Below are 57,671 nucleotides of genomic sequence, written 5' to 3' on the forward strand. Positions count from 1 at the left end.
ACTATTTTAATGAACTGTTTTTCCCTAAAATTCGGACTGCAAAGATACTCACTTTATTTCGTATTAAACAAGAAAAATTTAAACTATTTTTTAACCTTTTCTTGATATATCTTAACCCCTATTTTAATGAACTATTACTAACTTCTAAGCTTACCGCTTATCCGTTTGCGGGTGCAAATATAGATACCTTTTTCCACTTAACAACTACTTTTTTTGCCTTTTTTTTATACCCAATTTTTAACTCACTACTCCACAATATTTTAACCCCAAAAGTTTTTTGTAAGTATATCCTGTTTTACATGTCTTCTATCTCTTTTACCCCTAAAACCTCCTAATTAATCGAAAAATTTCTTATACTTAGACTATATATAGGTAGACAACTCGCACTAGGGATTAACTCAATCGTTATTACCTTATTTGTTTCGTTGAATACACAGTACTTAAAGTGGCATCCTTTTGTCTTGGCTGTATTTAGCAGCCTAAACAATAAATATAGCAGAAAGCCCGACACTTTATGTTGTTGGAGCGCAGCGGAAACAGACAACAAAGTGAAAAACCAACACCAACAAATCATCTTATGTGAAATACATTATATATATATTGTAGGAAAAATGCTTTTACAATATATAATATCTAAAATAGAGAGATTTGATTTGTTTGGTGTTTATCAAACTTAGTAAAGTCTAATGAAGGTATTTTCTTCTTTTTTAAATATAGCTTTCTTGCCAACTCAAATTGTGTCTTTATTTGTTCTGCTATTTTACCTTCTCCCCTCATCCTATTCCCATAACGTGAATCATTCAACGATCCTTTATATGTGTCTTCTATTTGATGTAGTATTTTGTTTGCTCTATCAGGATATGTTTTTCTTACCCAATTGGTAAAAATTTCTCCAACCGCTCCATTTATATGCACTATTGTATACCCTACTGATGTTGCTCCTTGCTCACTTACCTTTTTTACTAATGGTAATATTTCGTGACTGTTAATTGAAGGAATAATTGGCGCCATCATTACATTTACTGGAATATTATTTTCTGTTAGAACTTTAACTGTTTCTAATCTTTTTTTGATAGTTGCTGTTCTTGGCTCCACTATTCTTCTTGTTTCTTCTGATAGTGATGTGATTGATATACTCACTCTCACTAAATTCATAGCTGCCATTTCTTTTAAAATATCTAAATCACGAAGAATTAATGCATTTTTTGTTATCATACTTACTGGATGCTTTAGCTTTAATAGTACTTGTAGCATTTTTCGGGTTATTTCAAGTTTCTTTTCTATCGGTTGATAACAGTCTGTATTTCCAGAAAACATAATGTTTTGTGGTTGCCAGTTACGACTTCGTAGTTTTTTTTCTAATAGTTCTGGTGCATTTGCTTTGTACAATATTTTACGTTCAAAATCTAATCCTGCTGAATACCCCCAATATTCATGTGTGTTTCGTGCATAACAATAGATACAACCGTGTTCACAACCTTGATATGGATTCATTGAGTAGGAAAATCCAATATCTGGACTTGTTACTTTATTAAGAATTGTTTTAGGATAAATTTCTAAATAGGTTGTTTTATTATTGTCTGCTGATTCATTTTCAGCTTCGCAATAGTTTAAGAAATCATCCAACACTTCGTGTTGATGTTGTATAAATTTATTGTGTGCGTTGTGTTGCGCACCACGTCCTTTAATGTAGTCCATAATCATTCCTAAATAAAATATTATAAAATTGTCTTTAGAATGACTTTATCGAGAACAGGTTAATATAAACTTCTCGATACAATTTCGGCAGGGTTCCGAAATCATCCGAAGTGACTTTGTAAAATTACTTTAAAATAAGATGAATAATTGGTAAAAGCAAAATTGTTATAAACAAAAAACACCATTCTTTTGAATGGTGTTAATGTTTTTTAAATTCTCCTTGTTTTGTCCATTAACCAAAAATCTGCGAACACTAAAGCTGTTAATGCTTCCACTATAGGTACTGCTCTTGGTACCACACAAGGATCGTGTCGTCCTTTTCCGTGTATCTCGGAAGCTTCTCCTTTTGAGTTTATTGTTGATTGGTTTTGCATTATCGTAGCTACAGGTTTAAACGCTACGCGGAAGTAAATATCCATTCCATTAGAGACTCCTCCTTGAATACCTCCTGACAAATTAGATTGCGTTGTTCCGTCTGGATTGAAAATATCATTATGTTCAGAACCTTGCATTTTTGCTCCGCAAAAACCACTTCCAAATTCAAATCCTTTTACTGCGTTGATAGATAGCATCGCCTTTCCTAGTTCGGCATGTAACTTATGAAAAATAGGTTCTCCTAACCCTATAGGAACATTTTGCGCTACACAAGTTATCGTTCCACCAATAGTATCTCCAGCTTTACGTATTTCTTGAATTTTATCAATCATTTTTTCTGCTGAAGTTTCATCAGGGCAGCGGACGATATTACTTTCAGTTTTAGAAAAATCTAAATCTTGGTATGGTTTCATCATAAAAACATCTCCTACTGATGATGTAAATGCGTTGATATTGATGTGATTGATTAGCTGTTTTGCTAAAGCTCCTGCTACAACCCAATTGGCTGTTTCTCTTGCAGATGTTCGTCCACCACCTCTATAATCTCTAGTTCCGTATTTTTTATCATATGTATAATCGGCATGTGAAGGACGATACACATCAGTGTTATGATTATAATCTTTACTTTTTTGATTTGTATTCTTGATTGTAAAACCTATTGATGCTCCTGTAGTCACTCCTTCAAAAATACCTGATAAAAACTCAACTGTATCTGGTTCTTTTCGCTGGGTTACTATTTTAGACTGTCCTGGTTTACGACGATCTAATTCTTGCTGAACGGCATCAAAATCAACTTTCATTCCTGCTGGGAATCCATCTATTACACCTCCAATTGCTACTCCATGAGACTCACCAAATGTAGTTAGCTTTAAAATATTTCCGAATGAGTTAAACATACCTTACTATTTATTAAACGAAGGTAGAATTTATTTACTAAAAAACTATAATTTTCATTCTTATAATTATTGGTTGACTCGTTATAATAGTCCTTTTTTAGGCTCATTCTCTTTTACTCTTTATTTTTTTAATTTTCATTTTACCACTAAACTAATTGATAGCAAAAGCATTACGTTTCACAACACTTTTTAGACTTAAGTTTTATTAAAAAAAGTAGCAAAAAACTTTTTTAGAAATGAAAAAAGGTCATATATTTGCACCCGCAATCAGGGAATACCTGATGAGACGCTCAGGAGAAATGGCAGAGTGGTCGAATGCGGCGGTCTTGAAAACCGTTGTCTGTAACAGGACCGGGGGTTCGAATCCCTCTTTCTCCGCAAGTCCGAAGCTTTCGCTTCGGATTTTTTTTTAGGGGATTAAAGAAAAAAAGCTTACGAATCGTAAGCTTTTTTTATTTTACATGTGTCCCGTCCTAAAATAACGTTACACCAAAATTTGAGTGTAATTAAAAAATTGTGTAGAGCATACTCAAAAGACTGTACACTTTTCTTTAAATTATAAGTGAGTTTAAAAATTTAAATAGATTAACTTACTTCTTCTCAAATAAGTCACGAGTATGGTATACGAACCTAATAAATCTAAAGTTTAAGACTATTTAAATTACACTTAAAACACATTTAGAGAGAAAATACCTCATTTACCTATGAGATACTTGTAGAAAGCGTGAGCAAGGACATTACCGAACCATTAAAAGTTAAGTATTGAAAGACACCTTTTGTTTTCCTTCTTAAAAAAACTAATAATATATTGATAAAAACTAGGAGAAACCATTATATAAATTTATAACAGACAAAAAAACTGTCCACCTATATATACATAAAGGTTAGACAGCTTATTAAATGATGTACATAATAGCACTAAATTTTCACACTAGAATAACAGAATAAAAATTAAAAATTAAACTTACTATCTAGGAAGATGTATAGCCTATAAGCCAAGCTTCCTATGATACTTCCATTAATAAAACCTACCAAAATATCTGCAGGAAAATGCACACCTAAGTACAATCTGCTGTAGGCAAAAATTAAAGGAAAAAGAACTAAAAATTTTATGTATTTTACATATTTCTTTAAAAGAAGAATTATAAATACGGTAACTACAGTAGAAGTAGTTGCATGACCTGAAACAAAACTATAGCTTTGAGGTCTAATTAAAGTTCTTAAAACATCTTTTATTTCTGGATCGTTATTAGGACGTAATCTCTCAAAAACTCCTCTTATAAAATTTGTAAATTGGTCTGAAAAAGTTACTAAAACAGCGATAAAAACCATCGTAAATAATCCTTTTTTCCAACCAAACTGTTTGAATACTAAAAATAGCAAGAATGCAAACAATGGTGTCCAATAAAACTGATTCGTTATTATTAACCAAAAACCATCCCATTGCTCACTTCCTAAGCTATTAAGATAAATTAAAAGCTCTTTATCTTTTTGTATAATATTTTCTATCACGATTACTTTCCTACTTTTAATACTTCTATTTCAAAAATTAAATCCGACTTTGGAGGTATTGGTCCTACTCTACGATCTCCATATCCTAAATAAGAAGGTATAAACAATCGTACCTTATCTCCTTCTTTCATTGTTTTCACACCTTCTTTCCACCCTGCTATTAATGGAAAATTTTCATCATCAACAGTAAAAACAAAAGCTTCTCCTTTATCTAAACTAGAGTCTATTTCTCTTCCATCTGCTAAATACAACGTATAATGCGCTGTAGTTGGTAACGCTGGATTTACTTTTTTCCCATTTCCTTTTTGTAAAGATAAAATCTTCAAACCAGAATCGGTAGTAATCGCATCATTAATTCCTTGCTCTTCTTGATATTTTTGTTTTAACTCTTCTAATTTTTTCTTTCTCTCAACCTCTTTCTTCTCAACATTTGCTAACTCTTGTTCGAAAACTACTGGCGCATCAAACTTTGTAGCATCTTCTCCTATTCTTAAAATTTCTATCTGTTTTATATAGTCATTCTTCTGAATGGTATCTACTACTGACTGACCTTGTAAAACACGACCAAAAACCGAATGTCCACCATCTAACCAAGGTGTTGCTTTATGTGTAATAAAAAATTGACTCGAATTCGTAACTGGTCTTGAGTAATTTGCCATAGACAACACCCCTGGTCCGTCGTGCTTATATAACAGTTTTCCTTCTTCATCCATTGGGAATTCATCGGCAAATGTATAACCAGCATCACCAGCACCTGTTCCTGTTCTATCCCCTCCTTGTATCATAAAATCTTTAATTACTCTATGAAACTTCGTTCCATCATAAAATGGTGTTCCTTTTAATGAATCTATCATTTTAGGATGTGTTCCTTCACTCAAAGCTATAAAGTTCGCCACAGTCATTGGAACTTTATCATAAAAAAATTTCACTAAAATATCACCTCTATTGGTTTGAATATCTGCATACAATCCATTTTCTAAACTAGGGTATTTAGCCGATTTACATGATGTAAGCACTACAAATACTACAAGTAAACTTTTAAATAATTTCATTTATTTCGTTTTATATTCTCTTATAAACAATTAATTAGGTTAACAACAAGTGCTAACCTAATTAATTATCAGTTATTTAAACTTTGCTTACTTTATCTCTAACAACTCTACTTCAAAAACTAAAGCTGAAAAAGGTTTAATATGCTGTCCTCTCTGTTGTGCACCATAAGCTAATTCTTGAGGGATAAAGAACTTGTATTTTGCTCCTGGCTTCATTAACTGTAAACCTTCAGTCCATCCTTTGATTACTTGACCTACTCCAAATTCAGTTGGTTCACCTCTTTCCACTGAGCTATCAAAAACAGTTCCATCTATTAAAGTTCCATGGTAATGAACTTTAACTCTAGAGTTTGCCGTTGGAACCTCACCTTCACCTTCTTTTAAAACGACATACTGTAAACCACTTTCTGTAGTTTTCACTCCATCTTTAGCTTTATTTGTTGCTAAAAATTCTTCTCCTGCCTTTTTGTTTTCTCCAAATTCAGCTTCTGCTTTTTTAGCTTGCTCTTCTTGCATTTGTTTCATTTTTTCTTGTTGCTTCTTCTGAAAAAATGCTCTTAAGATATTGTTTACGTCTTTTGACTCTACTAATAGATTTGTAGAATCCATACCGTTTTTAAAACCTTGTACAAATAAATCTTGATCCATTTCGTCAAAATTCGTTTTGATTTTATTAGCCATATCTAACCCTATAGCATAACTAACAGAATCTACCTCTGTTGCTAATGAGCTTTTTTGTTTGAACTGACCGTTACTACATGAAACAATTGATAAACCTACAACTGTAGCTGCTAAAATGTTGGTTAACTTCATTCTTCTTTTTTTGATTTTATATCGATTAATGTTACTGTACTTTGTATTGGCTGATTTACAGCTATTTTATTTCCATCTCCTGTTACTCCAAAAGCTCTGTAAGATGGAATGACAAATGTAATAGTTTCTCCTTTTTTCATCAACTTTATTCCATCTTGTAATGCAGGAATAAAATCTTCTTTATCTACTTTATAGCTTCTCTCCTTTGTTTCATAAAGAATATCTCCATTAAGATCTGCTATATTATAAGACAATATAACTAAATCTTCAAACTGCGGAGAATTTGAGTTTAAAGTATCTTTCGTTATATAGGTATACCAAAAACCGTTAGGTGAAGTTTTATACTCTTTAACAGTATCTTTAGCCACCCACTCTTCTAAACGTTTTTTCTCTAAAGCGTTTAGCTTCTTATTCTCTTTAAGAACCTCTTTATAAAAGTTTGTTGTACCGTGTTGTTTTGGTCTTCTCGCCTGTGGTTCTTTACACGACACCACAACCGAAGCTATAAGAACAAAAAGTATTATTTTATGCTTCATAAGAATCTTGTAACTCTTGTTGGTATGTAGGTAATAACGACTTAAATCTTGCTATCGTATTTTCCATGTTATCATCGCTTCTACCTCCAGCCGCATTATCATGTCCACCTCCGTTAAAATAATTACGTGCAAACTGGTTTACAGAGAATTTCCCTTTTGAACGAAAAGATATTTTTACAATTCCCTGTTCTTCATCTTCTATAAAAATGGCAGCAAATACAATTCCTTTTAAAGATAATGCATAGTTTACTACCCCTTCAGTATCCCCTTTCTCGTACTGAAAACGTTTTTTTTCTTCTTCAGATAAAGTAATAAAAGCAGTTTTATACTCTGGTAACACCTTCATATTACTCAGCGCTTGCCCTAACAACAATAACCTATTGTAAGAATTTGCATCATGCACATTACTATGAATCTTATCATTTTCAGCTCCCTTATCTATTAAATCAGCAATAATTCTATGTGTAGTACTGGTTGTAGATCTAAAACGAAAAGAACCTGTGTCAGTCATAATTCCCGTATATAAACAAGTTGCTATATTTTTATCTATCAGCTCTACATCTCCCATCATTTCAATAAAGTTATATACCATTTGACAAGTTGAAGACATAGATGTGTCAGAATACATATACCTGAAATCATCTGGTTGTTGATGATGATCTATCAAAGCAAAATCGTTTTCATATTGCTCCAACGTGTTTTGCATATCATTTCCTACTCTATGCAACGCATTAAAATCCAATAAAAAAACAATATCAGATTTCGCTAAAGCTTTGACAGACTGATTGTTTTGGCGATCAAAACGTTTTACGGTTTTTGACCCGGGAACCCAGTGTAAAAAACCAGGGTACTCGTTTGGCATTAGCACTTGTGTAGTGTGCCCTTTTTTATCTAAATAATGTTTTAATCCTAACGTTGAACCAATTGCGTCTCCATCTGGGTTTCTGTGCCCAATTATTACAATATTTCTAGGTTCTGACAAGAATTCTTGTAGCTCTGTAAAGTGTTTCAAAATCATAAAAGGCGAATATACAAATTAATGCTATATTAACCTTTTTATGTATTTATTTTTGTTTCTTCGCTTCAAATTTTAACTTCTATGAAATCTTATAAATTTACATTTTTACTATTCTTTTCTCTAAGTATAACTACTACTTTTAGTCAAGAAGTATTTACTATTGCTTTTGGATCTTGTAACAATCAGAGACTTAATAATCCTTTTTGGGAAGACATTTTATCGATTCAACCTAATGTGTGGGTATGGGGTGGTGATAATATTTATGCAGATACTAATAACATGCGTAAAATGAAACGTATGTATAAAAGTCAAAAAAAGGTTGAAGGATATAAAGAACTAACTACCAAAGTTCCAATTCTTGCTACTTGGGATGATCATGATTACGGAAAAAATGATGCAGGGGTAGAATTTGAAATGAAAGATGAAAGCCAACAATTATTTTTAGACTTTTTGGACATTCCGAAAAACTCTCCTAGAAGGAAACAAAAAGGTGTTTATCATTCTAAAGTTTTTAAAACAGGTAATGGCAACATTAAAGTTATTGTTTTAGATACACGTTATTTTAGAACTTCACTTACCAAAGGTACTAACGGACATCGTTTTCAACCTAACAAATATAACGAAGGTACTGTTTTAGGCGACACGCAATGGAAATGGCTTACAGATGAACTTACTAACTCTTCTGCTACTTTTACTGTAATAGTAAGTAGCATTCAAATCTTATCAAAAGAACATGGTTTTGAAAAATGGGGAAACTTTCCTCATGAAGTGGATAAATTATTCGGTTTGATTAAAAAAGCTAAAAACACCAACGTAGTTCTTCTTTCTGGAGACAGGCATATTTCCGAATTTTCTAAAACAACTATTGAAGGACTTGCTTATCCTCTTATAGATTTCACATCAAGTGGATTAACACATGCCTATTCTTCATTTTCTTCAGAAGAAAACAACTTCAGAATAGGAAATGTTGTAAATTCTTTAAGCTATGGAACGTTGCTTTTAGATTTAAAAACTAAAAAAGTAACCTTTCAAATGCGCGGTAAAAACAAATCTATCTTACAAGAAGTCAACCAAATATACCCTTAACTTGCTAATAACATTAAAAAGTGTATTTTTGCGCCGATTTATGCAAAGTTTGCATAATCAACAACAATTAAGAAATTTATCATATACTGATATTTATTACATTTAATAATGGCAACAAATAGAACTTTTACAATGATTAAACCAGATGCTGTAGAAAACGGACATACTGGTGCAATTTTAGAAAAAATTAATGCTGCAGGTTTCAGAATCGTAGCTATGAAAAAAACACAAATGACGAAGCGTGATGCTGAGACTTTTTACGGAGTACACAGCGAGCGTCCTTTCTTTGGTGAATTAGTTGAGTTTATGACTCGCGGACCAATCATCGCTGCTATCTTAGAAAAAGATAATGCTGTTGAAGATTTTAGAACATTAATCGGTGCTACAAACCCAGCTGAAGCTGCTGAAGGAACTATCCGTCAATTATACGCTACTTCTATTGGAGAAAATGCAGTACACGGTTCTGATTCTGATGAAAACGCAGCTATCGAAGGTGCTTTCCACTTTTCTGGTAGAGAAATGTTTTAACTCTTAGTAAGAAATAAACTTTATATATTAAAGAGGTCGTCTAAAAATTACTTTTTAGACGATTTTCTTTTTTATGTTTTTATTAGTTGCATTTTAACCTAAAAATGAGTTATTTAGTGTAAATAATAAAGTTATTAAGACCTATATAATTTATTACTAGTTCTCGCATACTTCTGAAAATTTTCGCAGATTTTCTATCTGTGATTTATTTGCAAACAACGCAACAAACCATATACAAACACGTTATGGGCAAGCATGACCTGTCCTGAATAAAGGCTACATAATTTTAAACATTATGTACAAAAACGATAAAGTAATCAGACGGTATTCAGAACCTTTTAAATTAAAAATTTTAGCCGAACTTACTATCGGAAAACACACAAAGAGCGAGCTTTGTAAACTCTACTCTATCGCACCTACAACTGTAAACGAGTGGATTAAAAAGTACAATCGTAAAGATTTAATAGACACCCGTGTAATCGTGCAAACAGATGATGAACTTACCCGAATAAAAGCCCTGCAAAAAGAGCTTAAACAGCTAAAGGAACTTCTCATAAAGAAAGACCTCGATAAACTTATTGATGATAATTACCTTACTGTGGCTGCTAAGAAACTAGGCTACAAAGATGCTTTAGAACTCAAAAAAAACTAAACATCTAGCACTAATGGAGACTTTAGACAATAATCCAAAAGAAAGACCTTATGGTATAGCAACAATCTGTAAGGGATATTTCCTAACTCGTGATGCGTTTTATAAATACAAAAAGCGATACGTCAAGCGAATAAAGATTGAAAACCAGGTGCTGGAAATCATTCATAAAAGAAGAAGGACTTTACCAAGAGAAGGCGCTAGAAAGTTGATGCGGTCCCTAAAAACGGACTTTAAAAAACACAACATCAAAATTGATAGAGATCAATTGTTACGTATCCTTAGAGATAATAATCTTTTGATACGGTAAAAGAAATATTCGTCCAGAACAACCAACTCACATCATAGATTTTACAAATACAATAATAGCATTAAAGATGTAGAAATAGTTAAATGCAACCAAGTGTGGGCTACAGATATAACTTACATCAGAACTATTAAAGGATTTTGCTATCTAGCACTCTTAACAGATATATTCACGTAAAATCGTAGGATATGACCTAAGTGACAGCTTAGAGCTAACCGGTTGTGTTAGGGTGCTTAAAAAGGCAATCTATCATAACAAAGGACTCAAGAATCTAACCCTCCACTCAGACAGTGGAATACAATATTGCAGCAATGTATACACCAACGAGCTAAAGCGAAAAAAGATAGCAATAAGCATGACAGAAGAAAATCATTGTTATGAAAATACCCTAGCAGAGCGGGTAAATGGAATTTTAAAAGATGTATTTTACCTCGACCAGACCTTTGCCAGCGTAGAAGATGCAAAAAGAGTAACTAAAAATGCAATCAAATTATATAACTCTAAAAGATTACATTTATCTTTAGACTATAAAACACCTAATAACGTGCACCAAAATACAGCTTAATTTTAATCAATAACCTGTAGACGTATTTTACGACTAGACAGCTATAAAATTTCGTTAATCATTTAACAAAATATTGACAATCGAAATCACAAGACATCTTATTATTTAAGATACTTTTGCTGAAAATATACCCTTTATTTTCAACATTATATTTTGAAGCGTAATAATGGCTACGCACATACAATTATACTTAATAAGTCTCTAAAAATTAAATTTAGAAAACTTGATATTCACCTAAAAAACAAGAATGAAAAAATTACACAGCGCAACATTATTAATTTTAACCATCCTCTTTATGAACACAATTCAAGGACAAGAAACTAAAATACTTGTCTTAATCCATTCTGATAATGGCGGAACCTACGAATTAGCAAAGGAAGTCGCAAAAGGAATTGAATCGAAAGGAAGCGTTAAAGCCTTTATAAAAAAGGTTAAATCATCCGATATTCCTTCGTTAAAAAATATACCCATAGCAACTGTAGAAGAATTAACTTCGTATAATGGAATTGCTTTTGGGTCGCCCATATATTTTGGAAACATTAGCACACCAATGAGCGAATTCTTATCCAAAACAGTAGATTTATGGAGTAAACACGGTTTAGAAGGAATGCCAGCAACGGTATTTATGTCTGCAGGTAGTGGAGCTGGAAAAGAACTTGCAATACAATCTTTTTGGAATAGTTTAGCAGTACACGGAATGGTTTTGGTTTCTAACGGAGTTAGAGGTACTAAAAACATTGATAACACCATCCCTCAAGGTAATACTGTTTTAGGAACAACTAGTTTAGCTTCATTTAAAAATGTAGAAAGACCAACAAAAAGTGAACGTTTTCTAGCGAATCTTCAAGGACAAAATTTTGCTAAAGTAGCGCATGCATTAAAAGGTACATTTCCAACAACTATAGAAATAACGGAGAATAATAAGAAAATAGATGTTAATACAGTATTAAAAGATAAGAAAATTGAATTACCTAAAGTACCTAAACCTGCTGGGAGCTATGAACCTTACGTAAGGTCTGGAAATTTGATATTTATTAATCAAGTTGCCTTTAAAGATGGAAAAGTTGTAAACCCCGGTAAATTAGGCTTAGATATAAATGAAAAGCAGGTAAATGAAGCTACTAGAGCTACAATGCTTAATGTTTTAGCTGTTTTAAAAGATGCTGTTGGTGGCGATTTAAATAAAGTAAAAAAATGTGTTCAACTAACAGGTATCTTTAACACTACAGATGATTACACTAAACATGCAAACTTAATGAATGTTGCTTCAAATTTAATGTTTGAAATTTTTGGAGAAAAAGGGAAGCATGCAAGAGCTACTTATGGAGCATCATCGATTCCTGTAAATTCTTCTGTAGAAATTCAAGCTATTTTTGAAGTAGAATAAATACTAAATCATAAACTACTTAAAAGCCAGTTACCAACAAAGAACTGAGGTAAAAAACAAGTAAATTTTATACTTTTTCAACCCAAAATACTTTTATAATAAGCATCATACGGTAAACCACTTTTTACTATTGCAAAAGCTTGTTTTAGTAGCTTATTACACACCGCTATTAAAGCAAGTTTTTTACTCTTACCCTAGCTACAATTCATTTATACAACTCTCTACACACTTTATTGTATTTACATATTTATGAGGAAAACTCAGCGTGACGCGCTGATGGTTTCGTTGTGTTGAGGAAAGACCAGCGAAGCTCGCTGATGGTTTCGTTGTGTTGAGGAAAGACCAGCGAAGCTCGCTGATGGTTTCGTTGCCTTGAGGAAAGCTCAGCGACGCTCGCTGACGGTTTCGTTGCGTTGAGGAAATGCCAGCGAAGCTCGCTGACAGTTTCGTTCTCTTGAGGAAAGCTCAGCGACGCTCGCTGACGGTTTCGTTGTCTTGAGGAAAGCTCAGCGTGACGCGCTGACGGTTTCGTTGTCTTGAGGAAAGCTCAGCGTGACGCGCTGATGGTTTCGTTGCCTTGAGGAAAGCTCAGCGAAACGCGCTGGTGGTTTCGTTGTGTTGAGGAAAGACCAGCGTGACGCGCTAATGGTTTCGTTGTCTTGAGGAAAGCTCAGCGTGACGCGCTGACGGTTTCGTTGTGTTGAGGAAAGCTCAGCGTGACGCGCTGACGGTTTCGTTGCCTTGAGGAAAGCTCAGCGTGACGCGCTGACGGTTTCGTTACGTTGAGGAAAGACCAGCGAAACGCGCTGATGATTCAAAAAGTGTGTCAACAGCGATATATAGCACCGTTGCTACTCCGTAAAACACCTTATATTCCCTAAATAATTGAGCTTATGGTATTCCGTAAGATTTTGTACACATCTTGTAGTAAGTTCGTTGGAGTTGTATAATTAATTAACAAACAACAATAACTCGTTAATAACTTTATTTCAGGTAAAGCACTAGTTTTAATATATTTGATAGCATATAAAAATTGCTAAAAATTCCGCTTATCCTACCCTTAAGAGAATATAACAGTAATTTTATTACGTATATAAACTAGTTACCTGCAAGCTATAAAGAAAGAGTCAGACATAATAAAGAATACTTAGAAACATGAAACTAATTAAGGCAAGAGTACAAAATTATAGATCTATAAAAGATAGTGGAGTCTTTGAAATAGAAGAATTAAAGACTATACTAGTTGGTCCAAATGAAGCTGGTAAGACAGTATTATTGAAAGCTCTTCAACAGCTCAACAAGCCTGATGATGTTGATGGATTTAAGGCTATTCGTGACTACCCTCGTTCACTTTTTAATGACATAACTACTGGACAAGTCAAAGAAGAAGACATTGAAGTGGTTAGAGGATATTTCAAGTTAGATGATGATGATAAAGAATTGATACCACAAGATTTTAAAAACTGTACATACGTGTTGTATAGGAGATTAAACAATAAGGGTTGTCATTATCTTGAAAATGCACCTGCAAAGAAAACTTTTAAAGATGTAAACAAAGATTTAATTAGGCTATCCTCACATCTTGACAATCAGTTTGAGTTAAAGGAAGGAGAAGACTCAACAAAGGAAAAACCAAGTACGACTATAAAATCAAAAACAGATAAGTTTTGGGATTCTAGAACATTTGACAAAGAAAATTCTGTTGAACTATTATCTTGTTTAGAGAAATTATATCCATATGTTGATGAAGATAACGAAAAAGAAGAAGAAAGATACTCTAGAATAATTGACGATATTAAATTCAATAATAATCATGATGAAGTATTAAGTGTTCTTGATAAACGTACTCCAGTATTCGTTTTGTTTAACAATTATTTTAAAGTTAAGCCATCAATTCACTTAGATCATTTAGCCACTAGACAGGAACAAAATTTATTAGAAGATGATAAATTTTATGATTATGGTAACCTCTGCCTACTTAAACTACTAGGATTCACAGCTAGAGAGTTAGCTAATATCGGCAAAACACAAAACCCTGATAGAAATAACACAGAAGCAATAGAAAAATACAGAGACACTTTAGATAATAGGTCATATCAGCTAAATGCAGCAAGTGTTAGGCTAACAGAAGAGATTGTTAGTATATGGAATCCCAATCCAGATAGACCTGAAGCTGAAAAAATCAGAATAACAGCAGATGGACAATATCTAAAAGTTGTGGTTGAAGATGAAGTTGGAGTTGAAATTGAATTAGATCAAAGATCCGAAGGTTTTCAATGGATTGTCTCATTCTTTGTAGTTTTCTTTGCTGAAGCAATGGACAAGCATAAAAATGCTATATTATTGCTAGACGAGCCAGGGATGAGTTTGCATGGTCTAAAGCAGAGAGATTTTAGAACAACTATATCAAGATTAACTGAAAAAAATCAAACGATATATACTACCCATTCTCCTTTCTTAGTTGGTCCTGATGAATTAGATATAGTAAAGGTTGTAGAACTTAAAAACAGGAAAGAAGGTACAAAAGTTCATACGACACTTTCTTCAAGTGACCCAGCAGGATTATTACCATTGCAGGAAGCTTTTGGTTATGATTTAGCTCAAAGCCTATTTTCACAACAAAGGAATTTAATTTTAGAAGGTATTACAGATTATTGGTATTTGGATGCTACTGCGCACCTATTAAAAGAAAGTAATCTTGCTAAACTGAATGATAAAATTGCATTAGTTTTTGCAAATTCAGCAGGAAAGGTAGTTTACTATGCTACTATCCTATTTGCACATAATCTAAAAGTAGCTGCATTGTTAGATTCAGATTCTTCAGGAGATCAAGCTGCCCAACAAGAAAACCTAATCCATACTTTAGGGAATAAAAACATTTTGAGGACGAAGGAATTTACAAATGGAACTATAAAACCAGAAATTGAAGATCTGTTAAGAGAAACATTGATTATTGTTGCTAAAGGTGAGTATAATAAGGATGTAAAGTCAATTGCTGATTCACAACCAAACAGGGCTATTATTGATATTTTCTCACAAGAAATTCCAAATTTCTCAAAGTACAAGCTGGCAAAATCCTACATAAAATGGACAAGAAATAACTCCGCCAAAGATTTAGAGGACTCTGAAATTGAAAGTTGGAAAGGATTAATTGAGAAAATTAATAAAGCTTTAAAATAATATGAAAGATTTCTTTACTCCATCAATAATAACAGCTTTAACTGCGCTTACTTTATCATTAATTACCTTATACCAGTTTTTTAGGAATTTACGGTTTCAACAGAAACAAGCTGAGAATAACCAGAATCGCGATCTAACAAATAAATTATATGACTTAAGATTAGAGTATTATCCTAAAGCTTATGATATTACAGATTGTATTATCAAGGAAAAAGGGAATAATTATGATGTTCAAAAGATTAAAAATGCTGCTACAGATTTAATTGCATGGAAAAAGGGGGTTGTTAATATTATTATTTCAGTAGAATGTCGAGATTCTTTTTTTACACTAAGAGATGCCTTGATGAAAAAACCAGCTGAAAAAGGACAGTTTTCTCAAGAACAAGTAGTGAAAATTCATAATGCAAATAAAAGTTTTAGAAAAGAATTAAGACGTGATTTTGGATTTATGTATAGAGAGGAAAAAAAACGAAGAAAAACCAAGAAAGCCAGCAGGTAACATTTTGTATAAGTAACGGCAGGAAAAGAGCTAAATATCAAGGTTTTTAGCCCACTCAAACTATGTAGTGGTTTGACAGAGAACTACCATGTATTCTGCCACTACTCATACAATTTACCGTTGCTATAATTAAAAAATAAAGAGAAAAAGATGCGATTAGCAGAAATAGCAAAACAATTAGGAACAAATAAAGAAATAATGGATTCATACTGGGAATACCATGAAAGAAAACAGAATTGGTTTTTTTCTCCAAATCCAAATTTAGATGGAGCTACAAGAAGACCTATGTTTCCAAGTCTTATAGATTGGAAAAAATTAAAATCATCTGAGAGAAAACGAAAATGGAATAACCTTAGTATGAAGCAACGAATGACAATTTCAACTCTTGCTGGATTTGGATATGAAGGGAGAGGAATTAACTTAGACAATATATCTCACTTTTCTAGATTAAGAGAAGCTTGTATGAGTAAATGGAAAGTAAACTTATACAGTGTGTTCTGGAGTGATTTAGGAAACGGAAAACGTTGGCTTTGTAATGTTTTTGTTGGTGATGCTATTTATTTATACGGTTTAAATAACTTTACTTCATCAAATAATCATTATTATGATCCAGAACAAATCTATATGGGTAAATCTTCTTTAAGAAAAAGAAAAAATTATAAAGATGTTCAAGTTGGAGATATTGTTGTTTTTGGAAAAGGACATGTAGAAATTATTACAAGTATTCAAAAATATTGGGTTGCTGATGATGGGTTTTGCTCTATCGGTGCAGGCAGAGGTAGGGGTAGATCTTATATGGGGAGTATAGAATGTGATGGGGCATTAACACTTTCAGGAAAAAGAGAACTAAATAATAGCAATCACACTTACTTTTATATATAGAATGCGAAAATTTTATTTTTTATCTTGTTTGTCTAATTTTCTAATACTGCTTTTAGTTGGACAGTTTGTTTTTCCTTTAATCGAAGGAATAGTTAGTAATCACATAAAAAAATTTACCGAAATCAGTAGTTACGTAAATTATAGTTATTATTTCTATTTTTTTGTGTTTTGGTGGCTTGCACCACTTTCAATACTTTTAATAAAAAATTACTTAAAACATTTATTACTTTTTATTACAGTAAATATATTATTAGCGGTCATAATTTTAATAAGCTCTTTTAAATATGGTTTTGAAATAATTTTATATGACCTACTGTTATTTATATTGCCAAGTATGGTAATTTCTATTTCGGTTTATTATTCTCAAATGATAATTGGAAAAAAACTACTACCAACAAAGTATAAGTGTAATGCGGAGTAAAGTGTTAAACACGAAAAAATAGACTATTATAACCTCAAGGTTAAACAAAAGTGAAGTGCTTCTAACCTCGCACTACGCTTATACAATCACGTTCGCTATAATACACACATTATATCCTACACCAACATCAACTTTTTAACAAGCTCCTCTCCTATTTCCTCATTAATCATTGTTATAATTTTATCTTTACCATAACCTAATTGCTCTCTTAAAGCCGATGAAGTTAAACGGACAATCAAGGTTCCGTTTTGTAATTTTACTTCACTTGTGTACGACACAACACCTGGCCCCATCATTTTTGCCCAAGCTTCGTCAATATGAATTTTTTGAAATCCTTTTTTTAGTTTATTGTTTTCTTGGATAAAACTTCCCATCAAGTCTTTTAATGAAAAACTATCGTTTTCTCTTTTAGCCATTTGATTTGCTTTTTGCCTTGTTTTCTTACAATTAAGATTATAATTTAAAAATCTGATATTCTTGGTTACTCTTTTTTATCACTTCCTCTGTTCTATCGGCATGTGTATCTGTAATAAAAATTTGTCCAAATTCATCACTATTCACTAAATCAACGATTTGAGCAACACGGTTTTCATCCAACTTATCAAAAATATCATCCAATAATAAAATTGGCGTTACATTTGATTGTTTTTTTATGAACTCAAACTGTGCTAATTTTAATGCTATTAAATACGATTTTTGTTGTCCTTGTGAACCAAACTTTTTAATAGGATGTTCCTCTATTTCAAAATTTAAATCATCTTTATGAATTCCTACCGATGTATACTGTAGCATTTTATCTTTCTCTAAACTTTGCTGCAACAAAACTTCTAAAGACACCTCGTGTAACTGACTTTTATAGCGTAGATTTACTTCTTCATTTGCTCCAGAAATAATTTTATGCTTATCGTTAAAAATAGGCACAAACTCTTCTAAAAAAGTTTTTCTTTTGTTATAAATAACCGTTCCATACTCAATTAATTGCTCATCGTATACTTTTAAATTTAACGCATCAAATGTTCTGTTAGCAGCAAAATACTTCAACAACGCATTTCGCTGACTCACCGTTTTAGTGTACGAAATTAATGTTTGTAGGTATTTTTTATCTTGCTGAGAAATTACTCCATCAATAAATTTACGACGAGTTTCGCTACCTTCAACAATTAAATCCCTATCCGCAGGAGAAATAATCACCAACGGTAGCTGCCCTATATGTTCAGAAAATTTTTCGTAGGCTTTTCCATTTCGTTTTAACACTTTTTTCTGCCCCCTTTTTAAGGAACAGATAATTTTTTCTTGTCGGTCGTTTAACAAATAATCTCCTTCAACCATAAAAAAATCTTGACCGTGTCGAATATTCTGCCCTGCAATCGAATTGAAGTAACTTTTAGCAAATGACAAATAGTAAATTGCATCAAGTACGTTAGTTTTTCCAATACCGTTATTTCCTACAAAACAATTTATTTTCTTTTGAAAATCAAAAGTTTGCGATTCGATATTCTTAAAATTAACCAAAGATAGTTTTTGCAAATACATGAATGAGCCCTGTTACTAAAAGAAAGCGCAAATTATCGAAAATTTACGAAAAAACGACTTTTAAAATCCAATTAAAAAAACTATTTTTGTCGCCACTAATTTTTTAAGCAATTATGGCTACATACAAGAAAAGAGGTTACAAACCTAAGAAAGAAAAGGTTACAAATGAAGTAGAAGAAACTTTTGATGAAACACAAAGTACTACTGCTGAAGTATTTAATACTTTAGATGATACGGCGAACAAATCAGAAGAATGGATTGAAAAAAATAGCAAGCCATTATTTTACGGATTGGTAGCTGTTGCAGCTTTAATTTTAGTGTACTTAGCCTACAATAAGTTTATTGCAGAGCCAACACAACAAGAAGCTTCAAACGAATTAGCTTACCCTCGTACTTTCTTTGACAAAGCAAATACTTCTGCAGGTGCAATTGCTGACTCATTATACACTTTAGGTTTAGAAGGAGGTGATGGTAAATATGGCTTTATTGATGTTGCTGAGCAATTTAGTGGAACAAAAGCAGGAAATTTAGCAAACTACTACGCTGGTATTTCTTACTTAAAAATGAAAAAATACGAAGAGGCTATTGAGTATTTAAGTAACTTTAGTTCTGATGATGAGCTATTAGGCCCTACTGTCTTAGGAGCTATTGGTGATGCTTTTGCTGACATTAACCAGCCAGAAGATGCTTTAGACTACTATCAACAGGCAGCTAATAAAAAAGACAATCAATTTACTACGCCTTTATTTTTATTCAAAGCAGCTCAAATTGCAATGGATTTAAAAGAGTACAGTAAAGCTGAAAAATTTTATACAACCATTAAAGAAAAATACGCTGATTCTGATCAAGGAAGAGATATTGAAAAGTATATCAACAGTGCAAAATACGCTCAATAATGGCTACAACAAATTTATCTTATTACGATAAAGCAACAATCCCAAATGCGAAACCTTTTCGATTTGGGATTGTTGTTTCAGAATGGAATCCTGAAATCACTAAAAACCTTCATAAAGGTGCTATTGAAACTTTAATAGACTGTGGAGCAACAGAAGAAAACATTGTTTCTTGGGATGTTCCTGGTAGTTTTGAATTGGTGTACGGATGTAAAAAAATGATTGAAACACAAAAACTAGATGCTATCATCGCCATTGGAAATGTGATTCAAGGTGAAACCAAGCATTTTGATTTTGTGTGTGAAGGAGTTACTCAAGGAATTGTAGATTTAAACATTAAGTACGACATTCCTGTAATTTTCTGTGTATTGACAGACAATACTAAACAACAATCTATTGATCGTTCGGGCGGGGAATTAGGAAACAAAGGAATTGAATGTGCTGTAGCAGCAGTTAAAATGGCAGCAATTAAAAATCATGAACGTACTTCAAACTCATTAGGTTTTTAATCGATTCTTTTTTTAGATAAACATTATTAAAAAGCGTTTAAGTTGTACAACTTAAACGCTTTTTAACTTTAATTTATTCACTTTTTTTGACCACCTCTCTATAATTCAGTAACTTTGAAATTCGTCTTATTTGGTGTGATTTTTGTTCCACGTAAGCTATTAAAGAAGCAACAATTTTATGGGATTTATCAAAAAAGAAAATAAAAAATTTGATTACAAACCTCGTTATTACAAAGGAGATGGAAATCCTTATGAAATAAAGCAAAAGTTTGATCAATACAGAACTACTATTGGAAAGAAAAAAGGTTTAAAAGGAAAATTTAACGCTGCTATTGACGAATTCAAAGGGTCTGGCTACAAGCTAAATAAAACTATCGTTGTTATAGCGTTGGTTTTAACGCTTATTTTTTTGTTTATTATCGATTTTGACCTTTCTATCTTTTTCTCAAAAAATAATTAAATGTCAGATATTATACAGCTACTACCTGATCATGTTGCGAATCAAATTGCTGCTGGAGAAGTGGTTCAACGCCCCGCTTCTGTGGTAAAAGAATTAGTTGAAAATTCAATTGATGCAGGTGCTACCTCTATCACCTTATTGTTAAAAGATGCAGGAAAAACTTTAATTCAAGTAATTGATGACGGTAAGGGAATGAGTGCTACGGATGCTCGTTTAAGTTTTGAACGTCATGCTACTTCAAAAATTAAAGAAGCACAAGATTTATTCAATTTAAACACCAAAGGGTTTCGTGGTGAGGCTTTAGCTTCTATTGCTGCCATTGCTCATGTTGAATTAAAAACGAAACAAGAAGATGACGAGTTAGGAACACAGATAAAAATTGAAGGTAGTGAGATAACTTCTCAAGAAGTAGTTTCAACAGCAAAAGGAACTAGTATTGCTATTAAAAATTTATTTTTTAACATTCCTGCACGTCGTAACTTTTTAAAATCTGACACAGTTGAAACGCGTCATATTGTTGATGAATTTCAACGTGTGGCTTTAGCGCACCCTACTATTTCTTTTTTATTACATCATAACAACAACGAAATTTATCATTTAAAGAAAAGTAACTTCCGTAAACGTATTGTAGCTATTTTTGGAACTAAAATGAACGAAAAGTTAGTTCCTATTAATGAGCAAACAGATATTATAACTGTTAACGGATTTGTTGCTAAACCAGAGTTTGCTAAGAAAAAACGTGGTGAACAGTTCTTTTTTGTGAATAACCGATTTATAAAAAGTTCGTATTTAAATCATGCGGTAGTAAATGCTTTTGAAGGTTTATTAGAAAGTGGTTCGCATCCTTCTTATTTCTTGTATTTAGAGGTACCACCTAATACAATTGATATTAACATTCACCCGACAAAAACGGAAATTAAGTTTGATAACGAAAAAGCATTATATGCTATTTTACGTGCTACTGTAAAACATAGTTTGGGGCAGTACAATGTAGCTCCTGTATTGGATTTTGATAGAGATGCTACTTTAGATACTCCTTACGATTATAGTAAAAAGGGTAGTTCTTCGGTTCCTCCAATAACGGTAGACCCGTCATTTAATCCTTTTAAAACAGAAACAAATTATAAAGAGTCTTATAACGAAAGTGACTCACCAAAAAGTACAACAACACACAGTTATCAATCTAATTTTAAAAAAGACACTGGAAGTTGGGAGGCTTTATATACGAACACTGATACTATTGAATCCACTCAGCAAGAACAACTTTTTGAGTCTGAACAAGAAACTGAAACTGGAAAGACCTTCCAAATTCAAAAAAAATACTTGTTAAGCTCTATAAAATCAGGCGTGGTATTAATTCATCAATCTTTAGCACATCAACGAGTTTTATACGAGGAGTTTTTAGAGAACATTACCGTAAAAGAAGCAAGCAGTCAGCAATTGCTGTTTCCTGTAAATATTTCTTTTTCTTCCTCTGATATAGAAATGATATACAGTATAAAATCTGATTTAGAGAGTGCTGGTTTTATGTTTGACGAGTTCACCAAAGAAAGTGTGGTAATTGCTGGAATCCCAACCTCAATAAGTGAAAGTCAAATCACTCTTATTTTAGAACAGTTATTAGACGATATTAAACTTGAAGTACCTGATAGTAGTTTTAGTCACTTTGATGTGATGGCTAAATCATTTGCAAAATCACTAGCTATAAAAACAGGAACTACTTTAAACCATAAAGAACAAGAAAATTTAGTAAACAATTTATTTTCTTGTAAAGAACCTAACATTTCACCATTTGGTAAACCTACGTTTAAAACACTAACCTTAAACGAGATAGATACCATTTTTAATAAATAATAAGTACTATGCCTAGATTAACACAAGCCATAAAGCATTTAATAATCATTAACGTGATTCTATTTTTTGCTCCGCAGTTATTAAACATGGATTTAACTAATCTATTTGCTTTACATTATCCTAAAAACGAACATTTTGGTATCTGGCAATATATTACGCACATGTTTATGCACGGTGGAACTATGCACTTAATCTTCAACATGTATGCTTTATGGGCTTTTGGGACTCCTCTAGAACAAATGTGGGGCCGAAACAAGTTTTTGTTTTTCTATTTTTCTGCAGGAATTGGTGCTGGTTTAATTTACACTTTTGCCAATTATTATCAATTTAATGGAATATACGAACAGCTAATTGGAATGGGTATTTCTCCCGCTGAAATTCAAAATATTTTAAGTTCAGGTCAGTATAACGATAGCTTAATAACTTTGTCTAATAAAACTATGAGTGAGTTTTATAGCTTGTACCACACCCCTGCCGTTGGTGCTTCAGGTGCTATTTATGGAATTTTAGTTGCATTTGGATTAACTTACCCTGATGCTAAATTAGCGTTGATTTTCTTCCCTGTTCCTATTGCTGCCAAATACTTTATTCCTCTAATTATAGTAAGTGATTTGTTCTTTGGTATGACAAGTTACTCAATTGGTAACATTGCACATTTCGCTCATATTGGGGGTGCTATTATTGGTTTTATTATTGCTTGGTACTGGAAAAAAAATCAATTTAAATTTCGTTAATTTAGTATCTTAACTTGTCTTTATTCAAGAAGTCTTAAAATATGAATATACTCGAAAACTTAAAATATAGATTTAAACACGCAGGAATTGTTGAACAATTAATTTACGTAAACTTAGCTGTTTTCTTACTTGTTTTTGTGACCAATACTTTTGGATTTCTTTTTCAATCAAAAACAAACTTTTTAGTAGAATGGCTTGCGTTACCTGCTAACTTTGATGACTTTATTGTTAAACCGTGGACGATTATTACCTATGGTTTTTTACACACTAGTTTTTTACATATTCTATTCAACTTAATTGCCTTATTTTATATCGGGCATTTATTTCAACAATATTTCACTCCCAAGCAGTTACTTAGTTTTTATTTACTAGGAACATTGTTTGGAGGGATTGTTTTTGTTGCTAGTTATAATTTTTTTCCTGCCCTACAAAATGTTGCACATAATAGTGTTTTGTTAGGTGCTTCAGCTGGTATTTCTGCTATCTTTATTGGTATTGCTACCTATATACCTAATTATGAATTAAAGTTCCCGTTAATTGGTTTTGTGAAACTATGGGTATTGGCTTGTATTTGGATTGCTATTGATGTTATTCAAATTCCTGCTGGTAATGCTGGCGGGCATTTAGCACACCTTGGTGGTGCTTTATTAGGTTTTTTCTATGTTCGTAGTGCTAGTAATAAGGAGTTGGATATTTTTAAGTCGATAAACAAACTTTTTTCTAAAAAAGAAAGAAAGCTAAAAACAGTTTATAAATCTGGTAATAAAACACCAAAACCAAACGTTGATAAAACAAAAAACCAAGAAGAAGTAGATGCTATTTTAGATAAAATTAGTAAATCTGGATACGATACTTTAAGTAAAAGTGAAAAAGAGTTTTTATTTAAACAAGGAAAAAATTAGATGAAAAAGTTTTCGATAGCTCATAAGTTTATATTCTTTATCAATTCAGTTTTTGCAGCTGTTTTATTGCTATCGTATGCGCTTCCGTACGTATCTCCACAAACAATTCCTTTCCTTTCTGTTTTTGGACTTTTTGTCCCGTTTTTAGTTATCGTAAACATTGCTTTTTTTGTGTATTGGCTTATTAAAATGCATAAAAATGCTTTTTTATCATTACTTGTTTTAGCCATAGGATGGTTTGTTTCTACTCCCTTAGTTAAGTTTTCTAATAAGGAGGTAATTTTAAATGATGATTTAAAAATAATGAGCTACAATGTCCATTTGTTTAATCATTATAAACATGAAGAAGATGTAACTACTGAACAAAAGATTTATGAGTTCATCAATAATGAAAATCCAGACGTTATTGCTGTACAGGAATTTTACAATTCTAAAATGTTAGATATTAAACTTCCTTATAAATACATCAAAACGAAAACGAAAACGAATAAATTTGGATTAGCTATTTATTCCAAACACCCAATTATAAACTCTGGTTCTCTTGATTTTAAACAAAGTGCTAACAACACCATTTTTGCCGATATTCTTGTAAAAGATGACACTGTTCGTATTTATAATGTGCATTTAGAGTCATTAAAACTAAATCCGAAAAAAGAAAATTTTGGAGAAAAAAGTTCTGAGCGTTTATTTAAACGTTTAGAAAATGGTTTTGTAAAACAAGTAAGTCAGGTTGAATTAATTCAACAACATGAGTATTCATGGAAAGGTAAAAAAATTGTTTGTGGTGACTTTAATAACACCGCTTATTCTTGGGCTTATAAACAATTGGCTTCTGATAAAAAAGATGCTTTTATTGAATGTGGAATTGGTTTAGGTAAGTCTTTTAGGTACATTTATCCTATGCGAATTGATTTTATTTTAACAGATAAAAAAGCTACTGTGAATCAATTTAAAACTTACGGAGACATAAAACTATCTGACCACTACCCTGTTATGACTCGTTTACATTGGTAAATTAATTTTTAATTCGGTATAAAAGTGTATTTTTAACCGAACTAAAAATAATACTATGAAACAGCATTACCATGTTGCTATTATTGGCAGCGGACCATCAGGAGCTTCAACAGCTTTTTACTTAGCTCAAAAAGGGATTTCAACAGTTATTATTGAAAAAGAAACTTTACCACGCTATAAAACATGTGGTGGAGGTTTTGTTTTTAGAGGTCGTAAAAACTTACCTTTTGATATTAAAGAGGTCGTTGAAAAAGAGTTTCATACTGTTGATATTTATTTGGGAGAGAAACTTCACTTTAAAACGCATAGAGAAAAACCAACTATTTCTATGATTATGCGTGATTCTTTTGACAATCTTATCACGCAAAAAGCAAAAGAGTTTGGTGCTACTTTACTAGAAAACCATAAGCTAAAAGGATTAACTTTTTCTAATGATATTATTACTCTAGAAACTTCTCAAGGTAATTTTACTGCTAATTTTGTTATCGCTGCTGATGGTGCTTTGAGTCCTACAGCTAAAATGGCTGGGTGGAAAGAAGATACTCGTAAATTAATTCCTGCTTTAGAATATGAAGTAGAAGTTTCTGACGAAGACTTTGATCGTTTATCTAAAGAAGTTCGTTTTGATATTGATGCTATTCCTTACGGTTATGCTTGGAATTTCCCAAAGAAAAAGCATTTATCTATTGGGGTTGCCTCTGCTAGAAGAACTAAAATTAACTTGAAAGAACACTATCAACAATATTTAAAAACTTTAAATATTACAAATATTGTTAGCGAATCTCAACATGGTTTTCAAATCCCTGTTGCTCCTCGTACAGATGGTTTTGTTAAAAACAATGTGTTTTTAATTGGTGATGCTGCTGGTTTTGCTGATCCTATTACTGCTGAAGGAATTTCTAATGCTATTTACAGTGGTAAATTGGCTGCTGAAGCTATAATTGAGAGTGAAAAAGAACCTGAATTAGCTACTAAATTATATTTAGAAAAAATATCTGAAAGCCTACTTCCTGAAATAAAAACTGGTTTATGGCTTTCAAAATGGTTTTACGAGCAAAAGAATATCCGAAATATTATATTGAAAAAATACGGTCAGCAGTTTAGTGAAGCGATGGCCGATGTTTTTCACGGGGATAGAAGTTATCCTAAAGACATTAAAAAAACAATTACGAATCGAATTAAAGATTTAGTTTCATATTAACAAAGAGATTGCTTATAGCTACTATCATTTTTGATTAACAATACAGTTTTAAAATCTAAATACTATTATTTATACTTCTTATTTGTAAAGAAGAATATCTAATTTTGTGTTTAATTAGAACAGTATTATGAATCTAAATAGTTACTTAATTCCTATAATTTATTTACTCGGCCTCATTCAAGGAATTATATTTAGTATACTTTTAATTTACTTGGATAAAAAAAATAATCGCCCTACATTACTTTTAGGGTTATTTATTTTTGCTTACTCCATAAATTACCTTAAACCAATAGCTAAACTTTTAGATTTAGATAAAAATTACTCTTTTTTAAATAATCTTCCTGTTGATTTTACTTGGTTACTATTCCCTCTTTTTTATGTTTACATAAGAAACATTTCTATACTACCTAAATCTAATAAAGTCTATTTTTATTTATTACCAGGTTTGTTAATGTTAATTATAGATATATTGGTTTATCTTAATTTATCATCAGGGTTAGAACTGTTAAAACTTTCAAAAGAATTTCGTTTTGTAAATCATATAGGTGGGCATTTGTATGATATTTTTATATACTACAAAACTTATACTTTTATAAAAAAACATACCGAAGAAACTAACAATCAATACACTTCTACTACAGGTAAAGAGCTACAATGGGCTAAAACATTTATGTCAATTGGTCTCTTTTTTACGCTCACACTTCATTTCTTACCTGAAATAACAAATAAAACTCTCAATTTATTTATTATTTTAATTGATGTTGGGCTTTTATACTGGATTAGTATTTATGGGCTACAACAACAAACAATTAAAAACTTGACTCAACAAAAAGACTCTAAGATTGAAAAAAAGAACAATTTGAATAGCGAGAATAAAATAAGTAAAGTTGATAAAGATTTATTTAACCATATTCAACAAACTATAATTTTACATAAAAAATATAAAGATCCAGATTTAACCATTGCTGATATAGCTAATATTACAAATCAACACCCTAAAAGAATTTCTTTTGTTGTTAATGAAATTTCAAATAAAAACTTTAAAACTTTTATAAATGGTTTTAGAGTTAATGAAGCTATAGAAATTTTAAAAAGTAATAATTCAAAAAACTATAGTATTGAAGGTATTAGTTTAGAGGTTGGTTTTAAAAGTAAAAGTGCTTTTTATAGTGCCTTCAAGAAAGAAACTGGTACTACTCCTACTAATTATAAAAATAGCTTTTTCTAATATTTAACCTATAAAAACCTGTTTCTTTCATTTAAAAAAGAGTTAATTAAAGTTCTATTTTCTGATTTTCGAACTCATTATCTCTTTATCTTTCATATTTAAATGATTTAAAATATTGAGTTTTGCAAAAAATTAAAAATTAAAACTACATGAAAATTAAACATTTTTTAAAACCTCTATTTTTTTTATTTATCTCTATTATACTTACTAACTGCTCTAGTGAAGAAAACGAAATAGAAATAATACCAACTAGTTTCAATACTAGTAATAATTTTAATTATTTTATTAACCACAATAATACTCTTAAAATATATTTAAAAGGCACTTTTAAAGATGGTAATGATTTAGCTGATGTAACTGATAGGGGATTTGTATATGGAAAATCATCAAACCCTATTCCTAATGGCAACAATACTGTGGTTGCCGCAGGTCCTGCTGACAATATTACAGGTATAGTTGACAATTTACAAAAGGAAACAACTTATTATATTAGAGGTTATTTTAAACTAAGTGATAACACATATTTCTATGGAAATGAAATTAAAATAAACACTAGTATAGACGCTAGTGAAACTAGATCAATTAGCATGAAAATCAAACCGAAACTATTCTTTAAAAACTCAGAAGGTATTACCCCAGAATTAGAAGTAATTTCTATAGAAAAAGAATCTCCTAAAGAAATTGGTTTTGAATATAGTGTAAATGAAGATTTTTCTAACAGCTCTATAGCCTTAGATACTGATGTATCTGGTAATATTTTTAAAAATATTTATACTGAATTTATTGAAGAATTGACACCTGAAACCACTTATTACTTTAGACCTTATGCTAAATACAATGATGGTAGTGTTACAAATGGAGGAACTAGTGTTGCTTCTTTTACAACAAATAAAGCATTTTAATTAAAAAAAATATTTTCTGACTAGTGCTAAATAATTATTACAGTTATTTAGTACTGGTCGTTATTTTTTTCTTTTATACCTAAAAAATAAACGCCTATTCTAAAAACGATTTAATCTACAATTTTTCTAGTAACTTGCTGTAGAACAATAACACATACAAGTGAAAGATACCAAAACTACTTCGTCTTTAAAACTTCCTTTTCTGTTTGATGCAGATAAACTACTCCATGATTATTCTTTAGTTGTAAATCAACATTGGATTCCTCATTTCAACACATCTGGATATCAAGGTGAGTGGAAAGCAATCTCCTTGTATGCTGGCAATGGTGATGCTTCTAATATTTTTGCTTTTCAAAATGATAATAGTACTATTAAGGAAACTCCGATAATGAATGATTGCAATTATTTTAGAGAGGTTATCAACTCTTTTCAATGTCCTATTTTATCTGCTCGCTTATTACGCTTGAATGTTGGTGCAGAAATTAAACCTCATCGTGACTACAAACTAGGTTATGAAGATGGTAACTTTCGCTTACATATTCCGATTATTACGAATAATAAGGTTGAATTTATTTTAAATGATGAACAATTGAAAATGTTACCTGGTGAATGTTGGTATACGAATGTAAATTATATACATTCAGTTACTAATAAAGGAAATGAAGACCGTATTCATTTAGTTATCAATGCTGAAAGGAACGAATGGTCTGATACTTTATTTTTTTCGCTTGCTCCAAAAGAAAGTTTTCAACCTAAACAAGAAGAAATTGATTCACCAGAAACAATACACCTTATCCTAAACGAGCTAAAACGTAGCAATGAACCTGCTTCGAAAAAACTTATTAATGAAATGGAACAGAAGTTATCAAAGCTTACATCAAAATAAACAACTCTTATAATAGCTTGTAATGAATTTAAAAAAAGAGTTACTACGTATTACTTCTAAATTCTTTGATGAAACATCTAATTATTCTTCTGCTTTAAAAGAGTATAAACAATTACTCTTTAGAATTTCAAATGAAGCTATAAATAATGAAGAGCATCGAAATAATGTTCAACTTGAAAATGGCGTAGCAATAGGTACTTTATGGGCAGCTAATTGCCTTGATGATTTAGAAAGAACTCTAAAATTTATCAAAGGAATTGATATTGCTATTCAAGAGAAGATCCATCAAAAAGACTCATTACATATACTTTATGCGGGTACTGGTCCTTTTGCTTCGCTTATACTTCCTTTTGTGTTAAAGTATGCTGACTTCAATATAACATACTCATTTTTAGAGATAAACCCTCTGAGTTTTGAAATTTTAAAAAGTACAATTAAAAAACTAGATTTAGAAAACCATAATATCAACTTTATAAATCAAGACGCTACAAAATATCAATTCCCTAAGAACTTTTCTCCAGATATTATTATAAGTGAGACGATGCAACGTGCATTGGATAGTGAGCAACAAGTTTCTGTTTTTTATAATTTAATGAGACAGTCTAATTCAGATACTGCTTTTATTCCTGAGAAAATTACATTAGCTATTGGTACTAGCTCTTACAAAAACGATGAACCTAGCATTCAACAAAAATATTATCGTGAACATCATAAGGTTTTTGAAGTTAGTAAAAAAGCCCTGAATTCGGGTGAGTGGTTGTTTGAAAAAAAATCGAATAAATTAGGTTTTACTGAAAAACGTACAATTTTAAGAAAGAAAGAACTTTCTACAGCTAGTGAAATTGTGGTGATGACAGAAATTACAATTTATAAAAATGAGAAGCTTATAATAAATGAAAGTGGTTTAACTGTTCCTAAATACATTCAAAATGTTTCCAACAACAAAAAAGAATCCTTAACTATTAAGTCTAAATATGTAATTGGTTCTGAGCCTAAACTTGAATTAAAAATTGTTTAAACAAATTTCAGTTTCACTCCTTTTTTCTCAGCATATATTTTTGCTGCTTCTTCTAGCTCCAAGTTTTTTTCTTTAAACTCTTCAAAACTTCTGACTTTAAACTCTTTAATTAACTGATTAATTTCTTGTTTAGTTTTTCCCTCATCATACATATATGCTATTTCTGCATAGTCCTTTTTATAAAAGTCTATACAAAACTCAAACAATTCAATTGAAGCATTTATTAAATCTTTTGAGTCTTCGTTTACTTCTAAGTTCTGAATGTCTCTTAAACTTCTTTCAAGGTTTGGTATGGTAACTCTATGAAGATATTGAGAATATGTCGCTGCATATTCTTCTCCATCATTATCATAGTACTTTAAATATTCATTTTTTTGTAATTCTTTAAGTTGTTTAAAATATCCTATACCATAATTAACAGTTAATAAATTAGCTTTTAGTACTGTTTTTTCAACTACCCTTTGCGGAGTTTCTTTCTGACACCCTATAAACAATATACATACTACAATTACCCCTAAAATATTATTTACCCTTTTCATTTCAAATATCTTTTATCAGGTTATAAAATAAATTCTTGACGTTTATGTAAAAACATTGCAAACAAGGCTTTTTTTGATTTTTTGATAGAAACCCCACACCCCTACCTTATTTAAGCCTTAGTTTACAATGCTATATTTTTCTCCTTCTTTATTTAGTTAGCTTATATAAAGATGAATGAAGCAACAATCATCCACACTCCTACAGCTATTCCTAATAATCCTAACTTTCCTTGTTTCGGTGCAATCTTCCCTCTCAATATTTCTGCTTTTTCTCTAGCTTCAGGGTTTTTTGATAATAATAATTTGTTTATCATTCCGTATCCTAACATAAAACCTAAGACTGCTTCAACTACGCTACCTGCTAAGAAAGTTACCCACCAAATTGGTGCTGTAGTTAACCAACCTAAGTTTAAAATAGCTGAAATTATTCCCCAAATTCCCCAAATACAGAAAATAAGACCAATCCAACCTTGGTAAGGTTCTATTTTTTCTAATAATTCTTTAGCATTAGGTTTTTTTGATAAGATTAAAGACGGCACTGCTACGATGCTTAAAAATACTAATGAGATTCCGTAAATCATGTTTAATTAAAATTTAAATGGTTTATATATTTATTTTTATTATTTATGAATTAAAAGTGCTGAAGAAAACATAAACAGCATTAAAAAAGTTACGATGATAAGTCCTGAAAACATCCACCAAGGAGTTTTACTCGTTTGTTTATAGTCTTTAGCTTTTCGCTGTAAATCTGGTGGCATTTGACTTTTGCTCATTTCTAATTTACAATGCCCACAAATACTATATGTTTTTTTATATAATGGAATAACAGGAATCCAAAATATATGTAAGTACAATCTGTTTACTTGAATAAACAATCGTTCTGGTGTATTGCAATAACTACAACTATGATTGTTTACTGGCTGTATACTTATTTTGGCTTCTCGCCATCCAAAAATGACCATAACTTTATTACTTAATAATTATGGTACAAAGATGCGTTGGAAGTGATTCTTAAAATAGACTGAAACTAGTGAAAGTTACTACCCTGTTTTCAGGGGGTAGTAAAATTACTACTCTACTAAGCCCAGTTTTATTGCGTATTTTGTTAATCCTGCTAGGTTTTTTACGTTGAGTTTAGATATTAAGTTTTTTCTATAACTCTCAATAGTATGCTTACTTAAAAAGAGTTTATCTGCAATTTCTTGTGTAGTATATTCTTCTGCAATTAATTTAAGTACATCTTTCTCTCTAGTTGTTAACATTATTGAAGTTTCCTTTTTTTTATTAAAAACATTTTCCATGTAAGCTTCTCGTACAGATTGTGAAAAGTATTTTTCTCCATTAAGAATAGTTTGTACTGCTTGTAGCAATTCAGATTGTGTTGCATTTTTAGATAAATACCCATCAACATTATTTTTAATTAATGTATCTATCATTCCTGCATCTGTATGCATACTAACTATTAATGTTTTAATATCTGAACGTTCTTTTTTTATATAATCGTTTAACGTAATACCATCTATATCTGGCATAGAAATATCACTAATAACAACATCTATATGTTGATCTGGATTTGTTTTTATATACTTTATTACATTTTCACCACTATTTGCTGTAAGTAAGATATTGTAAACATCTTCATTCTTAAAAATGTTTAACAATCCATCTAAAAACATTTTATGGTCATCAACTAAAATAATATTGTAAGTCATAGTGTATATTAATTTAAAGGCACATTTATATCTATTACTGTTCCTCTACTTGGAAAAGAGTTTATTAAAATATTCCCTTTAATTGTTTTTAATCTGTCTTTTAAATTTTGAAAACCTAGTCCGTATTTTACTTTTTCTTGATCAAAACCAACACCGTCATCTTCAAAAAGTAATTGTATTGTATTATTAAATACAGAAAGCTGAATGTCAATTTGTGTTGCTTTTGCGTGTTTTAAAGCATTAGTTAATAATTCTTGAATTATTTTATAAAGCTCCACTTTTAAATTCTCATTTATTTTATCTACCTCTTCCGTTGGATGGATTTGTAACGTTATTTGTTCTTTAGATAGTGCTTTTACATTATTTATATATTCTGTTATTATTGTTGTAAAAGCAGAATCTTTAAACTTTTTAGGCATTAAATTATGAGATAACTCTCTTACCTGATTATAGGTTTCATCTACTTGTTTAATTATACTTTCTTCCTCTAATTTACTCTTGTTTGATAGTTGTAACTTTATGGTTGCTAAATTCCCTCCGATACTATCGTGCAACTCTCTAGCAATACGCTTCCTTTCATTATTCTGCCCTTCTAATGATGCTTTTACTAACTTTAATTCTTGGTCTTTAAGTAACGTAGTTATTTTTTGTTTATTTACTTCTTCTAAAGTCTTATTAAGTTTACTTTGTGTTTGAAGCTTTTGATAGTACACATATAATAAAGCAAGTACAGGTATTAATACAATAAGAAAGGCTATTAGTATGTATGCTTTCATTGTTTTTTGTCGCTCAATCTCTTGCTTTTGTTCTAATGTTTTATACTGTACTTCAAGCTCATTTACTTGCTGTTTATTTTGACTTACTAAAATTTCATTATTAACACGATTTAACTGTGTCATTAAAGCATGTGCATTTTTATAGTCCCCTGTTTCAGCATAAGCATTTTGAAGACCTAAAACAGCTCTTCTTTCTATTTCTAAATTTCCCCATTGTATGGAGTTTATATATACTGTAGAAAGTATTTTCTTAGCATTTTCATAATCTTTTCCTTTTAAATAAAAACTACCTATTATGTTTCCCGCCTTAGCATATAAGGTATAGAACCCTCTGGATAACGATTCGTTAAAAACATTATAACAAAGATCTAATGCTTCTGTTGTTTTATTTTCTTTTTGTAATATTCTACCGAGCCAAAGGTCGGTTTTTAACGTCCTTTTCACAAAACCATCTGACACATAAAATAGTTTTGCCTTGTTATAATTTTCTTTTGCTTTTTCTAGCCTATTCTTTGTATAATAAATAAAACCTAGTTCAAAAAAAGCATCATGTTTTAATTTTTCGTTAGGGGCATTTTCAATACATGTTTCTATAATTTCCTTTCCTTCTTTTTCATTTCCTCTTAAATACTTCACTACTCCTAATCCTATTCTATTTTTAACAAATAATTCATCATTCGGTTTATTATTTGAGTGCTCTATTCCTTTAAAATACCATTTCAAAGCTTCATCAAAAAGTCCCTTTTCTAACTTTCCTTCAGCCACTACACTAGAAACCTTAGATAAATGCTTTTCTTTATTTATTAATTTATTCTTAGTTGTTTCTGTATACAGTTTACTTCCATAGTATATTATGGAGTCTAAGTTCCCTTTTTCTCTATGAAATTCTATAAGATCAAATGTAGCATCGTATTTAACTTTGAAATTTTTTGCCTTATTTATTTTTGAAAAAAGGGAGTCATGTGGAATTGTGGGATTTACTCCAAAGGCTTTAAAACCTTGTACCCCTCCTGACTGCGGCATTCCTTTTAAAGCGAAAAACAAAAAAACTGCGATTATAACTTGTTTTATAAACGACAGCCTTATTTTTCTTCTTAAGTAACCTATTCTCATATCAATTATTAAGTCTTTTTTCTAAACAATTAGAACTGCTAAAATTACATAACATTTTTATTTTCTTATTAACTATTAACAACTTTATTCTTTTTAAACACTAACCCTTAAAGCGAGAGTACATAAACAATTGTTATTCTTTTATAAAATTTTATCTTCAAATTTTTTGTTAGTTAGGAAACCTAACTATATTTGTAATGAAATTTAAAATCAATATAATATGAGTAAGTCTATTTTTTATCACGCAGGTTGCCCTGTTTGTGTAAGCGCAGAACAAGACATTATAAACCTAATTGGTTCTGATAATGTTGAAATCGTTCACTTTGGTGAAGATAAAAGTCGAATTTCAGAAGCTGAAGGTTCAGGTGTAAAGTCTGTTCCTGCTTTGGTTACTCCTACTGGGAATGTTCTCCATATTAATTTTGGAGCTTCAATGGAAGATGTTAAAGGATAATTTTTTTTGCTCTACAAAGTTAGTATTCCTAACTTTGTAGAGCTTTTTGATATTTTAAATTATATAAAATGGAAGTAGCTGTTTAGGATACTTATGTAACAAAAAAAGATAATACACAAATGCATTTTGATATTATTGTGCCTTCAAGCATTAAAGACACAACCATTATTTTCAACTATGGTAAGGAGTATTTAAAAACTAAAGGACTAGAAAACCTTGAACTATCTTCAAAAGAATGTGTATTTTGCCATATTGAAATACTCAAACCCGAATGGGGAGATGCTATACATAAAAAAGGGTGTTTTATTTACGAAATGGAAAACTGTAATTAATGAAATCTCCTTTTGACTTAAACCAGCAAAACACTAAAATTGAAAGTAAAATAGTTGTGGCTTTAGAACGAATTTCTGAAGCTTTTAGAGTACTTCTTTGGAGCGAAAGCAAGGAGAACTCTTTAAGCCCTATCCAAATTCAAATTCTAATTTTTTTACTGTTTCATTCAGAAGAAAAATGTAAAGTGAGTTATTTAGCTGAAGAGTTCAACATGACTAAAGCTACTATTAGTGATAGTATTAGGGTTTTATTAAAAAAAGAATTAGTTCAAAAGTTTCATAATCCTAACGATACTAGAAGTTATATTATTGGTTTAACTGAGCAAGGAAAACAAATAGCTGAGAAATCAGCCAACTTCACTTTTAATATTGAGAAACCTTTGAGTTCATTCCCTGAAGACCAAAAGAAAGACATACTAGCAGGGCTTTTAAAAGTAATATATCAACTAAATCAAGCAGGAGTTATAACGATTCAAAGAATGTGCTATACTTGTTCTTATTACCAACATGAAAACAACGAACATTTTTGTAAACTTTTACAATCTAAACTAGCTTCTAAAGAGTTAAGAATTGATTGTCCTGAACACGAATTTAAGAGTTAATACTTTAAAGCGTCAACTTTACTTTTTAAGGATATGCTAAAAAACTAATTTTATTACATACAACCTTTTATTTTTGACAAAAAACACAAATGGCTATACATAACTTAATTCTTCAATCGAAAGAAACAACTATAAAACTAGATGAAATTCATCTTAGTAATGAAAACAAAAATAAGCTACAGCAACTACTAAAAGAATTTAAACACGTTACTGTTTTAGATAAATACAAGCTGCCTGTTGATAATAAAGTTTTATTATTTGGACATACTGGTTGCGGTAAAACTACCACAGCTAAGGCTATTGCCAAAAAGCTTGATAAAAAAATTATCATACTTAATTTGGGGAGCATTGTTTCTTCAAAACTAGGAGAAACAGCTAAAAATATTTCCGAAGTTTTTAAAAAAGCTACAAGAGAAAGTGCTGTGCTTTTTTTAGATGAATTTGATTACATTGGTAAAGCTCGTAATTATAATAGCAAAGACTCTAGCGAGATGAAACGATTGGTAAATACTGTAATACAATTAATAGATCAACTTCCAAATGACGTTTTATTAATCGCTGCTACCAATCACTCTAGTGTTATTGATACTGCACTTTTAAGACGCTTTCAACTAAAACTTAAATTTGAAGCACCTAGTGAATCGGATTTAGATAGCTATTATGAGACCTTGCTGCAACAGTTCCCAGAAGAGTTTAGAGAAGTAAATCGTGTGTATGATATATCATATGCAGAAGCTAAAGACATTACTCTTCGAGCTGTAAAAAATAAAATTATTGAAAAAGAAGAACTAAATAGTCAATTAGTAAATGGATAATATTCAAAATAACCTCAACATTATTCGCCAAAGAATACAATTTGCATGTAAAAAAGCAAATAGAAACTCAAAAGATGTTCGTTTATTGTTAGCTACTAAAACGGTAGATACAGATAAAATAAACTTTGCTTTAGAACAAGGAGAAAACCTAGTTGGTGAAAACAAAGTACAAGAATTAAAACAAAAATGTAATGCTATAAAACATTTACAACCTGAAGTTCATTTTATCGGTCATTTACAAAGTAACAAGATTAAAGAAGTTATAAAATGGGCTAGCTGTATTGAATCTATCGATCGCTTATCTGTTGCTAAAAAATTGCATCAACGTTTAACTTTTGAAGAAAAAGAAATTGATGTCTACATACAAGTAAATACCTCTTTTGAAGAAAGTAAGTTTGGGGCTAAACCAGAAGAAACTATTGAATTAGTAAAAAAGATATCTGAATTCAAAAATATTCATATCAAAGGGTTAATGACTATTGGTTTGCTAAGCTCGGAATCAGATGAAGTTCGAAAATGTTTCCAGCTTTTAAAGCAACTTCAAGAAGAAATCAAGTCACTACAAATTCCTAATGTAGAAATGAATGAACTCTCTATGGGAATGAGTGGTGATTTAGAAATTGCTATTGAAGAAGGCGCTACTATTATACGTGTTGGAACAGCTATTTTTGGAGAACGAATATATCCTGACAGCTATTACTGGAACGAAGCAAAAAGTAACGCTTAGTTTTTCTGTACTTTTTTCAGGTTTAACAAATCAATCGGATTAATTCCTAAACCGGTAATATTTCTCTGTGTAAATCGAATTACCTCATCATAATATAACGGTACAATTGGTGCTTCAGCAATAATAATGCTATCCATTTTTTGATATAGTTTATAACGCTTTTTTATAGCTACTTCTTTGATAGATTGTTCATACAAAGTATCAAAAAAGTCATTTTTAAAATGCGTATAGTTAGGCCCATTAGGAGTGAAATTTTTGCTGTAAAATAGCGACACATAGTTTTCCGCATCAGGGTAATCAGCAATCCAACTTGCTCTAAAAATAGGCAACTTTCCATTTGCTTTTCCTTGGCGCAAGGTTGAAGGCGGAATTACATCTACTTTAGTAGCTATCCCTATTTTTTGTAACTCACGTTGAATAAACTCGCACAAGTCTAGATAATTGCTGTTCGTTGTAATAGCTATTTGTGGATTCTCATTTCCTGTTTCTTCTTTGTATTGTGCTACCAACTTCTTTGCTTCTTCAGGATTGTATGAATATCCTTGTTGGTTATTGAATGAAGGTAATCCTTTAGGAATAAATCCACTTGTAGCAGGACTCCCAATTCCATTTCGCAAAAACTTGATCATCTTCTCCCTATCAAAACCATAATTGATGGCTTGTCGTATCAATTTTGATTTTGTTGGATGCTCCTCTTCTCCATCTAAGTAAATTCCTAAATATTCTGTGTTTAAATACGCTCCTGTTTGCATGTTAATTTTAGAAGCATATTTCTCTTTTAAAGTTCCATCAGTGTTTAGAATATCATCTTTATACGAAGCATCCAAACTCTTCATAAAGTCAATATTTCCTTGAATAAACTGTAAAAATTCACTTTGTTTATCTGGTAAAAAAGTAACAGCTACTGCTTCTAAATACGGAAGTTGTTTTCCATTTTCATCCTTTTCAAAATAGAGTGGGTTTTTCCTCAATACCAACTTAGTATTTTCAACCCAAAGTTTAAAATGAAAAGGTCCTGTTCCAATCGGATTTGCTCTAAACTCGTTCCCAAAATAATCAACAGCTTCTTTTGGTACAACCGAACAATATTTCATAGCAAGCAATCCTAAAAAAGGTGGAAAAGGTTGCTTTAAATTGATGGTAAAAACAGAATCACTCTCTGCTTTGAAGTTTTCTACATTTTGTAATACCCAACCTCCTGGAGACGCTACATTCTTATCAAGTAATCTATTAAAAGAATATTCAAAGTCTTGGGCTATTACATTTCTTGTTGAATCTTTTCCAAATAAAATATGCTTATGAAATTGTACATCATTTCTTAACTCAAACTGGTACGTTTTTCCATCCTCAGAAATTGTCCAATTCTTAGCTATCGAAGGTTGTACTTGTAAACTATCATCCAGTTCTACCAATCCATTATATAGTTGGTTGACTCCCCAAATATTTCGCTGATCTTTTGCAAAAGCAGGATCTAATGAGGTAATATTTGAGTGCTCATTATAACGAAAAACCTGATTGTTTGTATATTTTGATTTCTTTTTAGTACAAGAAAAAAGAAACAATAAGGCTATTAATACAACTACTTTATTTCTTTTTACGTTTATTTTTATAGTAGGTTTTATCTGCAATGTATATGGTTTTAGAAACTTCTGCAAAAACAACAGTTTTATCTTGGTTCGTTATTTTAATATCTTTTATTAAATTGATTTCCTGTTCATTTTTAACCTGCTTTTTTATTTGTTTTATTTCATCTTCAGAAAAAATAAAATCTACATAAGCGTCTTGCTTTACAGGTCTTTTAAATAATATTGTTGCAGCTTTATCCCAAACTACATAAGTATCTCCAAGAATATTTATTAACTGAATCATAAAAATAGGATCGGTTGCAGAAAATAAGCTTCCTCCAAAAATAGATCCTACGTAATTCTTATTCTTGTACGTAATAGAAATTTTCACTTGCGCTTTCAATAAATCTTCAGAAACATAATTTATTTTCCCAGTAGATCTTCTATACATGGGAGAAATATTGAATCCGTACTTAAAAATAGTACTTTGTTTAAAAAACCTTTTTAAAAAATTAGAAATTGTTGCGTACATACCTATCCTTTTTCAAAACCATACTCTCGTTCTACTTTACATATACGTAGTTGATATTTTTTATACCACTTTTCTCTTCCTATGTTTCTAGCTTCAATATGCTCTACATTATTTTTCCACTTAACAATAGCGTCCAAACTTTCCCAATAAGAAACCGTAATCCCTACATCGCTTCTTGTAGATTCAATACCTAAATACCCTTCTTGTTCTTTAGCTAAGTTGTCCATTTTTTCAGCCATTTCATAATATCCTTCTCTATCATCTGAAAGAGTTGTCGTGAAAATTACTGCGTAATACGGAGGTTTTAAATTATCTACTATCATAAAATTAGTTCATATTTAGTTTCTGGTAAGCCAATATCATCACTTATAAATTTCTCTATAGCAACAAAATTGAATCGTTCTAATATTTTAGCAGAAGCAACATTTTCATCCACCACACACCCTATAAGTTTTTTCATTCCTATAGATTTACAGTACTGTATTAATCCTTCACAAAGTTCAGTTGCAAAACCATTTCCCCAGTATCGTTCTATAAACCGATATCCTATTTCATCATTTCCTTCTTCATCTTTTACCAAAGCAACCGTACCTACAAATTCATTGTCTGATTTACGCTCTATGGCATAAATCCAAAAATCATTTTCTTTATTAATATATCGTGCTATAAGCTGTTCTAAATCCTCTTTGCTTTCTTCTAAATTTTTAGGTTCTCCAGTGGCGTATTGCAATACTTTCGGATTACTTTCCAGCTCATAAAAAGGCTCTATATCAACAACTTGAAGCTTTCTAACAAGTAATCTTTTCGTTTCAAAAATCATGAATATTATCGTACTTTTGCAAACCCAAAACTGTTTTAAGCAGTAGTAGATTAAATAAACTATACGAACTTCTAAAAAATTAAAGACTTGTACAAGGCTTTTGTTTTTTATTTAGGATAGAGAAAAGATGAATGTAGACAAAAAAGTAGCTTTTTACACCTTAGGTTGTAAATTAAATTTTTCTGAAACCTCAACCATTGCCAGAAACTTTGTTAATGAAGGGTTTGAGCGTGTTGAGTTTGAAGAGGAAGCAGATATATATGTGATTAATACTTGTTCTGTAACAGACAATGCTGATAAACGTTTTAAAAGTATTGTAAAATCTGCTTTGAAGAAAAATGAAGAGGCTTTTGTTATTGGTGTAGGATGTTACGCACAATTAAAACCAGAAGAATTAGCTGCTGTTGATGGTGTAGATTTAGTATTAGGTGCTACTGAAAAGTTTAATGTAACTAGCTATATCAACGATTTAACCAAAAATGATATTGGTGAAGTACATTCTTGCGAAATTGAAGATGCCGATTTTTATGTAGGTTCGTATTCTATTGGAGATCGTACCCGTGCTTTCTTAAAAGTGCAAGATGGTTGTGACTACAAATGTACTTACTGTACGATACCGCTAGCTCGTGGAATTTCTCGAAGTGACACCTTAGAAAACGTATTAAAAAACGCCAAAGAGATTTCAGAAAAAGGAATTAAAGAAATCGTTTTAACAGGAGTAAATATTGGCGACTACGGAAAAGGTGAATTCGGTAACAAAAAGCACGAACATACCTTTTTAGAGTTAGTACAAGCTCTTGATAAAGTGGATGGAATTAATCGTTTACGAATCTCTTCAATTGAGCCTAATTTATTAAAAGATGAAACAATTGATTTTGTTTCCAACTCAAATACGTTTGTTCCTCATTTTCACATTCCACTACAATCAGGAAGTGACACACTTTTAAAGAAAATGAAGCGTCGTTACTTGCGAAAAGTATACACCGATAGAGTTGCAAAAATTAAGGAAGTAATGCCCAACGCTTGTATTGGTGTAGATGTTATTGTTGGTTTCCCTGGTGAAACAGATGAATTGTTTTTAGAAACCTATAACTATTTAGCTGATTTAGATATTTCTTACTTACATGTTTTCACATACTCTGAAAGACCAAATACTGAAGCTGTTGAAATGGATGGTGTGGTTCCAAAGAAAACACGTGCAAAGCGAAGTAAAATGCTACGCGGCTTATCTGTTAAAAAACGTAGAGCTTTTTATGAAAGTCAGTTAGGGAATACACTAACCGTATTGTTTGAAAGCGAAAACAAAGAAGGGTATATTCATGGATTTACCGAAAACTATGTAAAAGTTAAAGCTCCTTGGAATCCTGAATTAGTAAATACATTACATACAGTTACGTTAACAAAAATTGATGAAGACGGTTTAGTACGCTTTGATTTTGTAGATACTGAAGTTATTGCTTAACTTGTCAACTAGTTCACTCAATCAAAAAAACTCACCTATGAAATATCTACTATATTCTTTTTTAGCCTTAGGAATCTCTTGTGGTATTCCTAAAAAAGGTTCTGAAACCAAATTAACAGAGCCAACTGAAAAAGAGGTCACTATTGAAGAAGAAGTTACAAAGCCTACAATTTCTCAAAATGAACTGATTGTTGTTCTTAAAAACGCTAAAAGTATTGATGATGTAAAATCACTTATAAAAAACAGTAGTTTAACTTGGGGCAAAATGGCCTATGAAACAGATGCATCAAAAATAGGTATTGTTGAAGTTCCTGAAGGAAAGCGTGATTTTTGGATTGATAAATTACAAGAAAGTGGTGAGTTCAGATTGATTGATGCCAACACGGATGAAAAATTAACTAACATTATTTCCGAAGAAAAAAACAACCTTTTAAGAATTACAAAAACGAAATGTTTTGGTGATTGTCCTGTGTATACAGTTTCTATTGATAAAGAAGGAAACGTAGTTTATAACGGTGTGGAATATGTACTTGTAAAAGGTATTCAGAAATTTACGCTTTCTGAAAAACAACTACAAAAGTTAAACGAAAAACTTGCTAAAAAGGATTTTAAAAGTTTTAAAGACGCTTATAATAATCCTAGAATACCTGATTTATCTAGTACTTACATAGTTCATGATAAAAAACAAATTTTAATTCGTTTATGGAAAGATATTCCTGATGAACTTATTGATATACATGAATATATAGATGGTATTTTATTAGACAAAAAGTTTATTGAATAATGCCTAAAACTCACCTATATTTTGTTCCTGGTTTAGCCGCCAATACCAAAATATTTGAGCGTATTTCTTTACCAAAGGAACATTTTGAATTACACTTTTTAGATTGGATGATTCCAACATCTATCGATGAAAGTATTGAAGAATATGCCGAACGATTATGTGCTAAAATCCAACATAAAAACCCTGTATTAATTGGAGTTTCTTTTGGAGGTATTATGGTACAAGAAATGAGTAAAATTATTGATTGCAAAAAAGTAATCATAATATCAAGTGTTAAAAGCAATAAAGAGTTTCCTAAACGTTTTAAACTAGTACAAGTAACAAAAGCCTATAAACTTTTCCCTTCAAAAATTATTTCAAATATTGAAAGTTACGAACGCTACTTTTTTAATGATTATTTAAAAAAACGAGCTGAGCTATATAAAATATATTTATCAATAAGAGATAAAAAGTATTTGCAATGGGCTATATACAACGTATTACACTGGAAACAAAAAGAATCAATTCCAGACATAATACACATTCATGGAAAAAAAGATGAAGTTTTCCCCATAAAACATATTAAAAATTCAATTGAAATTGAAAATGGAACGCATGTAATGATTTTGAACAAAGCAAAAACTATTTCAGAAATACTAAAAAAGGAATGTTTTTTGATGGATTAATACCATTACACAACTTGACAAAAACTAAAAGAACAAATGAACAAATCAATCCGCTTCTTATCTATCTTAACTATAGTATTTCTTGGAATTTTATTTACCAATACTATAAGTAAATCAAACGAACCCACCATTAAAAATGTGTCAGAAAGCTACGAGGTCAAAGCTTTAAAGTTACCTAACGATTTAAATTTGGCAGGTGAACGAGTTCCTATTGAAAAACCTGACATTAGAGAACGAATGGATCGCGAGCTTTTAGTAAACACTTATTGGCAGTCTAACGGATTATTGCTTATAAAACGTGCTAATAAGTACTTTCCTATTTTAGAACCTTTGTTAGAAAAATACGGGTTACCTGATGATTTTAAATTTTTAGCCTTGGCTGAAAGCGGGTTTATTGATGAAACATCACATGTAGGAGCAGCTGGTATGTGGCACTTTATGAAGCAAACAGGTAGAGAGTATGGGTTAGAAATTAACAGCAACGTTGATGAACGTTACCATATAGAAAAATCTACCAAAGTAGCTGCTGAATACTTAAAAAAATCAAAAGAACGTTTTGGTTCTTGGACACTTGCAGCAGCTGCTTATAACGCTGGTAACTATGGAATTTCTAAAAGATTAGATGCTCAAGGGGTAACTAGCTACTATGATGCTTTATTACCTGATGAGACTGAACGTTATGTTTTTAGAGTCTTAGCCTTAAAAGAAATTATTTCTAATCCTAAAGAGTATGGTTTTGTTTTCGACCAAGAAGATTTATATACACTACCTGAAACATATACAGTAAAAGTAGATACTGCCATTAGTAACATTGCTTTATTTGCTAAAAAGTTTGGAACCACTTACAAGGAACTTAAATTACATAATTCTTGGTTACGAGAAAATAAGTTAAATAACCGTAGTAGAAAATTATACGAAATTAAAATTCCTGTTAAATAGCAGGAACAAACACTTTTAGTTTTTTACATTTTATTTTTAGCTGGGTGGTATATCCAAAAATAACGTAACAACCATTTATAAAACTTTTTTTACTCTACCTACAATTCTAGAGTCTAATTGTACTTTAATTCCGTGAGGATGAGTCGCTGATTTGGTTAAAATTTTACTTACTACACCACTTGTTAATTCACCCGTTCTTTGATGGTGTTTCTGTACAATTTCAACCTTTGCTCCTATGGTAATATCTTTTTTATGGTTACCGTTTTTCATTTTATTAAATTATTTTTAAATACATTAAATAAGAAAGCCTATCAATATTGATAGGCTTTACTCATTAAAAAATTAACTAGTAATAAATATATATTATAATACTCGTACGTTTACTGCGTTTAATCCTTTTTTTCCATCTTGTAAATCGAATTCAACCTCGTCGTTTTCACGAACTTCGTCGATTAATCCTGAAACATGTACAAAATGTTCTTTGTTTGATCCTTCTTCTGTAATAAATCCAAATCCTTTTGATTCGTTGAAGAATTTTACTATACCTTTATTCATTATAAAAAATTATGTGTTGTTTACTTAAGTGTCAACAACATTTATTGTGTTGCAAATGTAGTGCCAAATTTTTTAATAACACATAAAATACTCATTTTCTTTCACTTAATAAGTAAAAAAGCTCATTCTTTCGAATGAGCTTTTTTACTTTTCTTCATAACTTATTTTCTATTGAAAATCAGTGTTTAATTTAATGTAATCTAAAAATTCACGTTTAGTTTCTTTGTTTTTAAATGCTCCACCAAACTCAGCAGTTACTGTACTACTTTCAATATCTTTAATACCTCGTGAGTTAACGCACAAATGTTTAGCATCTATAACACAAGCTACATCTTGAGTTCCTAATGCTTCTTGCATGGCTTGTACTACTTGCATTGTTAAACGCTCTTGTACTTGCGGACGCTTAGCGTAATACTCTACAAGACGATTCATTTTAGATAAACCGATTACTTTACCATTTGAAATATACGCAACGTGAGCTCTACCAATAATTGGTAATAAATGATGCTCACATGTTGAATATACAATAATGTTTTTTTCAACTAACATTTCACCGTACTTGTAAGTATTGTCAAATGTTGATGCCTTTGGTTTGTTTTTTGGGTTTAACCCCATAAACAACTCATTTACGAAAGCCTTGGCAACTCTTTTAGGAGTTCCTTGCATGCTATCGTCTGTTAAATCCATTCCTAAAGTTTCAAGAATTTCTTTAACACTTTCTTGAATTCTTTCTATTTTTTTGTCGTCAGAAATATCGAAAGCATCTGCACGTAAAGGTGTTTTAGCCGACGTAGCAATGTGGTTCTCTCCTATTTCGTCAATTCTATCGTCATTCATTTTGTTGTTGTTCACTTCAAACATTTCTATCTAAAATTAGTAGGGCGCAAATTTACAACATTGTTGGTAATTTACTGCACTTTATTTATCAATTCGTCTAAAGAACAAGTAGTTTGCTCTCCTGTAGACATATTTTTAACAACAAGCGTACCGTTTTCAACAGTGGTCACTACAAACTCAATTTCTCTATTGGTAGCATATTTCCACTGCTTTTTTTGCTGGTTGTTACTGCTTGCCACATCTGGATACATTTCTGACTTTATATTGTTTTGTCTTAATGTTTTTATGGCTTTTATTTTATCTAAACTCTCGTTTTCCTCAAAATTTAAAAACAATACTTTAGGTTTTGGCAATTCTACTGCTTCAAACAATCCTAATTCTTCCATTACCAAGTAAATTCTATCTAATCCAAAAGAAATTCCTACTCCAGAAACATCTTTTAAACCAAAAATACCTGTCAAGTCGTCATAACGACCTCCACCACCAATAGAACCCATTTTTACACCTTCAGGTGCTGCTACTTCATAAATAGCCCCTGTGTAATAGTTCAATCCTCTAGCTAAAGTTACATCTAATTCTAAGCTTGCTGAATCTAGTCCTAAAATTTCTACGTTATCAACTACAGTTCTTAAATCAGCCACTCCTTGTAACCCTTCTTCCGACCCTTGTAACATTGCCTCTAAAGAAGCTAACTTATCTTGATTACTTCCTGAAAAATTAAATAACGGATCAACTTTTTCGATGGCTTCTGCAGAAATTCCTTTCTCCAACATCTCCTTAACTACACCGTCTTTTCCTATTTTATCTAACTTATCTAAAGCCACTGTAAAATCAATCAGTTTGTCTGATGCTCCAATTACCTCAGCTATTCCTGATAAGATTTTTCGGTTGTTGATTTTGATAGTCGTACCTTTTAATCCTAACTTACTAAAAACGGTATCATATAATTGTACAAATTCAACTTCTTGCCATAATGAGGTACTTCCTACTACATCGGCATCACATTGATAAAACTCACGGAAACGTCCTTTTTGTGGTCTATCAGCTCTCCAAACTGGTTGAATTTGGTAGCGTTTAAACGGAAATGTTATTTCGTTTTGGTGTTGTACTACATAACGTGCAAACGGTACGGTTAAGTCGTAACGTAAGGCTTTTTCAGAAATTTTTGATGTCACTTTTTGACTGTCTTTGTCTGCCAATAAGTTTTCATCTACTTTCTTCAAATAATCACCAGAATTCAAAATTTTGAAAATCAAACGATCCCCTTCTTCTCCATATTTTCCCATTAGTGTAGAAGAGTTTTCAAAACTTGGCGTTTCAATAGGTTGAAATCCGAAATTTTCAAACGACTGTTTAATCGTATTAAAAATATAATTTCTCTTAGCTACTTCAGTTGATGAAAAATCTCTTGTTCCTTTTGGGATTCCTGGTTTCATTTTATTGGTTTTTAGTCGTTAGCTCTTAGCCGTTAGTTGCACTAAGTACTAAAGTATATTTTATAATCACGGAATTTTAATTATGAATTAATTGACAATTCGTAATTGTTAACTCGTAATTTGATTTGCATTTTAGCCTGCAAATATCCGAAAAAATATGAAGAATAATGTTATTTAGCGGTCGCTTTATTTTTGTGTTTTAAACGGTAAATTGTAGCGTTTAGCTCAAATCCTAAAAGTAGAATAATGGCGTTTAACCACACGAAAAGCATTAAAACCAGTAAAGTACCTATTGACCCGTATAATTGGTTGTATTGCGCAAACTTAACTACATAAATTCCAAATAAGTAAAAGGTAAACATAGATACTACTGTAGTTAAAATGGCTCCTGGTGAAAAGAATTTCACATCTTTACCTTGTTTGGTTCCGTATCTAAAGAGTAAGGATACAATGGTAAAAATCATTACTAAAAACAAGAAACCTCTTCCGTAGTAAAACAAGTCTAAATCTCCTGTGTTTAACCATCCTATTTTGTGAATTCTTGTTAAGGCTATTTGATAAAAAATAATAAGTGTTACCGTTACGATTAAGAAAAATGACATTAGCAACGATACTGCTAACGAAATAAAATAAGCTCTTAAAACATTTCTCACTTCTGTAACATGGTACGAATATTCAAATCCGCCAAATATTGCATTTACACCATTGGTCATTAAAAAAATAGAGGCTAAAAAACCGAAAGATAATAATCCACCATATTGATTGTTAATAATATCTTTTATCACAAAATCTACCGCTTCAAAGGTTTTTGGTGGTAGTGCTTCTTGCATTAATGAGAGTAGTCCGTCTTGAAATCCATCAATTGGGATGTAAGGAATTAATGTTAAAATGAATAATAAGAATGGAAAGATTGCCATAAAGAAACTAAAAGCAATACCTCCTGCCCTTGTTGTTAATGCTCCTTTTACAATACCTATAACATACATTTCGAGCACATCGTACAAAGACATTCCTTCTAACCCTGGAATTTTAATTTTCTTTCCAAAGGCCACGAGCCAGTTTATTACTGGAATTTTCTCAAGGTTTTCTTCTATCTGTTTAGTCATTTTCTTTTTGGTTGCAAAGTGTTATTGGTTGCTTAGGTTCAAAGATGCTAAGTCTTTTTAGTTTCAAAGTTGAGTAGTGTTACTGTATCAAAGTTGCATAGTTTTTATCGTTTTTCCTTTAGCTTTCTTATTAAACTTGATAGCATTCTTTCTATCTCTCTTGATTCCTCATAAAGTCTGTCAAAAGATTCTTTTGAAATATACTCTAAGTTTGAAGAAATTTCAAGCTGCGTTTGTAATTCAAACAACGAAGCCACTCCAATACCCCCAACCACATTACTCCACCACAATATCATATTTATATAACAATCCTACAATATTCTCATTGGAAAATTTAGCTTTTTTAACCCTATTATTTTCAGGGTCAATCGCAAAATTAGTAGCAGTTGTAAAATCTGCTTTTTCTAAATTCGTCTGATCAAAAATTGCTCCTTTTAAATCACAATCTTTAAAGACACCTCTACTTAAGTCAGCTTCAACAAAATCTACTTCTTGCAAATTACAACTTATAAATTTTGTAGTAGGAATTTTTAATTGGTAAAAAGAAGATACGTTTAGTTGGCAGTTATGAAAGCTCATTTCTAGCAAAAAGTTGTTGCATTCATTAAACTTTACCCCAACCATTTTACAGTTTTCAAAAGTGCAATCTTTAAAAAAAGTGTGGTTTACCACTGTATTGCTAAAATTACAGTTGATAAACTCACACTCTAAAAATTCGATATTAGAAGCATGTACGTTCTCAAAATTGCAATTCTCGAACGTACAGCTATCATATTCTCCTTTGTTGATTTTTGTTAGTCTAAAATCAACTTTTGTGAACGTTTCGTTGTCAAAGAAATCATTCATTTATTGTAATCCTCTCGCTTTTAGCATTGGTTCAGCTTGTGGATCTCTTCCTGCAAAAACTTTATACATTTCTGCATAATCCATCGTGTTTCCTTTCGATAAGATTTGTTCTCTAAACTTCTGACCGTTTTCTCTAGTTAACAATCCGTTGTTTTTAAACCAATCGTACGCATCATGACTTAACATTTCTGTCCATAAATACGAATAGTATCCTGCACCGTATCCTCCGCTAAAAATATGTGCGAAATATGTTGAGCGGTATCTTGGTGGTACCTCATCAATCTTTAACTTCATTTTAGCTAATGCTTTTTCTTCAAACCTAGCTACATCATCAATGTTCGTACCTACTGAAATAGTGTGCCATTGCATATCTAAATTAGAAGATGCTAAGTTTTCAATAATTGAATATCCTTGGTTGAACGTTCCTGCATCTTTAATTTTTTGTAATAATGCATCAGGAATTACTTCTCCTGTTTTATAATGCAACGCATAGTTGTTTAATACCTCTGGATGTGTTGCCCAGTTTTCGTTAAACTGCGACGGGAACTCTACAAAATCTCTTGCAGTACTTGTTCCTGAAATTGATGCATATTTTTGATTTCCGAATAAACCGTGTAACGCATGTCCGAACTCATGGAAGGTAGTTTCTACATTATCAAAACTGATTAATGCTGGTTCTCCTTCTGCTGGTTTAGGATAGTTACAAACGTTGTAAATTACTGGCTTTTGTCCTCTTAATTTAGATTGTTTTACAAAAGCACTCATCCACGCTCCTCCTCTTTTACTGTCTCTTGCAAAGAAATCTCCGTAGAACAATCCTAACTTACTACCATCTTCTTCAAAGATTTCATACACTACTACATCTGGGTGATAGGTAGGAATATCGGTACGCTTTTTAAAGGTGATTCCGTATAATTTTGTTGCAGCATAAAACACTCCTTTTTCTAACACGTTGGTTAACTCAAAGTATGGTTTTACCTCATCTTCATTTAAGTTGTATTTAGACTTACGTACTTTTTCAGCAAAATGATTCCAATCGTATGGTGCTAAAGTAAAGTCGTTTCCTTCTTTGTTGATTTCTGCCTGAATTTCTTTCGTTTCAGCAGCTACTTTTGATAACGACCCTGGAATTAATCCGTTGAACATTTCAAATACTTTATCTGGTGTAGATGCCATTGTTCCTTGTAAGCTCCAACTAGCAAAATTGTCAAAACCTAAAATCTGTGCTTTCTTAGCACGTAACAAAGCCATTTTCTTTACCAAGTCGCTTGTATCATAATCGCCAGCATCTGTTCTGTGAATAGATTTTTCAAACAATTCTTTTCGAACTTCTCTATTTTCTAAAGTTTGTAATAAAGGTTGTTGTGTGGTATTAATTAGTTGGATTTCGTACTTACCGTCTTTCTCTAAACCTTTAATTGTTTCTTCTGAAAGTCCTTTTAACTGTTCTTTATCTGTAACCGTTAAACCTCCTTTTTTGCTAGCATCTAATAACTTTTTTCCGAAGTCGTTAGATAAACTTGCTAATTCTGCATTGATTTCTTTTAACTCGTTTTTCTTTTCTTCAGATAAGTTAGCTCCTGCTTTTACAAACTTTTTATACTGTTCTTTAACCAAGTGTTTAGACTCTGCATCCAACTCTAAGTTATCTAAATTATCGTGTACCGCTTTTATTTTTTCAAACAACTTGGTGTTTAATAAAATTTCATCGTTGTGCTTAGAAAACTTTGGAGCTAATTCTTTTTGATTGTCTTTAATCGTATCGTTAGTATGTGCTCCTGCTAAAGCGTAAAAAACCGCCTCAACATTATCTAACGTTTTACTACTTTCTTCAAAAGCTATACTAGTGTTTTCAAATGTTGGCGCTTCTGTATTTGCTATAATTTTAGCAATTTCTTCATTTTGAACTTCCATACCTTTTAAAATTGCAGGCATAAAATGTTCGTTCTTTATTTTAGTAAAATCAGGTGCACCATAAGGTAAACTGCTTTTTACTAATAATGGGTTTTCTACCATGTTTGAAGTGGTTTCTTTTTTTGTTTGCTCTGTTTTACACGACATAGCTACTACTAGCGTTGCTATGAGTAATAGTTGTTTTTTCATGATGTAGTAAGTTATATTAATCGACTGCTTTTAAGCTTAAATCCATATTATATACTGAATGTGTTAAGGCTCCAGACGAAATAAAATCAACCCCACATTCTGCGTATTCTCTAATAGTCTTTTCGTTGATTCCTCCAGAAGATTCTGTTAAACATGTATCTCCTATCACTGCTACCGCCTTTCGGGTATCTTCATAGTTAAAATTATCTATCAAAATTCTATACACCCCTTCGTTTTGTAAAATTTCTTCAATTTCTTCTAAACTGCGTGCTTCCACAATAATTTTAATATCTAGTCCTTTTTCTGCTAGGTATTTCTTAGTTTTGGTTATTGCTTGTGTAATTCCACCTGCAAAATCAATATGATTGTCTTTAATCATTACCATATCGTATAAGGCAAATCGATGGTTTTCTCCACCTCCTATTTTTACTGCCCATTTTTCTAAAGCACGGATTCCTGGTGTTGTTTTACGAGTGTCTAACACCTTTGTTTTGGTTCCTTCTAACAGGTCTGCAAAAAACTTGGTTTTGGTTGCAATCGCACTCATACGTTGCATTGCGTTTAGTACCAAACGTTCTGCCATTAATATAGATTGTGATTTTCCTGATACGTAAAAAACAATATCTCCGTACTTTACGGGTGCTCCATCATTAATCAACGTTTCAACTTTTAAATCGGCATCTACATAGTTAAACACCATTTTAGCAAACGCTACCCCTGCAATTACTCCTTCGTCTTTTACTAATAATTTAGCTTTTCCTGTTGCATCGACAGGAATACATGATAATGAGGTATGATCGCCATCTCCTATATCTTCTCTAATAGCATTGGCTATAATTAAATCTAACTCTTTATTAAATTGTTCTTGTGAAATCATAGTTTTGAATTGTTGAGGTAAAAATACAATTATTTTTAGTTCTCTGTTTTGAGTTTACTGCTTATTGTTGTGTAATTTTTACCTTTCTTTACTAACAAAATTCTAAACCTGTTACAGGTTGTTTTTCATTTTCTACTACTTTATGTGTTTGGTATTTGTTTAGTGTATTATTTTATATATGATACATTGTACTTTTTGATAAGTTTTTGTCAATTCGAGTGAATTTTACGATTGAAATGAGTAAAATTTGTATCGAGAAAAAGAGTTATAGCGTTTAAATTAGTTCTCGATAGTTCTACTGAGCGAAGTCAGCGTACGATTTTCGTACCTCAAAATCACTCGAACTGACAGGTTTCCTATATTCTTGTTTCAAAAGGCACAACAAGTTTAATCTATTCGTTTTCTTTGCTTGTCCAAAGAAAAGAATCAAAAGAAAAGACACTTTTTCTTAGGAATTTTTCAGTTTTCACTGAAAACCATTTATCAAACTTTGCGTTGTTTTTTAAACAAAAAAACAACTGAATTTCAAAGCTTTGACTGCATTATTCTTGAGAAAAAGAGTTATAACACTTAAATTAGTTCTCGATATTATTTTTCGTACCTCAAAATCACTCGAACTGACAGTTTCTTATATTCTTGTTTCTAAAGGCGTCAACTGGTTTGACACTCTTGATTTATTTTCTTGCTTTTACGACTGTTTTTTACTCCTTCTTGTTTGTTTTTTATATTTTGCTATCTAAATACTAACCGAATTTTAAAACTTACGTGTTGTAAAGATTAAGAAATTTTCTTTCAACTTATAACTACTCTTATATCATGGCTATAAACTATCCTTTTGGTCTTCCGTTAAAACATAATTTTGCTGAGTTTGTACACTACAACGGTTTATTTCTTCCGCATGAAACTGATAGAATTTTGAATTTATGGGATGAAAATAAAAAAATTAAGGCTACGCTTAGCGGAGCGGACACTTATGATGATGAGCTTAGAAAAAGCGATGTGATGTTTATTGATAATACTCCTGAAAACGAATGGATTTACAACCGATTAGCTGGTTTGGCTATTAAGTGTAATAACGAACGGTATTGGTTTGATTTATTGGGGTTTCATAACTGTTTGCAATTGGCTAGCTATACTGAGGGTGATTTTTTTGATTGGCATTTGGATTTTGGTGCGGGTGAAATTTCTGATAGAAAGTTGAGTATTTCCATGCAGTTATCTGACCCCGATGAGTATGAGGGTGGTGATTTACAGTTTATGCTAAATCAGAAAATTGTAAGTGCTCCTAGAGAGAAAGGTACCATCATTGTTTTTCCTTCTTTTATGATGCACCGTGTTACTCCTATTACCAAAGGGGTTCGTAAGTCTATTGTGGGTTGGGTTGCAGGACCTCCGTATAGGTAATTTTTTAGTCGCTAGTTGTTAGTTGTTAGTGCTTAGTTGTTAAGAGTTAGCAGTTTATTTCTATATGAAGTTCTTATGATGTTACGGCAGTTACCTTTGATAAAAAGGTCTGCACCGTAGTGTTAACGGAGTATGCCGTGATATCAGCGACCCGTGCCGTAGTATCTGCGGAGCATGCCGTGATATTAGCGACCCGTGCCGTGGTGTCTGCGGAGCATGCCGTGATATTAGCGACCCGTGCCGTAGTGTCTTCGGAGCACGCCGTGATATTAGCGACCCGTGCCGTAGTGTTAGCGGAGTATGCCGTAATATCAGCGACCCATGCCGTGATATTAGCGACCCGTGCCGTGGTGTCAGCGACCCATGCCGTGATATTAGCGACCCGTGCCGTGGTATCAGCGACCCGTGCCGTGGTATCAGCGACCCGTGCCGTGGTGTCAGCGACCCGCGCCGTGGTGTCAGCGACCCATGCCGTGGTATCAGCGACCCGTGCCGTAGTGTCAGCGACCCATGCCGTGATATTAGCGACCCATGCCGTGATATCAGCGACCCATGCCGTGGTATCAGCGACCCATGCCGTGATATTAGCGACCTTTACAGCTACATTTGAAGTCGTTAATGACACCTAAAACTACTTTTATTACTTAAATAATTGAGCTTATGGGATTCCGTAAGAATGTATGCTCGCTTTGTATTAGGTTCGCAGGGATATAAACATAGAATACAATCATAAACCTACCAAAATGGTTGTATAACGATGTATTATATATCTATATAAACAAGTTGTACTGCATTAAAAAACAAACTTTATGAATAAAAAATATCCAAGAGGTTCTGAATGGAGAAAATGGGATTTACACGTACATACACCAGCATCTATTTACCACAGATATGGCCCAGACACAGAAGCTACTTGGGAGAATTATATGAAAGATATAGAAAATCTTCCTTCTGACTTTTCGGTATTAGGTATTAACGACTATTTCTTTATTGATGGATATAAGAAATTAGTTGAGGAAAGGATTTCAAATAACAGATTAAGTAACATAGATTTAATCCTACCAGTAGTAGAGTTTAGAATAGACAAATTTGCAGGAATCGACTTCGGCAAATTAAAAAGAATCAATTTGCACGTAATTTTTTCGAATGACTTGCCAATCGAGACAATAAAAAGTCAATTTCTTCAAACTCTAGAGCAGAGTTATTCTCTTGAATCTGGTGAGCAATGGACAAGAGCAATAACTAGAGAAAGTGTAGAAGAATTAGGAGCTAAAATAAAAAGCGGAGTTCCAGCGGAACAATTATCAAAATACGGAACTGATTTAGAGGAAGGATTTAATAATCTCAATGTTAGAGAAGATAAAATTTTTGAAGCTCTACAGAAGGACTGCTTTAAGGATAAATATATTGTAGCCATTGGTAAAACTGAATGGGCAGAATTAAAATGGACTGATGCTTCCATTGCCACAAAAAAATCAGTCATAAATAAAGCTGACATTGTGTTTACAGCATCAGAATCCATAGAGGCTTTCGACAAAGCAAAAGAACAACTAACAGCACAAAAAGTAAATGACTTACTTCTTGATTGTAGTGATTCCCATTATCTATCTTCCGCTACCGACAAAGACAGAATCGGAAATTGTTTTACTTGGATTAAAGCTGACCCAACTTTTGAAGGTCTTATCCAAATACTTTATGAGCCTGAAGAAAGAATTAGTATTTCTGATAACAATCCAAATCTCGAATTTGATAAACCATTTTTTTCTGAAATATCAATAAGTGATAAACTAAATATTTTCAAAGAAGAAGATGATATTCATTTTTCAAAGAATGAGAGAATTCCATTAAATCAAAACCTTGTAGCAATAATTGGTGGTCGTGGAGAAGGTAAAAGTATGTTAACAGATTATTTAGCAAGCAGTTTTATTGGTCAAGAACATTCAAAAGAAGGTGTTTTTAATAAAAATGGGGCTTTAAAATTATCTTACCAAAAATCAAATCAAACAGAAACTGACTTTATTGAATTTGAGTTAACAGAGGAAAAGAAAGCTATTGATTTCATCTACATAAATCAAGGAAGACTCAAAAACCTTGTTGAAAAAAAAGATAAACAGTTTCAACTTGCAAACTCAATTAGAAGATTAGCAAAGTTGAAACAACCAGAATTTAGTAGTGATTTAGATAAAAATATTCGTGAATTGATTAACGAGTTCCACGAATTACAAAAATTCTTTTCTGTACAAGATGATGAAGGAAATTTTATAAATTCAAAAGAATTTTTAGAAGCTCAAGAAAAGTCAATTAATGATTTCATTAGTAACATAACAACTAGCGAAAATAAAGATAAGCTAGAAAAGTATTCAGAGAATTTACGATTAAGAAATAATCTCAACTCTAAATTAAAAGAGCTTTCTGAATTGGAAAGTGAAATAAAAAGCTCAATTGAAAAGCTCAATGCGAAAATTAATTTAACGAATGGAGATTTAGATAAAATCTCTAAAATTGAGCTTTCTGCTCTTAAGAAACAATTTGATGAAATCATTGAATGGAAAGCAGAAATAGAGAAAAAAATAGCTGAAATATCTAAAACAATTTTAGAAGTAAAAGAAGAATTCAAAGACTACAAAGGTGATTTGACAACTCTTTTAAATGATATTGACAAGTTTCAAAAAAGCTTATCTGAAATACGTGAAAAAATATCGGATTCTAAAATTAAGAAAGAGAGACTTGACAAATTACAGTCAATAATTTTTGAATCTTCAGACGTGGAAATTTCCCTAATCGATAAAATAAAGAAAGATTATGAAAAACAAGTCAAAGAACTAATTAGCAGTTGGGATGATTTTAAGGATGTGGATTCTAAAGATTCTTTAAATCCTTCACAAAAATCAATAATGAAAAATCTATTAACTGACCTAGAAATTGAAGTCAAAATAGACTTTGATATTGAAAAATTCTATGATGAAATATACCATTGTATTGATGGAGCAAAATGGAGAATAAAAGGAAATAGAGAAGCTCAAAAGAACTCATTTGAAGTCAAAGATTTGGACTCGTATTTTGAGTTTCTAAAAAATAAATATTTAGAGTTTTATATTAGTGATGGGATTCATAGCAAAACTTTAAAATCTAAACTTTTCTTTGAATCTGAAAGACAAAAATATCTCAAGGTATTTCCTATTTTAAAGTATAAAGGAAAAGACTTGAATAAAATATCAGTTGGGCAAAAAGGAACTGTTTATCTAAAAATGATGCTTGCAACAGAAGCTTTTTCTAAACCCATAATTTTTGACCAACCAGAAGATGATTTAGATAATGAATTCATAATGCAAAATTTAATATCACTTTTCAAGGAACTAAAACAATATAGACAAGTAATAATTGTAACTCATAATGCAAATTTAGTAGTCAACGCAGATGCCGAACAGGTTATTGTTGCTTCGAATAAAGATGGTAACCTTGAATATTCTAGTGGTAGTTTAGAAGATAATGAGATAAACTCGAAAATATGTCAAATTCTCGAAGGTGGAGAAATAGCTTTTGAAAAAAGACGTAGGAAATATCAAAAAATCGGATAGAAATAACGCAGTACAACAAAGAACTGAGGCAAAAAACAAGTAAATTTTATACTTTTTTAAACCAACGTGCTTTTATAATTTGCGTCATACGATAAACCACTTTTTACTATGGCAAAAGCTTGTTTTAGTAGCTTATTACATACCGCTATTAAAGCAAGTTTTTTTACACTGAAACCATCCTTTTAAGAGTTTATAAAACATTCGTAATTTTGCCGTATGAAAATAAAATTACTCGCCATAGGTAAAACTGACAATAAGCAGTTACAGCAATTAATTGACGAATACCAAAACCGATTAAAACATTACGTAAAATTTGAGTTGGAAGTAATACCAGATATTAAAAACGTTAAAAACCTAAGCGAGGCGCAACAAAAAGAAAAAGAAGGCGAGTTGATTTTATCTAAACTACAACCTACTGATCAGCTAGTTTTATTAGACGATAAAGGAAAGCAACATACTTCCGTAGAGTTTTCACAATACTTACAAAAGAAGATGAACTCTGGTATTAAGCAACTGGTGTTGGTTATTGGAGGACCTTATGGTTTTTCTGAAGC

General features: G+C 31.5%; 59 protein-coding genes, 1 tRNA gene and 3 pseudogenes (1 of these 63 running past the window's edge). 34 read left to right on the forward strand and 29 right to left on the reverse strand.

All coding sequences use genetic code 11. The features are described 5' to 3' along the window. Positions 1 to 633: 633 nt before the first annotated feature. Positions 634 to 1,698, reverse strand: a complete 1,065-nt coding sequence (locus Q4517_RS04055) for a PA0069 family radical SAM protein (RefSeq protein WP_303506512.1) — start codon at positions 1,696 to 1,698, stop codon at positions 634 to 636. A 209-nt stretch (positions 1,699 to 1,907) separates the two neighbouring features. Beyond that, positions 1,908 to 2,969, reverse strand: a complete 1,062-nt coding sequence (aroC, locus tag Q4517_RS04060; RefSeq protein WP_303506515.1) for a chorismate synthase — start codon at positions 2,967 to 2,969, stop codon at positions 1,908 to 1,910. Positions 2,970 to 3,262: 293 nt separating this feature from the next. Between aroC and Q4517_RS04065 the strand changes: the two genes are divergently transcribed. Further along, a tRNA-Ser gene (locus Q4517_RS04065) sits at positions 3,263 to 3,347 on the forward strand. 573 nt (positions 3,348 to 3,920) lie between these two features. Here Q4517_RS04065 and Q4517_RS04070 read toward each other — a convergent pair. The 5 genes from Q4517_RS04070 to Q4517_RS04090 all read right to left on the reverse strand — a co-directional run bounded on the left by Q4517_RS04070 (position 3,921) and on the right by Q4517_RS04090 (position 7,900). Then, positions 3,921 to 4,481: a phosphatase PAP2 family protein gene (locus tag Q4517_RS04070; RefSeq protein ID WP_303506517.1), complete on the reverse strand. Its 561-nt coding sequence runs from the start codon at positions 4,479 to 4,481 to the stop codon at positions 3,921 to 3,923. A gap of 2 nt (positions 4,482 to 4,483) precedes the next feature. Next, the gene (locus Q4517_RS04075) at positions 4,484 to 5,533 is read right to left on the reverse strand and encodes a peptidylprolyl isomerase (protein ID WP_303506518.1); all 1,050 of its coding nucleotides are present in this window, start codon (positions 5,531 to 5,533) and stop codon (positions 4,484 to 4,486) included. Between the two features lie 87 nt (positions 5,534 to 5,620). Continuing rightward, positions 5,621 to 6,346: an FKBP-type peptidyl-prolyl cis-trans isomerase gene (locus Q4517_RS04080; RefSeq protein WP_303506520.1), complete on the reverse strand. Its 726-nt coding sequence runs from the start codon at positions 6,344 to 6,346 to the stop codon at positions 5,621 to 5,623. Beyond that, positions 6,343 to 6,882: a gliding motility-associated peptidyl-prolyl isomerase GldI gene (gldI, locus tag Q4517_RS04085; protein WP_303506522.1), complete on the reverse strand. Its 540-nt coding sequence runs from the start codon at positions 6,880 to 6,882 to the stop codon at positions 6,343 to 6,345. Before gldI ends, Q4517_RS04080 begins: the two co-directional genes overlap by 4 nt. Then, positions 6,872 to 7,900, reverse strand: a complete 1,029-nt coding sequence (locus Q4517_RS04090) for a bifunctional oligoribonuclease/PAP phosphatase NrnA (protein WP_303506524.1) — start codon at positions 7,898 to 7,900, stop codon at positions 6,872 to 6,874. The genes gldI and Q4517_RS04090 overlap by 11 nt, the downstream gene beginning before the upstream one ends. An 81-nt stretch (positions 7,901 to 7,981) precedes the next feature. On the opposite strand from Q4517_RS04090, the gene Q4517_RS04095 reads away from it, so the two are divergent. From Q4517_RS04095 to Q4517_RS04120, 6 genes are all read left to right on the forward strand, one after another. Beyond that, positions 7,982 to 8,986 carry an alkaline phosphatase D family protein gene (locus Q4517_RS04095; protein WP_303506526.1) on the forward strand — a complete coding sequence of 335 codons (1,005 nt, stop codon included), beginning with the start codon at positions 7,982 to 7,984 and terminating at the stop codon, positions 8,984 to 8,986. Between the two features lie 108 nt (positions 8,987 to 9,094). Beyond that, the gene (locus tag Q4517_RS04100; protein WP_028892988.1) at positions 9,095 to 9,514 is read left to right on the forward strand and encodes a nucleoside-diphosphate kinase; all 420 of its coding nucleotides are present in this window, start codon (positions 9,095 to 9,097) and stop codon (positions 9,512 to 9,514) included. A gap of 295 nt (positions 9,515 to 9,809) precedes the next feature. Beyond that, the gene (locus Q4517_RS04105; protein WP_303506537.1) at positions 9,810 to 10,166 is read left to right on the forward strand and encodes a transposase; all 357 of its coding nucleotides are present in this window, start codon (positions 9,810 to 9,812) and stop codon (positions 10,164 to 10,166) included. Between the two features lie 13 nt (positions 10,167 to 10,179). Next, a complete protein-coding gene (locus Q4517_RS04110) occupies positions 10,180 to 10,473 on the forward strand; it encodes a hypothetical protein (RefSeq protein WP_303506539.1) in 294 nt (97 codons plus the stop codon). A 175-nt stretch (positions 10,474 to 10,648) separates the two neighbouring features. Next, the gene (locus Q4517_RS04115) at positions 10,649 to 11,035 is read left to right on the forward strand and encodes an integrase core domain-containing protein (protein WP_303506841.1); all 387 of its coding nucleotides are present in this window, start codon (positions 10,649 to 10,651) and stop codon (positions 11,033 to 11,035) included. Between the two features lie 247 nt (positions 11,036 to 11,282). After that, positions 11,283 to 12,422: an Atu1372/SO_1960 family protein gene (locus Q4517_RS04120; protein ID WP_303506541.1), complete on the forward strand. Its 1,140-nt coding sequence runs from the start codon at positions 11,283 to 11,285 to the stop codon at positions 12,420 to 12,422. A gap of 77 nt (positions 12,423 to 12,499) precedes the next feature. Here the strand turns inward: Q4517_RS04120 and Q4517_RS04125 are convergent. Continuing rightward, a pseudogene (locus tag Q4517_RS04125) lies at positions 12,500 to 12,663 on the reverse strand (IS110 family transposase); the annotation flags it as partial. 914 nt (positions 12,664 to 13,577) lie between these two features. Here Q4517_RS04125 and Q4517_RS04130 point away from each other — a divergent pair. The 3 genes from Q4517_RS04130 (at position 13,578) to Q4517_RS04140 (ending at position 16,983) form a co-directional block, all read left to right on the forward strand. Next, a complete protein-coding gene (locus Q4517_RS04130; RefSeq protein WP_303506544.1) occupies positions 13,578 to 15,602 on the forward strand; it encodes an AAA family ATPase in 2,025 nt (674 codons plus the stop codon). Between the two features lies 1 nt (position 15,603). Further along, positions 15,604 to 16,101, forward strand: coding sequence for a hypothetical protein (locus Q4517_RS04135; protein WP_303506546.1), 498 nt, complete (start codon positions 15,604 to 15,606; stop codon positions 16,099 to 16,101). Between the two features lie 150 nt (positions 16,102 to 16,251). After that, on the forward strand, positions 16,252 to 16,983 hold the full coding sequence (locus tag Q4517_RS04140; protein WP_303506548.1) for a hypothetical protein: 732 nt from the start codon (positions 16,252 to 16,254) through the stop codon (positions 16,981 to 16,983). Positions 16,984 to 17,520: 537 nt separating this feature from the next. On the opposite strand, the gene Q4517_RS04145 is transcribed toward Q4517_RS04140, so the two are convergent. Both Q4517_RS04145 and recF read right to left on the reverse strand, forming a co-directional pair. Next, positions 17,521 to 17,820, reverse strand: a complete 300-nt coding sequence (locus Q4517_RS04145) for a DUF721 domain-containing protein (RefSeq protein WP_303506550.1) — start codon at positions 17,818 to 17,820, stop codon at positions 17,521 to 17,523. Between the two features lie 37 nt (positions 17,821 to 17,857). Continuing rightward, entirely contained in the window at positions 17,858 to 18,937 is a 1,080-nt protein-coding gene (gene recF / locus Q4517_RS04150; protein ID WP_303506552.1) for a DNA replication/repair protein RecF, read from the reverse strand. A 113-nt stretch (positions 18,938 to 19,050) separates the two neighbouring features. On the opposite strand from recF, the gene Q4517_RS04155 reads away from it, so the two are divergent. From Q4517_RS04155 to Q4517_RS04210, 12 genes are all read left to right on the forward strand, one after another. Beyond that, the gene (locus tag Q4517_RS04155; RefSeq protein ID WP_303506554.1) at positions 19,051 to 19,833 is read left to right on the forward strand and encodes a tol-pal system YbgF family protein; all 783 of its coding nucleotides are present in this window, start codon (positions 19,051 to 19,053) and stop codon (positions 19,831 to 19,833) included. Continuing rightward, entirely contained in the window at positions 19,833 to 20,339 is a 507-nt protein-coding gene (ribH, locus tag Q4517_RS04160) for a 6,7-dimethyl-8-ribityllumazine synthase (protein ID WP_303506556.1), read from the forward strand. Before Q4517_RS04155 ends, ribH begins: the two co-directional genes overlap by 1 nt. 178 nt (positions 20,340 to 20,517) lie before the next feature. Continuing rightward, on the forward strand, positions 20,518 to 20,799 hold the full coding sequence (locus tag Q4517_RS04165) for a riboflavin synthase subunit beta (RefSeq protein WP_303506558.1): 282 nt from the start codon (positions 20,518 to 20,520) through the stop codon (positions 20,797 to 20,799). Further along, positions 20,800 to 22,653 (forward strand): DNA mismatch repair endonuclease MutL, encoded by a 1,854-nt coding sequence (gene mutL / locus Q4517_RS04170; protein WP_303506560.1) that lies wholly within the window; start codon positions 20,800 to 20,802, stop codon positions 22,651 to 22,653. Between the two features lie 8 nt (positions 22,654 to 22,661). Next, complete coding sequence (locus Q4517_RS04175; protein ID WP_303506564.1) at positions 22,662 to 23,387, forward strand: rhomboid family intramembrane serine protease; 726 nt, start codon at positions 22,662 to 22,664, stop codon at positions 23,385 to 23,387. Positions 23,388 to 23,428: 41 nt separating this feature from the next. Next, entirely contained in the window at positions 23,429 to 24,289 is an 861-nt protein-coding gene (locus Q4517_RS04180; protein WP_303506567.1) for a rhomboid family intramembrane serine protease, read from the forward strand. Continuing rightward, entirely contained in the window at positions 24,290 to 25,303 is a 1,014-nt protein-coding gene (locus tag Q4517_RS04185; protein WP_303506569.1) for an endonuclease/exonuclease/phosphatase family protein, read from the forward strand. 55 nt (positions 25,304 to 25,358) lie between these two features. After that, the gene (locus tag Q4517_RS04190) at positions 25,359 to 26,504 is read left to right on the forward strand and encodes a geranylgeranyl reductase family protein (protein WP_303506572.1); all 1,146 of its coding nucleotides are present in this window, start codon (positions 25,359 to 25,361) and stop codon (positions 26,502 to 26,504) included. 211 nt (positions 26,505 to 26,715) lie between these two features. Beyond that, a complete protein-coding gene (locus Q4517_RS04195) occupies positions 26,716 to 27,732 on the forward strand; it encodes an AraC family transcriptional regulator (RefSeq protein ID WP_303506574.1) in 1,017 nt (338 codons plus the stop codon). A gap of 149 nt (positions 27,733 to 27,881) precedes the next feature. After that, positions 27,882 to 28,634: a hypothetical protein gene (locus tag Q4517_RS04200; RefSeq protein WP_303506576.1), complete on the forward strand. Its 753-nt coding sequence runs from the start codon at positions 27,882 to 27,884 to the stop codon at positions 28,632 to 28,634. Between the two features lie 160 nt (positions 28,635 to 28,794). Then, complete coding sequence (locus Q4517_RS04205) at positions 28,795 to 29,520, forward strand: aspartyl/asparaginyl beta-hydroxylase domain-containing protein (protein ID WP_303506579.1); 726 nt, start codon at positions 28,795 to 28,797, stop codon at positions 29,518 to 29,520. Positions 29,521 to 29,542: 22 nt separating this feature from the next. Beyond that, on the forward strand, positions 29,543 to 30,538 hold the full coding sequence (locus Q4517_RS04210) for a hypothetical protein (RefSeq protein WP_303506581.1): 996 nt from the start codon (positions 29,543 to 29,545) through the stop codon (positions 30,536 to 30,538). Here Q4517_RS04210 and Q4517_RS04215 read toward each other — a convergent pair. The 5 genes from Q4517_RS04215 to Q4517_RS04235 all read right to left on the reverse strand — a co-directional run bounded on the left by Q4517_RS04215 (position 30,535) and on the right by Q4517_RS04235 (position 34,588). Beyond that, a complete protein-coding gene (locus tag Q4517_RS04215; RefSeq protein ID WP_303506583.1) occupies positions 30,535 to 31,077 on the reverse strand; it encodes a hypothetical protein in 543 nt (180 codons plus the stop codon). The two genes, Q4517_RS04210 and Q4517_RS04215, sit on opposite strands and share 4 nt — an antisense overlap. Before the next feature lie 161 nt (positions 31,078 to 31,238). Further along, on the reverse strand, positions 31,239 to 31,658 hold the full coding sequence (locus Q4517_RS04220; protein ID WP_115902264.1) for a hypothetical protein: 420 nt from the start codon (positions 31,656 to 31,658) through the stop codon (positions 31,239 to 31,241). Positions 31,659 to 31,697: 39 nt separating this feature from the next. Further along, positions 31,698 to 32,039 (reverse strand): zinc-ribbon domain-containing protein, encoded by a 342-nt coding sequence (locus tag Q4517_RS04225; RefSeq protein WP_303506587.1) that lies wholly within the window; start codon positions 32,037 to 32,039, stop codon positions 31,698 to 31,700. 108 nt (positions 32,040 to 32,147) lie between these two features. Beyond that, on the reverse strand, positions 32,148 to 32,789 hold the full coding sequence (locus Q4517_RS04230) for a response regulator transcription factor (RefSeq protein WP_303506589.1): 642 nt from the start codon (positions 32,787 to 32,789) through the stop codon (positions 32,148 to 32,150). Between the two features lie 8 nt (positions 32,790 to 32,797). Beyond that, entirely contained in the window at positions 32,798 to 34,588 is a 1,791-nt protein-coding gene (locus Q4517_RS04235) for a sensor histidine kinase (RefSeq protein ID WP_303506591.1), read from the reverse strand. Between the two features lie 310 nt (positions 34,589 to 34,898). Between Q4517_RS04235 and Q4517_RS04240 the strand changes: the two genes are divergently transcribed. The 5 genes and pseudogenes from Q4517_RS04240 (at position 34,899) to Q4517_RS04260 (ending at position 37,608) form a co-directional block, all read left to right on the forward strand. Next, complete coding sequence (locus tag Q4517_RS04240; protein ID WP_115902260.1) at positions 34,899 to 35,132, forward strand: thioredoxin family protein; 234 nt, start codon at positions 34,899 to 34,901, stop codon at positions 35,130 to 35,132. Positions 35,133 to 35,230: 98 nt separating this feature from the next. Further along, a pseudogene (locus Q4517_RS04245) lies at positions 35,231 to 35,464 on the forward strand (DUF2024 family protein); the annotation flags it as partial. After that, complete coding sequence (locus Q4517_RS04250; protein ID WP_303506595.1) at positions 35,464 to 36,066, forward strand: MarR family winged helix-turn-helix transcriptional regulator; 603 nt, start codon at positions 35,464 to 35,466, stop codon at positions 36,064 to 36,066. The pseudogene Q4517_RS04245 and the gene Q4517_RS04250, both read left to right, overlap by 1 nt. Before the next feature lie 89 nt (positions 36,067 to 36,155). Further along, a complete protein-coding gene (locus Q4517_RS04255) occupies positions 36,156 to 36,881 on the forward strand; it encodes an AAA family ATPase (protein WP_303506597.1) in 726 nt (241 codons plus the stop codon). Continuing rightward, entirely contained in the window at positions 36,874 to 37,608 is a 735-nt protein-coding gene (locus Q4517_RS04260) for a YggS family pyridoxal phosphate-dependent enzyme (RefSeq protein ID WP_303506599.1), read from the forward strand. Before Q4517_RS04255 ends, Q4517_RS04260 begins: the two co-directional genes overlap by 8 nt. On the opposite strand, the gene Q4517_RS04265 is transcribed toward Q4517_RS04260, so the two are convergent. From Q4517_RS04265 to Q4517_RS04280, 4 genes are read right to left on the reverse strand one after another with little or no spacing between them, the layout of a single operon-like run. Further along, positions 37,605 to 39,236, reverse strand: coding sequence for an ABC transporter substrate-binding protein (locus Q4517_RS04265; RefSeq protein ID WP_408034048.1), 1,632 nt, complete (start codon positions 39,234 to 39,236; stop codon positions 37,605 to 37,607). The two genes, Q4517_RS04260 and Q4517_RS04265, sit on opposite strands and share 4 nt — an antisense overlap. Then, a complete protein-coding gene (locus tag Q4517_RS04270; RefSeq protein ID WP_303506601.1) occupies positions 39,193 to 39,705 on the reverse strand; it encodes a DUF4442 domain-containing protein in 513 nt (170 codons plus the stop codon). Before Q4517_RS04270 ends, Q4517_RS04265 begins: the two co-directional genes overlap by 44 nt. A 2-nt stretch (positions 39,706 to 39,707) precedes the next feature. Next, the gene (locus tag Q4517_RS04275) at positions 39,708 to 40,028 is read right to left on the reverse strand and encodes an antibiotic biosynthesis monooxygenase (protein WP_303506603.1); all 321 of its coding nucleotides are present in this window, start codon (positions 40,026 to 40,028) and stop codon (positions 39,708 to 39,710) included. After that, positions 40,025 to 40,525: a GNAT family N-acetyltransferase gene (locus tag Q4517_RS04280; protein WP_303506605.1), complete on the reverse strand. Its 501-nt coding sequence runs from the start codon at positions 40,523 to 40,525 to the stop codon at positions 40,025 to 40,027. The genes Q4517_RS04275 and Q4517_RS04280 overlap by 4 nt, the downstream gene beginning before the upstream one ends. Before the next feature lie 127 nt (positions 40,526 to 40,652). On the opposite strand from Q4517_RS04280, the gene mtaB reads away from it, so the two are divergent. From mtaB to Q4517_RS04300, 4 genes are read left to right on the forward strand one after another with little or no spacing between them, the layout of a single operon-like run. Continuing rightward, on the forward strand, positions 40,653 to 41,987 hold the full coding sequence (gene mtaB / locus Q4517_RS04285; RefSeq protein ID WP_303506607.1) for a tRNA (N(6)-L-threonylcarbamoyladenosine(37)-C(2))-methylthiotransferase MtaB: 1,335 nt from the start codon (positions 40,653 to 40,655) through the stop codon (positions 41,985 to 41,987). 37 nt (positions 41,988 to 42,024) lie between these two features. Then, positions 42,025 to 42,771 carry a DUF6438 domain-containing protein gene (locus Q4517_RS04290; RefSeq protein ID WP_303506609.1) on the forward strand — a complete coding sequence of 249 codons (747 nt, stop codon included), beginning with the start codon at positions 42,025 to 42,027 and terminating at the stop codon, positions 42,769 to 42,771. Then, the gene (locus Q4517_RS04295; RefSeq protein WP_303506611.1) at positions 42,771 to 43,436 is read left to right on the forward strand and encodes an alpha/beta hydrolase; all 666 of its coding nucleotides are present in this window, start codon (positions 42,771 to 42,773) and stop codon (positions 43,434 to 43,436) included. Before Q4517_RS04290 ends, Q4517_RS04295 begins: the two co-directional genes overlap by 1 nt. A 36-nt stretch (positions 43,437 to 43,472) precedes the next feature. Next, positions 43,473 to 44,375: a lytic transglycosylase domain-containing protein gene (locus Q4517_RS04300; RefSeq protein ID WP_303506614.1), complete on the forward strand. Its 903-nt coding sequence runs from the start codon at positions 43,473 to 43,475 to the stop codon at positions 44,373 to 44,375. Between the two features lie 75 nt (positions 44,376 to 44,450). On the opposite strand, the gene Q4517_RS04305 is transcribed toward Q4517_RS04300, so the two are convergent. The 9 genes from Q4517_RS04305 to nadC all read right to left on the reverse strand — a co-directional run bounded on the left by Q4517_RS04305 (position 44,451) and on the right by nadC (position 52,135). Then, on the reverse strand, positions 44,451 to 44,645 hold the full coding sequence (locus Q4517_RS04305; RefSeq protein ID WP_303506616.1) for a YwbE family protein: 195 nt from the start codon (positions 44,643 to 44,645) through the stop codon (positions 44,451 to 44,453). A gap of 93 nt (positions 44,646 to 44,738) precedes the next feature. Further along, on the reverse strand, positions 44,739 to 44,930 hold the full coding sequence (locus tag Q4517_RS04310; protein ID WP_115902247.1) for a cold-shock protein: 192 nt from the start codon (positions 44,928 to 44,930) through the stop codon (positions 44,739 to 44,741). Positions 44,931 to 45,098: 168 nt separating this feature from the next. Next, a complete protein-coding gene (folE, locus tag Q4517_RS04315; protein WP_408034049.1) occupies positions 45,099 to 45,767 on the reverse strand; it encodes a GTP cyclohydrolase I FolE in 669 nt (222 codons plus the stop codon). A gap of 71 nt (positions 45,768 to 45,838) precedes the next feature. Continuing rightward, entirely contained in the window at positions 45,839 to 47,203 is a 1,365-nt protein-coding gene (hisS, locus tag Q4517_RS04320) for a histidine--tRNA ligase (protein WP_303506621.1), read from the reverse strand. A 170-nt stretch (positions 47,204 to 47,373) separates the two neighbouring features. Further along, complete coding sequence (locus tag Q4517_RS04325; RefSeq protein WP_303506623.1) at positions 47,374 to 48,309, reverse strand: YihY/virulence factor BrkB family protein; 936 nt, start codon at positions 48,307 to 48,309, stop codon at positions 47,374 to 47,376. Between the two features lie 104 nt (positions 48,310 to 48,413). Beyond that, on the reverse strand, positions 48,414 to 48,605 hold the full coding sequence (locus tag Q4517_RS04330) for a four helix bundle protein (protein ID WP_303506625.1): 192 nt from the start codon (positions 48,603 to 48,605) through the stop codon (positions 48,414 to 48,416). Next, on the reverse strand, positions 48,586 to 49,155 hold the full coding sequence (locus tag Q4517_RS04335) for a pentapeptide repeat-containing protein (protein ID WP_303506627.1): 570 nt from the start codon (positions 49,153 to 49,155) through the stop codon (positions 48,586 to 48,588). The genes Q4517_RS04330 and Q4517_RS04335 overlap by 20 nt, the downstream gene beginning before the upstream one ends. Beyond that, the gene (locus Q4517_RS04340) at positions 49,156 to 51,258 is read right to left on the reverse strand and encodes a M3 family metallopeptidase (protein WP_303506629.1); all 2,103 of its coding nucleotides are present in this window, start codon (positions 51,256 to 51,258) and stop codon (positions 49,156 to 49,158) included. Between the two features lie 16 nt (positions 51,259 to 51,274). Next, complete coding sequence (gene nadC, locus Q4517_RS04345; protein WP_303506631.1) at positions 51,275 to 52,135, reverse strand: carboxylating nicotinate-nucleotide diphosphorylase; 861 nt, start codon at positions 52,133 to 52,135, stop codon at positions 51,275 to 51,277. Positions 52,136 to 52,951: 816 nt separating this feature from the next. Between nadC and Q4517_RS04350 the strand changes: the two genes are divergently transcribed. After that, positions 52,952 to 53,539: a 2OG-Fe(II) oxygenase gene (locus tag Q4517_RS04350; protein ID WP_303506633.1), complete on the forward strand. Its 588-nt coding sequence runs from the start codon at positions 52,952 to 52,954 to the stop codon at positions 53,537 to 53,539. A gap of 809 nt (positions 53,540 to 54,348) precedes the next feature. Next, entirely contained in the window at positions 54,349 to 57,117 is a 2,769-nt protein-coding gene (locus Q4517_RS04355) for a TrlF family AAA-like ATPase (RefSeq protein WP_303506635.1), read from the forward strand. 56 nt (positions 57,118 to 57,173) lie between these two features. Here Q4517_RS04355 and Q4517_RS04360 read toward each other — a convergent pair. Beyond that, positions 57,174 to 57,281, reverse strand: a pseudogene (locus Q4517_RS04360) (IS110 family transposase); the annotation flags it as partial. A gap of 52 nt (positions 57,282 to 57,333) precedes the next feature. Here Q4517_RS04360 and rlmH point away from each other — a divergent pair. After that, positions 57,334 to 57,671: the 5' portion of a 23S rRNA (pseudouridine(1915)-N(3))-methyltransferase RlmH gene (gene rlmH, locus Q4517_RS04365; protein WP_303506637.1), read on the forward strand. The gene runs 136 nt beyond the window's last position; the window shows 338 of its 474 coding nt (coding positions 1-338); the start codon lies at positions 57,334 to 57,336; the stop codon falls past the right edge of the window.

The organism is Tenacibaculum sp. 1_MG-2023 (assembly GCF_030547425.1).
GTDB lineage: Bacteria > Bacteroidota > Bacteroidia > Flavobacteriales > Flavobacteriaceae > Polaribacter.

Bases quoted from the DNA above. Each gene is read 5' to 3' on its own strand.
- Q4517_RS04055 (WP_303506512.1), bottom strand. From the start codon at position 1,698: ATGGACTACATTAAAGGACGTGGTGCGCAACACAACGCACACAATAAA.
- aroC (WP_303506515.1), bottom strand. From the start codon at position 2,969: ATGTTTAACTCATTCGGAAATATTTTAAAGCTAACTACATTTGGTGAG.
- Q4517_RS04075 (WP_303506518.1), bottom strand. From the start codon at position 5,533: ATGAAATTATTTAAAAGTTTACTTGTAGTATTTGTAGTGCTTACATCA.
- Q4517_RS04080 (WP_303506520.1), bottom strand. From the start codon at position 6,346: ATGAAGTTAACCAACATTTTAGCAGCTACAGTTGTAGGTTTATCAATT.
- gldI (WP_303506522.1), bottom strand. From the start codon at position 6,882: ATGAAGCATAAAATAATACTTTTTGTTCTTATAGCTTCGGTTGTGGTG.
- Q4517_RS04090 (WP_303506524.1), bottom strand. From the start codon at position 7,900: ATGATTTTGAAACACTTTACAGAGCTACAAGAATTCTTGTCAGAACCT.
- Q4517_RS04095 (WP_303506526.1), top strand. From the start codon at position 7,982: ATGAAATCTTATAAATTTACATTTTTACTATTCTTTTCTCTAAGTATA.
- Q4517_RS04100 (WP_028892988.1), top strand. From the start codon at position 9,095: ATGGCAACAAATAGAACTTTTACAATGATTAAACCAGATGCTGTAGAA.
- Q4517_RS04105 (WP_303506537.1), top strand. From the start codon at position 9,810: ATGTACAAAAACGATAAAGTAATCAGACGGTATTCAGAACCTTTTAAA.
- Q4517_RS04110 (WP_303506539.1), top strand. From the start codon at position 10,180: ATGGAGACTTTAGACAATAATCCAAAAGAAAGACCTTATGGTATAGCA.
- Q4517_RS04120 (WP_303506541.1), top strand. From the start codon at position 11,283: ATGAAAAAATTACACAGCGCAACATTATTAATTTTAACCATCCTCTTT.
- Q4517_RS04130 (WP_303506544.1), top strand. From the start codon at position 13,578: ATGAAACTAATTAAGGCAAGAGTACAAAATTATAGATCTATAAAAGAT.
- Q4517_RS04135 (WP_303506546.1), top strand. From the start codon at position 15,604: ATGAAAGATTTCTTTACTCCATCAATAATAACAGCTTTAACTGCGCTT.
- Q4517_RS04140 (WP_303506548.1), top strand. From the start codon at position 16,252: ATGCGATTAGCAGAAATAGCAAAACAATTAGGAACAAATAAAGAAATA.
- Q4517_RS04145 (WP_303506550.1), bottom strand. From the start codon at position 17,820: ATGGCTAAAAGAGAAAACGATAGTTTTTCATTAAAAGACTTGATGGGA.
- recF (WP_303506552.1), bottom strand. From the start codon at position 18,937: ATGTATTTGCAAAAACTATCTTTGGTTAATTTTAAGAATATCGAATCG.
- Q4517_RS04155 (WP_303506554.1), top strand. From the start codon at position 19,051: ATGGCTACATACAAGAAAAGAGGTTACAAACCTAAGAAAGAAAAGGTT.
- ribH (WP_303506556.1), top strand. From the start codon at position 19,833: ATGGCTACAACAAATTTATCTTATTACGATAAAGCAACAATCCCAAAT.
- Q4517_RS04165 (WP_303506558.1), top strand. From the start codon at position 20,518: ATGGGATTTATCAAAAAAGAAAATAAAAAATTTGATTACAAACCTCGT.
- mutL (WP_303506560.1), top strand. From the start codon at position 20,800: ATGTCAGATATTATACAGCTACTACCTGATCATGTTGCGAATCAAATT.
- Q4517_RS04175 (WP_303506564.1), top strand. From the start codon at position 22,662: ATGCCTAGATTAACACAAGCCATAAAGCATTTAATAATCATTAACGTG.
- Q4517_RS04180 (WP_303506567.1), top strand. From the start codon at position 23,429: ATGAATATACTCGAAAACTTAAAATATAGATTTAAACACGCAGGAATT.
- Q4517_RS04185 (WP_303506569.1), top strand. From the start codon at position 24,290: ATGAAAAAGTTTTCGATAGCTCATAAGTTTATATTCTTTATCAATTCA.
- Q4517_RS04190 (WP_303506572.1), top strand. From the start codon at position 25,359: ATGAAACAGCATTACCATGTTGCTATTATTGGCAGCGGACCATCAGGA.
- Q4517_RS04200 (WP_303506576.1), top strand. From the start codon at position 27,882: ATGAAAATTAAACATTTTTTAAAACCTCTATTTTTTTTATTTATCTCT.
- Q4517_RS04210 (WP_303506581.1), top strand. From the start codon at position 29,543: ATGAATTTAAAAAAAGAGTTACTACGTATTACTTCTAAATTCTTTGAT.
- Q4517_RS04215 (WP_303506583.1), bottom strand. From the start codon at position 31,077: ATGAAAAGGGTAAATAATATTTTAGGGGTAATTGTAGTATGTATATTG.
- Q4517_RS04220 (WP_115902264.1), bottom strand. From the start codon at position 31,658: ATGATTTACGGAATCTCATTAGTATTTTTAAGCATCGTAGCAGTGCCG.
- Q4517_RS04225 (WP_303506587.1), bottom strand. From the start codon at position 32,039: ATGGTCATTTTTGGATGGCGAGAAGCCAAAATAAGTATACAGCCAGTA.
- Q4517_RS04230 (WP_303506589.1), bottom strand. From the start codon at position 32,789: ATGACTTACAATATTATTTTAGTTGATGACCATAAAATGTTTTTAGAT.
- Q4517_RS04235 (WP_303506591.1), bottom strand. From the start codon at position 34,588: ATGCCGCAGTCAGGAGGGGTACAAGGTTTTAAAGCCTTTGGAGTAAAT.
- Q4517_RS04240 (WP_115902260.1), top strand. From the start codon at position 34,899: ATGAGTAAGTCTATTTTTTATCACGCAGGTTGCCCTGTTTGTGTAAGC.
- Q4517_RS04250 (WP_303506595.1), top strand. From the start codon at position 35,464: ATGAAATCTCCTTTTGACTTAAACCAGCAAAACACTAAAATTGAAAGT.
- Q4517_RS04255 (WP_303506597.1), top strand. From the start codon at position 36,156: ATGGCTATACATAACTTAATTCTTCAATCGAAAGAAACAACTATAAAA.
- Q4517_RS04260 (WP_303506599.1), top strand. From the start codon at position 36,874: ATGGATAATATTCAAAATAACCTCAACATTATTCGCCAAAGAATACAA.
- Q4517_RS04270 (WP_303506601.1), bottom strand. From the start codon at position 39,705: ATGTACGCAACAATTTCTAATTTTTTAAAAAGGTTTTTTAAACAAAGT.
- Q4517_RS04275 (WP_303506603.1), bottom strand. From the start codon at position 40,028: ATGATAGTAGATAATTTAAAACCTCCGTATTACGCAGTAATTTTCACG.
- Q4517_RS04280 (WP_303506605.1), bottom strand. From the start codon at position 40,525: ATGATTTTTGAAACGAAAAGATTACTTGTTAGAAAGCTTCAAGTTGTT.
- mtaB (WP_303506607.1), top strand. From the start codon at position 40,653: ATGAATGTAGACAAAAAAGTAGCTTTTTACACCTTAGGTTGTAAATTA.
- Q4517_RS04290 (WP_303506609.1), top strand. From the start codon at position 42,025: ATGAAATATCTACTATATTCTTTTTTAGCCTTAGGAATCTCTTGTGGT.
- Q4517_RS04295 (WP_303506611.1), top strand. From the start codon at position 42,771: ATGCCTAAAACTCACCTATATTTTGTTCCTGGTTTAGCCGCCAATACC.
- Q4517_RS04300 (WP_303506614.1), top strand. From the start codon at position 43,473: ATGAACAAATCAATCCGCTTCTTATCTATCTTAACTATAGTATTTCTT.
- Q4517_RS04305 (WP_303506616.1), bottom strand. From the start codon at position 44,645: ATGAAAAACGGTAACCATAAAAAAGATATTACCATAGGAGCAAAGGTT.
- Q4517_RS04310 (WP_115902247.1), bottom strand. From the start codon at position 44,930: ATGAATAAAGGTATAGTAAAATTCTTCAACGAATCAAAAGGATTTGGA.
- folE (WP_408034049.1), bottom strand. From the start codon at position 45,767: ATGAATGACGATAGAATTGACGAAATAGGAGAGAACCACATTGCTACG.
- hisS (WP_303506621.1), bottom strand. From the start codon at position 47,203: ATGAAACCAGGAATCCCAAAAGGAACAAGAGATTTTTCATCAACTGAA.
- Q4517_RS04325 (WP_303506623.1), bottom strand. From the start codon at position 48,309: ATGACTAAACAGATAGAAGAAAACCTTGAGAAAATTCCAGTAATAAAC.
- Q4517_RS04330 (WP_303506625.1), bottom strand. From the start codon at position 48,605: ATGATATTGTGGTGGAGTAATGTGGTTGGGGGTATTGGAGTGGCTTCG.
- Q4517_RS04335 (WP_303506627.1), bottom strand. From the start codon at position 49,155: ATGAATGATTTCTTTGACAACGAAACGTTCACAAAAGTTGATTTTAGA.
- Q4517_RS04340 (WP_303506629.1), bottom strand. From the start codon at position 51,258: ATGAAAAAACAACTATTACTCATAGCAACGCTAGTAGTAGCTATGTCG.
- nadC (WP_303506631.1), bottom strand. From the start codon at position 52,135: ATGATTTCACAAGAACAATTTAATAAAGAGTTAGATTTAATTATAGCC.
- Q4517_RS04350 (WP_303506633.1), top strand. From the start codon at position 52,952: ATGGCTATAAACTATCCTTTTGGTCTTCCGTTAAAACATAATTTTGCT.
- Q4517_RS04355 (WP_303506635.1), top strand. From the start codon at position 54,349: ATGAATAAAAAATATCCAAGAGGTTCTGAATGGAGAAAATGGGATTTA.